We start from the raw sequence: 56,137 nt of genomic DNA, 5'->3' as shown, positions 1-56,137 counted from the left end.
CGTGTCCCAGCCGCCGGGTCGTACCGCCGGGACCTGTCGAGGGCCGCTCTTGCACCGGACATATAGTGGCCGATAGATCTCGCTCGGGCGCAAACCCGGGCCCGTCCCGCAGGAGACCCGGTGAGCGCAACGCCCGTCACCCGTTACGGCAAGGGCGCCACCCGAAACGACCGCAAGCTGCGGATCGCGTTCGCGGTCTTCATGGTCGTGCTCGTGGCCGGGACGGTGTGGATCGGCCTCGATGTGGCGAACCCCGGCGTGCGCGGGTCTATTCCGAGCTTCAGGGTCGTCTCGGATTCCGCGGTGGAGGTCCAGGTGGAGATCCGCAAGGACGCCGACAAGGAAGCCGTCTGCGTACTGCGCTCGCGCGACGAGGGCGGCGCCGAGGTGGGCCGCCGCCAACTGCGCTTCGCCAAGGGCGACAAGCACATCGAGCGCACCGAGACACTCCAGACGGCGGGTCGACCCAACACCGCCGAGCTGGAGGATTGTCACACCGTCGGCTGACCGACGGTCGGCGCCGATCGCGGATCGGCCTCCCGAGTCGCCCGGGTGTGCGTGACTGCCCGAGACGTCGGGAGATTGTTACTCTCGAAGCTTCGTCCCCTCACGACCCGAGGTGTTCACACCGCGGACGGTGAGGGGGCGCTGGTATATGTGACACCTCTCCGTGCCGCCCGGGCCCGCCCCGACGGCCGGTCGGGTCGCGTGTACCTCTTTCGTACGCACCGTGTACGCAACCCCTGTCGCAGACCTACGAGGAGCACCCCGTGACCCAGACCAGCGAAAGCGTCACCTGGCTCACCCAGGAGGCGTACGACCGGCTCAAGGCCGAGCTGGAACACCTGTCGGGTCCCGCCCGTGCCGAAATCGCCGTGAAGATCGAAGAGGCCCGCCAGGAGGGCGACCTCAAGGAGAACGCGGGCTACCACGCGGCCAAGGAGGAGCAGGGCAAGCAGGAGCTGCGCATCCGCCAGCTCATCGGCCTGCTGCAGAACGCCAAGGTGGGCGAGGCCCCCGCGGACGACGGCGTGGTCGAGCCCGGCATGGTCGTCACCGTCATCTTCAACGGCGACCACGACGAGCCCACGACCTTCCTGCTCGGCTCGCGCGAGGACGCCGTGAGCGACGTGGACGTCTACTCGCCGCAGTCGCCGCTGGGCAAGGCGATCAACGGCAAGTCGGTCGGCCACAAGGCCACGTTCGCGCTGCCGAACGGCAAGAGCACCAGTGTCGAGGTCCTGGCGGCCAAGCCCTACAAGGGCTGAGCAACGACCCGAAGCGGCCCGGATCCCCCGTGACCGGGGGCCGGGCCGCTTGCGTTTTGCTCGCCGCTCGCTCGACGAACCTTGATCAGCCGGTCGCCCGGAGGTACTTGCGGACCGCGAGCGCGCGGAAGGTCACGATGATCAGAGCGGACCAGATCAGCGAGGCCCACACCGGGTGTTGCATGGGCCAGGCGTCGGACTGCACGACGCCCGGATTGCCGAACAACACTCGGGCCGCCTGCACCGTCGCGCTGAACGGGTTCCACTCGGCGATGTGCCGCACCCAGGGCGTCATCTGGCTGGAGTCCACGAAGGCGTTCGAAATGAACGTGACCGGGAACAGCCAGATGATCCCGCCCGAGGTGGCCGCCTCCGGGGTTCGTACGGACAGACCGATCAGTGCCCCGATCCAGGTGAACGCGTATCCCAGAAGAAGGAGCAGGCCGAAGCCGGCCATCACCCTTCCGGCGGTGGTCGAGTCGGCGGAACCGGTGCGCCAGCCCACGATCAGCGCGACGATCGCCAGGACGAGCATCGTGATGGCCGTCTGGACGAGGTCGGCAACGGTACGGCCGGTCAGCACGGCGCCACGCGCCATGGGAAGCGAGCGGAACCGGTCGATGAGCCCCTTCTGCATGTCGTCCGCGATGCCGGCGGCCGATCCCGCGGTGGCGAACGTGACGGTCTGCGCGAAGATGCCCGCCATCAGGAAGTTCTTGTAGACGTCCGAATCGGTGCTGCCGCCGACCTTCATCGAGCCGCCGAAGACGTACGTGAACAGCACCACGAACATCACCGGCTGAATGACCCCGAAGAGGATCATCTCCGGGATCCTGGTCATCCGAATCAGGTTCCTGCGGGCGATGACCAGGGAATCGTGGATCGAGCGCCCCACATCGCTGCGGGCCGTGGGCGTACCCACGGAGGTCTTGGTCAGCACGGCCATCACTGCTTCACCGCCTCGACACGGTCGCGTTGCGGACCGCCTTCGCTCGGATTCTCGTCATCGTCGTCGCCGCTGCCGCCGTCGCCGTTCTCGGACTCCGTGGCATGGCCGGTGAGCGCGATGAACACGTCGTCCAGGGTGGGCCGGCGCAGCCCGATGTCGTCTATCTCGATGCCCCGCGCGTCGAGTTCGCGAATGATCTCGGCGAGCAGCTTGGCGCCGCCGGTGACCGGGACGGTGATCCGCCGCTGGAGCTTGACCACGCCCAACTCGCCCTTGCCGAACGAGGTCAGCATCTCGCTCGCGTCGGCCAGCCGCGCCTGGTCGTGCACGACCACCTCGACCCGCTCGCCGCCGACCTTGGCCTTGAGCTCGTCGGCGGTGCCGCGCGCGATCACCTTGCCGTGGTCGACCACGGCGATGTCGTGCGCGAGGTGGTCGGCCTCCTCCAGGTACTGCGTGGTCAGCAGCAAGGTGGTGCCGCCCGCGACGAGTTCCTCGATCACCCGCCACAGCGCCATCCGGTTGCGCGGGTCGAGGCCAGTGGTCGGCTCGTCCATGAACATCACCGGGGGACTCACCACGAGTGCCGCGGCCAGGTCGAGCCGGCGGCGCATGCCGCCCGAATAGGTCTTGGCGGGCCGGTCGCCCGCCTCGGACAGATCGAACTGGGAGAGCAGTTCGTCGGCCCGACGCTTGGCGTCGCGACCGCTGAGCTGGTACAGCTCGCCGACCATCCGCAGGTTCTCCCGGCCGGTCAGGTACTCGTCCACGGCTGCGAACTGGCCGGACAGGCCGATCGAGCGGCGGACCGCGTCGGGATTCTTGAGCACGTCGTGACCGGCCACCACGGCTCGCCCGGAATCGGGTTCGAGCAGTGTGGTCAGCACACGTACGCATGTGGTCTTGCCTGCGCCGTTCGGTCCGAGCAGGCCCAGGACGGTGCCGGTGGGCACGCTCACGTCCACGCCGTCGAGTGCTCGGACCGAGCCGAAGGTCTTGACCAGACCTTCGGCGACGATCGCTTCCTGCATGTCGGTGGATCACTCCTCGTGCGGATGGGGCATGGGGGCGGGCCGATCGATTCAGACATCCACCATGCGCCCAACGCACCGAGCATGCGACCGCTTTTCTCCGGAAGCGTAACTCTTCGTGTCCGGTCGGCGGCGCTCCGGGAACAGCCCGTTCGTACGTCGACGGCCCCGGTTGCCTCTCGGCCGCGTCCTCCGTGGGACATGGCTTGGTCGCCCAGCCAAGCACACCGCACCGACAACCGCTCCGGTAGCCGCCCTGCCGCCCGCCTTTCGGCGGCCTCCGGGCCAGGCCCGCCGGAGACGGCCTAGCTCTTGCCGACCGTGTAACCCGCGCCGTAGAGCGCTTCGACCACGGCCGCGCAGTGGCTGCGGCCCTTGGTCTCCAATTGCAGGTCCACGTCCGCCTCGCCGACCCGCAGCGTCGCGTCGGTGCGCACGTGCGAGACCGCCGCGATGTTGGCGTCGGTCTCCGCCAACCGCCCCAGCAGGGTGGCCAGCGCGCCCGGGCTGTCGGGAATGCGCACGCGCAGCGACAGGTAACGCCCGGCCGAGGCCAGACCGTGCCGGAGCACCCGAAGCATCAGCAGCGGGTCCACGTTGCCGCCGGACAGCACCGCCACCACCGGCCCCTCGATCGGCTCACCGGTCTCCAGCAGCGCCGCCACCGACGCGGCGCCGGCGGGCTCGACCACCAGCTTGGCCCGCTCCATGCACAACAGCAGGGCCTGCGACAGGGACTCCTCGCCGACCGTGCGGATGCCGTCGGCGTGCTCGCGGATCAGCGCGAACGGGACCTCGCCGGGCCGGCCGACCGCGATTCCGTCGGCCATCGTGCCGAACGAGGGCAGCGACACCGGTGCACCGGCGGCGAGCGAGGGCGGGTACGCGGCGGCGGACGCCGCCTGCACGCCGATCACCTTGACGTCGGGCCGAATCGCCTTGACCGCGACCGCGATTCCGGCCAGCAGGCCACCACCGCCGGTGCCCACCAGGATGGTCTTGACCTCGGGGCACTGCTCCAGGATCTCCAGGCCGACGGTGCCCTGGCCGGCCACCACGTCGCGGTGGTCGAACGGGTGGATGAACACCGCCCCGGTCTCGTCCGCGTACGCGCGCGCGGCGGCGAGCGCGTGCTCGACGTTGTCGCCACCCAGGATCACCTCGGCGCCGTACGAGCGGGTCGCGGCCACCTTGGGCAGCGGCGCACCGGCCGGCATGAACACCGTGGACGCGACGCCCAGGGTGCGGGCCGCGAGCGCGACCCCCTGGGCGTGGTTGCCGGCGCTCGCCGCGACCACGCCCCGGGCGCGCTCGGCCTCGGACAGACCCGCGATCCGCACGTACGCGCCGCGAATCTTGAAGGACCCGGTGCGCTGGAGGTTCTCGCACTTGAGATGGACCGGCGTGCCGACGCGGTCGGTCAGCGCCCGACACGACCTGATCGGTGTCTCCCGAACGACGCTTTCCAGCATCTTTCGCGCGATCCGGATGTCGTGCAGGGTCACCGTGGCCGGGGCAGGGCTGCTCATACGCCGAGTGTCGCACCAACCGCCCGTGCGGATATGCCGGGTCTCCCACCGCCCCGGGAGTCCCGAGAGTTGCCCGCCCGCCCCGGGGTTCAGGAACCGGCCGGGTTGCGGCTCTGTCGACGCTCCATCGAGGCGTTGAACCGGGTGAGCAACTCGGTGAACCGCTCGCGGTCGTCCAGGCTCCACCCGGCACAGATCTCCGCCATCAGGCGCTGCCGGGCGTGCCGGACCTGGTGCAGCCGATCCCGGCCCTCGGCGGAGAGTTCGAGCAGCACGGCGCGGCCGTCGTCGGGATTGGGCACCCGATCCACCAGGCCCTGTTCGACCAACGGGGTGACCTGCCGGGTCACCGTGGACGAGTCGATCGTCATCGCCTGCGCGAGTGCCTTGACGCCCATCGGCCCGCCCGTTTCGAGCCGACCGAGCAGCAGGTAGGCCGCACGGTCCATGGAGTTGCGCAGTTCGCCGACGGCACCGAGCCGGGTCTGCTCGGCACGGCGCGCGAACAACGCCACCTCGTGCTGCAGGCGGTCGTAGAGCGGGTCGGCAGAGCCGGTGGGGTCGTCATGGGCCTGGTCCGGTGTCATCGCCGCTCGTTCGTCGATCGGATGTGGTGCTCCGAAGGATATTGCGCGGACCGGGATCGGCGGGCCCGACCGGTCGATTCCACCCCGCTTCGGGGGTCGCACGTTTTACCGTGACGGCAACGGAGGGTGGTGCCGTGGTGGCCGGTCGGTGCGGTACGCCGAGGGTGACAAGTGGCAAGGGGCGACATGTCGCGATACGCGACTACCCGAACAGGTGTGGGGCAGCAACACAGAGAGCGGCGACGGCAACGGGCCGGCCCCAGGGCATCCGCTCGGCAGACCTGCGGGAGGGACCGTGCACAGGCGCGATGCTCGCGAGTTCGATCTCTTCGTCCACACCGTCGGCACACAACTCCTGCAGGCCGCCGACCTGCTCACCGGCGACCGACAACGTGCCGAGCGCCGGGTCGAGCGGGCCCTGGCGCAGGCGTGCGTGCGCTGGAGCAGGTCGCCCGGCCAGGATCCGGTCCGCACCGCGTGGCGTGCGCTGATGACCGGATACCTGGACCCGTGGCGGCCGGGCCCACGCGGCCGGCGGGGCGAACCTCCGGGCGGGGACGAGCCGTTCGCCACCCTGGACCGACTCGGCCGGGTCGAGCGGGCCGCCGTGGTGCTGCGGCTGTACGCCCGCTTGGACGAGTACGACGCGGCCGAGGCGCTGGGGTTGCCGATCGAGACGGTGGCCGGTGCGTGGCGGCGCGGGATGGCCGAGGTGCTGGCCGGCGACGCGTTCTCGCCCGCGGAGCCGCGGCCGGTCCCGAGCGCGGGATCCATCCGATGAGCGTGACGGCGCCGACGCCCGGGGCGGCGGAACCGGAGGAGATACCCGAGCCGCCGGAGTTCCCCTATCGGCCACTGCCGGCGAACCTGGCCCGGCGGGTACGCCGGCGGGCGTACCTGCACCGACTGCGGCACGTGCTCGGCTCGGGCCTGCTGGCCGGCGCGGTGATCGGCGGGGTGTGGCTGGCCACGCCCGCGACCGGTGGCGGAGGCGGGCTGCCACCGGCACCGTCGGACCCGACACCGCTGTGGCCGATCGAGAACATCGAGCCGCCTCGGCCGCGCACCGACGTCGGGCTCGGCGGTTCGGCGTGGATCGGCTACGCGGGTCCCGAGCACTCTTCGTCGTGGTGTCTGGGCAGCGCTGCCGAGCCGAGCGAGTCGACCGAGTCGAGCGCACCGACCTGCCGCTTCCTGCCGGCCCCCGGCAGGCTGGACACCGCGACCCTGGACCCGGGCGTGTACGCGCCGACCGGGCAGCGCCTGGTGGTCGCGATCCTGGTCGGCCAGAGCATGCCCGCCCCGGCGGTACGCGGCGAACTGCGCGAGGCGACGGGCGCCCGACAGATGCGCCTGGACCGCCCGCCCGGCCTGCCCGGCGTCGCCTACCTGTGGGCCTTCAGCACCGAGACCCCGGTCTCGATCACCGTCTTCGACGAGGCGGGCAACCTGGTGACGGCGTGCTCGCCGTGCACGGGGACGACCCGTTAGGTCCTGTGGGGGCGGGCGGCGCGGCCCGTCGGAATCGGCCGGGCCGGGCCCGGAGGCGGCCTTCGGTTGCTGCGGCTCGCGTCGAGCGCCGGACGAGCCGCTCTCGGCCCGGCCGGCGTCCGCGGACACCGGCCGGGCCGGTCCGGCGCCGGCTTCGAGGACCTCAGGCCAGCGCCTGTTCCAGGTCCGCCAGCAGGTCGTCGGCGGACTCGATGCCCACGGACAGCCGGACCAGGTCGCCGGGCACCTCCAGCGGCGAGCCGGCCGCCGACGCGTGGGTCATCCGGCCCGGGTGCTCGATCAGCGACTCGACGCCGCCGAGCGACTCGCCCAGGATGAACAACTCGGTCCGGTTGCACACCTGTACGGCGGCCTCCTCGCCACCGTTCACCCGGAACGACACCATGCCGCCGAAGGCCTTCATCTGCTTGACCGCGACGTCGTGCCCCGCGTGCCCGGGCAGCCCGGGATACAGCACCTCGCTCACCCGCCGGTGCCGGGACAGCAGGTCCACGACCCGCTCGGCGTTCGCGCAGTGCCGGTCCATCCGGACCCCGAGGGTCTTCAGACCGCGCAGCGTCAGCCACGCGTCGAACGGCGCGGGCACCGCGCCCATCGCGTTCTGGTGGAACACCAACTCGGCGGCCAGCGCGGCATCGTCGACCACGAGCGCGCCGCCGATGACGTCGGAGTGCCCGCCCATGTACTTCGTCGTCGAGTGCACGACGACGTCGGCGCCCAGGGTGAGCGGCTGCTGGAGGTAGGGCGAGGCGAACGTGTTGTCCACCACCAGGAGCGCGCCCGCGTCGTGCGCGACGCTCGCCAGCGCGGCGATGTCCGCGACGCCGAGCAGCGGGTTGCTCGGCGTCTCGCACCACACGAGCCGGGTCACGCCCGGCCGGATCGCGGCACGTACCGCGTCGAGGTCGCCGGCGTGCGCGGGGGTGTACTCGATGCCCCACCGGGAGGCGACCTTCGCGAACAGTCGGAAGGTGCCGCCGTAGGCGTCGTCCGGGATCACCGCGTGGTCGCCGGGTGCGCACAGGGAGCGCAGCAGGCAGTCCTCGGCGGCCAGGCCGGACGCGAAGGTCAGTGCCCTGGTGCCGTCCTCCAGGGCCGCGATGCACTCCTCCAGCGCGGTACGGGTCGGGTTGCCGGAGCGGCTGTACTCGTAGCCGCCGCGCAGCCCGCCGACGCCGTCCTGCTTGTACGTGGACACCTGGTAGATCGGCGGAACCACGGCCCCGGTCAGCGGGTCGGGTTCCTGCCCGGCATGGATCGCCAGAGTCTCAAAGCCGTGCGATTGGGTCATGACCGAAACGTTAGTCGCCCGAGCGGGCGGGCGCTCACGCGTCGCGGGCGGGACGCGCGTCGGGCCCGGCCGACCTGCGGCCCGCCGGCTCCGCACGGGCGCACGGGCCGGACAGCACCTTCGGCGCGGCTACTTCCGCACCAGCCGGTCCAGCATCAGGCGGGCCGCCTGGGTGGTGCGGTCGCGTACCTCGGACAGGCGAGCGGCGTCGGGGGCGCTGAAGTAGGAGGACATCACGACGGTGTCCTTGCGCACCGTCACCACGACGTACGGGTACGGTTCGCCGCCGTCCTTGGGGTACATCAGGCCCTCTTCGGCGAAGGCCTCGTCCGCCTCGGCGAAGGTGGGCTGCGCGGCGCCGGGGGTGTCCTTGGCCCGGGTGCCGTCCGGGTAGGTGCGGGTCGGGCAGCGGTCCTTGACCTGGTGCGCGTTCCGTGCCTGATCGCGCGCGCCGCGCACGTCCTTGTGCACGAGCACGGCGGTGCTGCCGCTGGGGAGCACCGTGGCCTGCGCGCCGCCCGGCAGTTGCACCTGGCGCACCCACTGGCCGACGAGGCTCGCCGGCAGCGGCACGGTCCGCTGCGTGCAGTCGGCGGCGTAGTCCGTGAAGGTCTCGCCCGCGAACTCGTAGGTGCTCTGCCTGACGAAGCCGGTCCCCCAGTCCTCCGGGGTGAGGGCGAGCGACGCGGCCAGGGTCTGGGCCTGCTCCGGGGTCCGGCTCGGCGGCGGCGAATCGGCGGTCGGGCGGCCGGCCGTGGCGGTCGGGCCGGGGCCCTTGGCCACCGGGGCGGCGCCGGTGGGTACCGCCTTCGGGTCGATCGCGAACGGATCGTCGCCACCGTCGGCACAGCCCGCGAGCAGCAGGATGCCGAGCACCGGACCGATCGCGCGAGCCGCCGTTCCGCCTTTGCCGTACATGCCGATGACCCCCCGTGAGCGTGAAGCCCCATGGTAATCAGCGTGGTGGCACCGCGATCGATCCGGGCGCCGGGTCAGCGCAGTTGCATCCGAGTGCGCACCACCATCTTGGCGAGCGCGTCGATGGCCTGGTCCTTGGCCGACTCGAAGGTCTTGTCGCCCCGGTCCACCACCGCGGCGGTGAGCACCATCTGGCCTTGCCGAGCCGTCACCCACACGTACTGGAACGGCGGCCCGCCACCCCTGCCGAACCACTGGGCGCGCGCCACGTGCACCTCGTCGATGCCCGGCACGGTGAGGTCGAAGACCTGGATGTTGTTCAACTTCTCGTTCCCGGCGAGCACCTGGTTCGGGCAGCGCCGCCCGTCGGCGATGCCGATCCGCATGTCGGTCTGCGCCGCGGCGGTGCTGGAGTACACGGTCGCGGAGGACGTCGCGAGCGTCTTGCTGAGGTTGTCCGCGCTGGGTTGGCCGTCCGGGATGTACACGTAGCGCGCCAGCGTCGCGAGGGCGCCCGGCACGGTGCCCTGGACCACCTGCTTGCAGTCGGTGCCGGTGATCACCCGATCGAGGGCGCCGTACTCGTAGTTGAGCTCCTGGGGGACGTAGGTCGGGCCCCAGTCCTTGGGCACCAGCGCGACCGCCGAGACCAGCGTCTTGGCCTGTGCGGTGGTGAGCGGGACATCGGCGCGCGTGGTCGTGGTGGGTGGCGGCGCAGCGCTGGTCACCGGCGGCTCGGCGGTGACCCGGTCCGGCGACGGCGGCGGAGGCGGCTCGGTGGACTGATCCCGACTCGCGCTCGCGGTGGGCGAATCGGTCGCCCCCAGACCGAACGGGCCGCCCTTGGACGAGCCGCCCTGACACCCGACCACGAGCGAGCCGCTCACGATCAGGGCCGCCCCGGCCGCCACCACTCGCATCATGGAATGCCCCCCGATTCCGCACCCGTCGCCTCGACCACCATTGAAGCCGGTGCCACACGCTCACGGGCACGAACGCGCGTACTGCGGGGCCTGTTTCGGCCCCGCCCGCACCCTCCGCCCGAGCCCGCTTCCGGCCCTGACCGGTGTCTACGCGGGTTCCGTGTGAGTTTCATGGGAAGTCCCAACGGCGGGCGACACCTCGTGGGGCCTGCGGACCGCTTTGCGCGATCCACGCTGTTTGCCGTGGTGCTGTCGGCAGGCGGCGATCCGAATGCGGTCGTCCGCGATCTTGTGGAGAAGGCGGCGCGGGTCGGACGAACCCCTCCCCCGCGCCTCGATCAGCCTTCCGGAATGACATGATTTGCTCGTCTTCGGGAGGTGGGATCTTGTTCGGCGGCTCCGGCGGCTCCAGCCGCTTCGGCGGCTCCGGCGGCTCCAGCCGCTTCGGCGGCTCCGGTGACTCGAGCGCGCCCGGCCGGCGGGCCGAGCCCGTGCAGCGACTGTTGTTCGGCGGCGTATACGGGACGGTGCTGGCCAGTGCGATGGCCGCTGCCCTCGCGCAGGACAGCGGGGCGCCCAATCCCGGCTACGACGCGGTGTGGGTGCTGCTGGCGGCGCTGGCGTCGGCCGCGGCGCACGGCTACGCGCATGCCATCGCGCACCGCACCGCCGACCCGACCACGGTCGCCGCGAGCACCGCACGGTCCGTGCTGACCGAGTGGCCGCTGGTGGCCGCGGTGTTGCCGACGGTGGCGGCCCTGCTCGGCGCGCACGCGAGATGGTGGGGCGAGGAGTCCGCGATCGAGGTGGTGCTGCTCCTGAACACGGCCACCCTGTTCGGCTGGGGCCTGTCGGCGGCCCGAGTGGCCGGACGAGGCTGGGCCGCGGCCTGCCGGGTCGGCGGCGTGGACATGCTGCTCGGCCTGTTCATCGTGGGCGCCAACACCCTGAGCAAGTAGCCCCGCCCCCACGAGCGAAACCCGACCGAGTGAACCACTCGACTTTCCGCCGACGAACCGATTCATGGCGTCAACGCTGTGACCGGGCGCCGTGACTGGCAGGAGATCCGCTCGCGGCGGATGGCGGAGCCGGTGCCGAGGAGGCCTACGCGGCGGCTCGAATCGCCTTCGAGTCGGGGCGCGGCGTGCGGGGGATGCGTGAACGGCACGGGCTCACGCAGGCCGTCCTTGCCGAAGCGGCCGGGGTGACGCAGTCGGCGGTGGCACGCTTCGAGGCGGGTGGGACCGTGCCCACCATCCAGGTTCCGGAGCGCTTGGCGAAGGCGCTGGATGCCGAGTTGATCATGCGCTTGGCGCCGCATACGGCTGCCTGAGGGCGTTCGGAGTCGGCCCCGGATGTGGGTCGTGATGGTTCCGAGTCTTGTCGTGGGGCAGGTGCTGTGCCATATATGTCTAGACCAATTGCTCTCGGTGGAGAGAGGCATTGTGGCGCGACGGATGGCTTGGATCGGCTTGTCGGGGTTGGCCGTTGCGTTGGTGCTGGCGGGGTGTTCCGAGGACACGCGGGACACCACGGCACCGGCCGTGCCCGGTGAGGTCAGTGCGCTCGCGTCGAGTTCGGTGTCGGTGCACGTGATGTGGCGTGCCGACCCGGACGTCGCGGTGTTCGAGGTGTATCGCGGGGACGCGAAGGTGCTGGACGTGACCGGCGGACGGCACATGGTCGACGTCGGCGGCCTGGCCCCGGGGACCGCGTACTCGTTCTCGGTGCGGGCGCGGGACCGAGCCGGGAACGTGTCGCCGGCGAGCGCTTCGGTGCCGGCCACGACGTTGTCCGTGGCCCAGGGCGAGCGGGTGCCCCCGACCGCGCCGCGCAACGTGCGCGGGCAGGCCCGGGGGGCCGGCGGCGCGACGCTTGCCTGGGAGGCCGCCACGGACGACGTGGGGGTGAGCGCCTACGACATCTGGCAGGGCGGCGTGCGGGTGCACAGCGTCGCCGGGGGGCTGACCACGGCGGTGGTCGGCAGCCTGCGACCGGGCACCGAATACAGCTTCACCGTCACCGCCCGCGACGCCGCGGACAACAAGTCGCCGGAGAGCAACGCGGTGACCGTGGTCACCGAGCAGGGCACCGGGGACGGTCGCGACACCGCGCCGACCGACCTGCGGGCGGTGCCCCGGATCGCGGTGGACGGCACCTACGTCGACCTGACCTGGACACCGCCGGACGTCGACGGGACCGTCGCGAGCTACGAGGTGTACCTGGACGGGAAGTTCCTGACCACGGTGATGTGGGGCGTGGCGCCGCCGCCCGGGACGGCGCAGTACAGCCTTCCGCTGGGCGATCGCCCGCCGGCCGGGCATGTGCTGAAGATTCGCGGCCAGTTGCCGGACGGCAAGTGGGGCGCCTTCTCCGCCGACCTGACCCTGACGGACGCGCCCGCAGGTCCGGATCCGGCGACGCCGGCGCCGACCGGACCGGGCGGCTCCTGAGAACAGGGCGCGGAGCCGGCCCGGGCGCGGGGAGGGCGTCAGCGCGAGCGGGCCGCGCGGGTCGCCCGCGTCGCGCGAGTGGACCTGGTGGAGCCCGTCGGGTTCTCCGGGACGGTCGGCATCGCCGAGCGCGGGGCGCGCGCCGCTCGACCGCTCGGCTTGGCGACCGGGCCGATCTCGCGGGTCAGCCACAGGCAGATGACGTTGACGACGTAGTTGAGCTCGGCCTTGTCCAGCGGCCGGCCCTTGGGGATGGCGTGCAACTCTTCGAGGCAGCCTCGGCAGCACGTGCCGGTGGCGTGCTGGGCGACGAAGACCGGATGGCCGCGATACGGGGTCTGCCGGCCTTCCTTGCTGGGCTTCGCGGGACCCAGGCGACGCGCGACCAGGTCGTAGGCGTACCAGCGCACGCCGGATTCGCCCAGCGTCAGGGCGACCGTGCGCTCCCGCCCGGGCAGGTGGAACTTGGCGCGGGACGGGAGCTTGCCGATCGCGTCCAGGCGGGCGTCGAGCGGCTCGGGCCTGGCGCCCTTGGAGGTCTTGGTTGTCATATCGCCTCCAACGGTAACCCGTCCGGCTCAGCCCAGGTACTTGTGGAAGATCGTGCTGGACCGAAGCACGCCCGACGGGTCCGCGGCATAGGACGGGATGGCGCCCGACTCGATCCAGCCGGCGCTCTTGTACAGATGCTCCGCGCCGCCGCCGGTCGGGGTGTCCAGGGTGAGCAGGCTGCGGCCCGCCGCTGCCGCGAACTGCTCCGCCGTGGACAGGAGTTCGCGGGCGAGTCCGTTTCCTCGGGCGCGCCGGTGGACGATCAGCCCGGACACCGAGGCACGATGCCGGCTGTCCGGCATGCCGGCGAATCGGAGCCGGATCGTCCCGGTGACGCCCTCGTGGTCCGAGGTCGCCCACATCACGGTGCGATTGCTGCGTATCTCGATCCCCTGGGCCGCCCACCACTCGGCTGCCGCGTCGATCGGCAGCGGCGCGAGAAAGCCGACCCCGGCCCCGTCCTCGACCGCGTCCACGAGCAGCGCGGCCAAGCCGGGGGTGTACGTGACGAGGTCGATCGCGGAAAGCCGGACGGGCGTTGTCATACAACCATTCTCGCGCGCATCCCCCGATGCCCGAACCTTCGGCGTGCGGCCCCGGACGTCGTTGCGCAGCTCGGTGAAGCGCAGGGTGCCTCCGAGTTCCGCTCCCGGCCGCCCGCGGGCCGACGCCGCACCGTCGAACGCCGAGCGGCGCGGCCCGGTGCAGGGGCCGCGCCGCTCGGTGGTGGGCTCGGGGGACAGGTCAGGTCAGGGCCGGTTCGCGGTGGGTCGGGGTGGGGGCGGGCGCCGCGTCCGGCTGGGCGGACATGTGCTCCCGGGCCCGCTTGGGCAGCAGGAAGCCCAGGGCGAAGGCCACCGCCGTCAGCCCGAGGGCCAGCAGCGTCGTGCGCTCGACCGCGTCGACCGAGGAGCGGGTGTGCGTGTCGGCGCCCGCCTCGGCCACCGCCGCGGCGGAGGCCGGCGTGACCGGGATGCTCGTGCAGCTCGCCGGGAGCCGGTCCGGATCGGTCGCGTTCTCCCGGTCGTCCACGCAGGCCCGCAGCCCGGCCACGATCGCGTCCTGCGTACTCACCGGAACACCCGCCGCGGTCAGCTCCGTGCGCAGCTTCGGTGCCGCGTTCTCGTCGAAGTTGTGGGTGGCCTGGGCGCCGATCACGCCGAAGAACACCGTGCCCAGGACCGCGATGCCCAGCGACGCGCCGAGCTGCTGGAGGGATTCGAGCGCCCCGGACGCCGAGCCGACCTCGTGGTCCTCGACCTCGCCCATGATGATGTCGAAGACCGGTACGAAGATCATCCCCATGCCGAGGCCGAACAGCGCCAGCGGCGCGAGCAGGTCACCGGTGCCGATGCCCACCCCGGCGTCCGCGAAGACCAGGTACATCCAGGCGATGCCCGCCGCCATCACGCTCAGCCCGATGTGCAGGATGCGCCGGCCCAGCTTGCCCATCACCGCGCCGCTGAGGCCGGACCCGACGAACGCGCCGAGCGCCCACGCGCCCATCGTCAGGCTCGCCCGGGTCGGGCTGTAGCCCAGGCCGAGCTGGAGGAACAGGCCGACCGCCATCGAGATCCCGACGATCGCGCCGAAGAACACCATCACGAACCCGACGCCCGAGGCGTACGACCGGCGCCGGAACACGCCGAGCCTGATCAGCGGCACCCGCCCCGCCGCCTCGCGCCGCAGCTGGTACACCGCGAACCCGGCCAGCACCGGCAGCGACGCCGCGCACTCGACCAACGACCAGGTGGGCCAACCCAGTTCGCGTCCCTGGACGAGCGGGTGCACGAGCATGAAGGTACCGACCCCGGCGAGCGCCATGCCCAGCACGTCGAGCCGGCCGCCGGCCTCGCTCGGCGGCGCCTGCGGCAACATCCGGCCGCCGATCAGCAGCGCGAACGCACCCAGCGGAACGTTGATCAGGAAGATCATCCGCCACCCGGTGCCGAACACGTCACCGTCCACGAGCACACCCGCGACGATCGGCCCCAGCACCGTGGACAACCCGATCGCCGGGCCGAACACCGCGAACGCCTTGCCGATCTCGGCCGGCGGGAACAGGTCCCGGATCAGGCCGAACGTCTGCGGGATCATCAGCGCGCCCAACAACCCCTGGAGCACCCGCGCCACGATCAGCGTCTCCGGCGACCAGGCGACCGCACAGGCCACCGAGAGCACCACGAAGCCGACCACGCCGACCATCAGCATGAACTTGCGGCCGTACATGTCGCCGAGCCGCGCGCCGGTGAGCAGGCCCACCGCGAGAGCGAGCGTGTAGCCGGCCGCGATCCACTGGAGACTGGCATAACTGCCGCCCAGATCCCGACGGATCGCGGGCGCCGCGACGCCCACCACGCTGGAGTCGAGCAGGTTCATCAAGGTGGCGGCCAGCACCGCCAGAAGTCCGAGCCAGCGCTGCTTGGGGCCTACGGAGGACTGGGAGATCGGGGTTGCGAGGGTCTTCTCGCCGCTGTTTTCCACGTCTCCCAAGCTAGGGGTCAATCAGGCAGCATCCGTTCCTGTTTCAGCCGGGAGCCGGCAGACTTCGGCGCATGTTGGAAACCTCCGCGCGACTGTTGCGCATGCTCTCGCTCATGCAGACGCGGCCCGACTGGACCGGCCCCGAACTCGCCGAACGACTCGGCGTCAGCGGGCGCACGGTCCGCTACGACATCGAGCGGCTGCGCAGCCTGGGCTATCCGGTGCACGCGCGGCGCGGCGTGGTCGGCGGCTATCGGCTCGGCGCCGGCAAGGCGCTGCCGCCGCTGCTGCTGGACGACGAGGAGGCGGTCAGCATCGTGGTCGGCCTGCGGATCGCCGCCGGCAGCGTCGTGGACGGCATGGACGAGGCGATGCTGCGCGCGCTCACCAAGCTCGACCAGGTGCTTCCGTCCCGACTGCACCGCCGGGTCAAGGCATTGCAGAAGTACACCGTCCCGGTCCGCCAGACCGGTCCGGCCGTGGACATGGACGTGATGACCGTACTGGCCGGCGCCTGCCGCGACCACGAGCAGTTGCGCTTTCGGTACAGCTCGCACGAGGGCAAGGAGACCTCGCGGGTGGTCGAGCCGTACCGGCTGGTGCACCGGATGGGTCGCTGGTACCTGGTCGCGTGGGACATCAAGCGGGAGGACTGGCGCACCTTCCGGATGGACCGGATCACCCCGCGCCCGCCGCACGGCCCCCGCTTCACGCCGCGCGAACTGCCCGCCGACGGGGACGTGGCGGCCTTCGTGAACCAGGGCGTGGAGAGCGCGCGTGGACAGGTCCGGGCCCGGGTGCTGGTGCGCGCGCCGATCGCCTCGGTGGCCGACCGGGTCCCGCCGGCCTTCGGCTCGTTCGCGGTGGTCGACGACGACACCTGCGTGTTCGAGACCGGTGCGTCCAGTATCGAGAACCTGGCCGTCTACATCAGCCTGCTGGACGCCGACTTCGAGGTCGAGGACCCGCCCGAACTGGTCGCCTACATCCGACGGTTGGCCCACCGCTACACCGGCGCGACCCCGAGCGCCGACGCGGCCGACGCGTTCGACGCGGCCGACGCCGGGCCTTCCGGTCCCACCGCACCCACCGGGTCGGTCGGGCCCGTCGGGCCCGCGGGCGCGGAAGCCGCGACCGCCGCCCTCACGCACTGACACACGACGGCGCCCCCGACCCCTTCGGCACGAGGGGATCGGGGGCGCCGGTCGAGCGGGAGCGTCAGACCGAGACCGGTTCGCGCTCCGCCGTCTTCTGGAGCGGGACGTGCGGCGTGGCCGGCTCGTCGGGGGCTTCCAGATCACGCGGGTTGTTGTACATCTCCAGGTCCAGCGTCTTCTCCCGAGCGGAGACCAGGATCGGCACCACGACCTGCCCGGCCACGTTCGTGGCGGTCCTCATCATGTCCAGGATCGGGTCGATCGCCAGGAGCAGTGCGACGCCTGCCAGCGGGAGGTTCACCGTGCTGAGCGTGAGGGTCAGCATGATGATCGCGCCGGTGAGACCGGCGGTGGCCGCCGAACCGATCACCGAGACGAAGGCGATCAACAGGTATTCCTTGATGCCCAGGTTCACCCCGTAGACCTCGGCCACGAAGATCGCGGCGATCGCCGGGTAGATCGCGGCGCAACCGTCCATCTTCGTGGTGGCGCCGAACGGCACCGCGAACGAGGCGTAGTCCTTCGGGACGCCGAGGCGCTCGGTGACCTTCTGGGTGACCGGCATCGTGCCGACCGAGGAGCGCGAGACGAAGGCGAGCTGGATGGCCGGCCACGCGCCCTTGAAGTAGTTCAGCGGGTTGACCTTGCCGACCAGCGCGAGCAGCAGCGGGTAGACCACGAACATCACCAGCGCGCAACCGATGTAGATGTCGGCGGTGAACGTGCCCAACGGCTTGATCAGGTCCCAGCCGTAGGTGGCGACCGAGGTGCCGATCAGGCCCAGCGTGCCCAGCGGGGACAGCTTGATCACCCACCACAGCGCCTTCTGGATGATCTCCAGGACCAGTTCGGCGCCCTTGACCAGCGGCTCGGCCTTGGCGCCGACCGACAGGATCGCGGAGCCGAGCACGACCGCCAGGAAGACGATCTGCAGGACCTTGACCTCGGAGAACGCGGTGACGATGTTGGTCGGGATGATGCCGGTGAGGAAGTCGAGCCAGTCACCGTTGGTCTTCGGCGCCTTGCCCGGGTCGGCCGGCAGCTTGAAGCCGTCGCCCGGGTTGGTGACCAGGCCGATGGTGAGGCCGATCGCGACCGCGATCAGCGACGTGATCAGGAACCACATCAGCGTGCGTGCGGCCAGCCGGGCGGCGTTGTTGACGTTGCGCAGGTTGACGACGCTGACCAGGATCGCGGTGAACACCAGCGGCGGTACGGCCAGCTTGAGCAGCTGGACGAAGATCGTGCCGATCTGGTCGAGCGTCTCGGTCAGCCACGAAACGCTGTACTCCTTGGCGATGAAGCCGAGGACCACGCCGAGCACGAGGCCGGCGGCTATCTGGGCCCAGAAGGGGGTTTTCCTCAGGGACTTGAGTGAATCCACAGCAGACAAGGCAGGGCTCCTGAACGGGCACCGTGGGGACGGGGGTGGCGGTACGGAGCGGCCGCCGACCTGCGCATCAATAGGCACACGAGTGCCCGCAGGAAGGACTACGAGGAAGCGTTACTTCGCGCAGAACGGCCGCAGATGGCCGGCGTGCGGGCGGCCGGGGCGACGAGCGTGAAGGCGTCAGCCCGGCAGGGGCACGGCGGCGGTCAGCCGCGACACAGCGCGGTGGCGCAACGGCCCAGGTCGACATGACGACGGGACACGAGCGGGAAACCCACCGCCGCGTGCGTCATCTGCGTGTCGCCTGCACCAATCATGGGAGCGAGGATAGCCACACTAAACCGATAAACGCAAAGAATTACGGAACGGACACCGACGGACACCCAAGGACACCGCCGGCCACACCTCGCTTAAGCGCTCAAGACGCTTCCCCGGCACCCGACCGGCCGCGCATTCCCCCGAGATCCGGGAGGTCTTGCGCGGAGCCCACGAGACACACGCGGCCGAATCGGCCGACAAGGCCGACGAGCCCCCGAGGCCCGAACGGCTCAGGAGGCTTCCTTGGCGATCCGGACCGGCGCCACGGCCTCGTCCTCGGCGCGGTTGTCCTCGGCGATCCGCTGCTTCGCCCGCTGCATGCGCTCGTACAGCGCCTCGGACATCGCGTCCCGCTCCGCGTTCAGGAACCGGTAGCTGATCAATGCCGATCCGGCCGCCGCGATGGCGATCGCGATGAACACGTTCCCGCGGCCGTTCAGGTCGAAGAGCCCGAACACGACCATGACCACGGCGAACAAAGCGGCGAAGATGCCGAGCCGATAGAGCGAGTAACGCAGCGCGGGATTCGACATGGTCACCTTCGGTTCCCCTAGCCAGAGCGGTACGAGTGGCGGCGGACGCGAGTCGAGCCGTCCCCTCCAGTCAAGCATCCCGTATTCGGAACGCGGAGCCGGGCCCCGCCTCGCAGCCCGGCCGGCCCGATCCGGGTCCAGGCCACCGGCCGCGCCACGAGCCGGCTCACGGGCCGAGCCCGTTGATCCCGTCCAGGATCATGTTCTCCCAGTAGCTGCCCGGCTCGGCCCACGCGAGCGGATCCACCGAGGACAGCAGGTCGACCACGATCGACTCCCACACGTCGTGGATGCCGATTCCGAACCGCTCGCCCTGTCGGTGCATCCGTCCGATCACCCACATGGTGAAGGCGAGCGCGGACAGGTCGGTGTTGAGCGTGTCCATCTCCGGCTCGTCGGCACCGGTGTACCAGCGCCGGACCACACCGGTGCGGCCGTCCACGAGCAGGTCGCCGTCCTCGCTGACATAGCCGAGCACGACCAGGTGCTCCGCGTCCGCCGGCGGCTCCGGTTCGTCGTCCCAGTCCGCCCGGCGCTCGGCGATCAACTCGGCCAGGGTCGGCAGCGGCTTGTCGTCGCTGCGCATGTCCAGGTACGCCCACGCGTCGATCAGCCCGATGTCGAGCAGGAAGCGCCGGGTCGGCTCGTGCGTGATCGCGGCGGGCAACTGGCGTTCCTCGTAGCCGGAGAACTCGTTCTCGTACACCAGATCGAGCATCGCGGGAGTGATCCGCACCGCCAGGCCCTCGCCCGGCACCGCCGCCCGGCGCAGTTGCCACAGCGCGAAGGACGTGTGCCAGAACGAGTGCCCGGGATCCAGTTCGGGTTCGGTCTCGCCGAGCAGATCGATCAGCTCCTCGCCGGTGCGCACCGGGCCGCGGCCGGTGCGGATCGCCTCCACCAGGCCGGCGTTGCGCACCAGGGTGGACACGTCCGTCGAGATCGGCGCCGGGTCGCCGAACCGCTCCTCGCCGAAGATCCGACCGGTCGCGCCGTCCAGCAGCACCGCCCGGGCCGAGGTGCGCGGCGAGCCGTACGTGCCGAGCACGATCAGGCCGTCCCGGATGCCGCCCGGATCGAATCGGATCAGCGCGGCCTCGCGCGGCAGGCCCACCTCGGCCAGGAACCGCCGGGTGGGCTCGTGCCCGATCCCGGGCAGGTCGTGGCGGACCACCTCGCCGAACCACTCCTCGGCGTCCTGCGCGGTGATCGCGATCCGCAACGTGTCAGGCATACGGCAACCCTCCCGCCTCGGGCCGATCGGGTTCGACCGGGCCGGGTCGGAGTTTCGTCGGCCGCGGCGTGGCGCGCCGGGCCGGGCCGGGTCAGAGCTTCATCGGCTGCGGCGTGTCGCGCCGGGCCGGGTCCGGGCCCTCGTACTCGCGCAGCGTCTCGTAGCGGGTGTTGCGCTCGACCGGGCGGAAGCCCGCGTCCCGGATGAGGTCGAGCAGGTCGTCGCGGGTCATCTTGTTCGGCGTGCCGAAGTCGTCCGCGTCGTGGGTGATCTTGTACTCGACGACCGAGCCGTCCAGGTCGTCCGCGCCGTGGTTGAGCGCGAGTTGCGCGGTGGCCAGGCCGTGCATGACCCAGAAGCACTTCACGTGCGGGACGTTGTCGAACATCAGCCGGGAGACCGCGAACACCTTGAGCGCCTCGGCGCCGGTGGCCATGTTGGTCCGGGCCTGGAGCCGGTTGCGGACGATGCCGTCCTTGCTGTCGTGGAAGTCGTGCTGGTAGCGCAGCGGGATGAAGACCTGGAAGCCGCCGGTCTCGTCCTGGAGTTCACGCAGTCGGATGACGTGGTCGACCCGGTGCCGGGGCTCCTCGATGTGGCCGTAGAGCATCGTGCACGGGGTCTTGAGGCCCTTGGAGTGCGCGAGCCGGTGGATCCGCGACCAGTCCTCCCAGTGCGTGTCGTGGTCGACGATGTGCTGCCGGACCTCCCAGTCGAAGATCTCCGCACCGCCGCCGGTGAGCGACTCCAGGCCCGCGTCCATCAGCTCGTCGAGGATGTCCGAGGCGGACAGGCCGGAGATCTTCTCGAACCAGTGGATCTCGGTCGCGGTGAACGCCTTGAGCGCGACGTTCGGCAGCACCTCCTTGAGCGCGCTGAGCGACCGGGGGTAGTAGCGCCACGGCAGGGTCGGGTGCAGGCCGTTGACGATGTGCAGTTCGGTGATCCCGTCCGGCTCCATCTCCTTGGCGAGCCGCACGGCCTCCTCGATGCGCATCGTGTACGCGTCCTTCTCGCCCGGCTTGCGCTGGAACGAGCAGTAGGCACAGGACGCGTTGCACACGTTCGTCATGTTGAGGTGGCGGTTGACGTTGAAGTGGACCTTGTCGCCGTTCTTCACCGTCCGCACGTGGTGCGCGAGTCCGCCGAGCCACGCCAGGTCGTCGCTCGCGTAGAGCGCGATGCCGTCTTCACGGCTCAGTCGCTCCCCGGCGAAAACCTTGTCCTCGATCTCCCTGCGCAGGCCCGCGTCCATGTGTCGGCACTCCCTCTAGGTCTTCACGATTGCCGCTGCACGGCTGCTACGAGGTTACGCCCGGGTCACCGGGCGCTCGCTCAGGCCATCACCTCGGCGTACAGCGCCGGGTCGACGTTGCCGCCGCTGACCACGGCGACGTGCTCGCGGCCGGCGGGCAGCGCGTCCTTGCGGAAGAGGTAGGCCGCGGTGGCCACCGCACCGGCGGGCTCGGCGACCAGGCGGGCGCGCCGGGCCAGAAAGCGCATCGCCTCGCGGATCTGCTCCTCGGTCACCGTGACGATGTCGTCCACGTACGCCTGGATGTGGGCGAACGGCAGCACCCCCACCGAGGTGGTGCGCAGGCCGTCGGCGATGGTGCGGTAGGTGTCGGCGGTGGACCACGTGGTGCGCACGCCGGTACGGAAGGACTCGGCCGCGTCGGCGGCCAGTTCCGGCTCGACGCCGATCACCGCGGTGTGCGGGCTGCTCAGCTTGACCGCGGCGGCGATGCCGGAGATCAGGCCGCCACCGCTGACCGGGACCAACACGGTGTCCACGGTGGGCAGGTCCTCGACGATCTCCAGGCCGGCGGTGCCCTGGCCGGCGATGATCCGCGCGTCGTCGTAGGGCGGCACGAGCGCGTAGCCGTGCTCGGCGGCCAGTTCGCCGGCCGCGGTGTCGCGCCGGTCCGGCGTGACGATGACCACCTCGGCGCCCAGCGCGCGGGTGGCCTCGATCTTGACTCGCGGGGTGGTGTCCGGCATCACGATCACCGCCTTGGCGCCGAACAGGCGGGCCGCGTAGGCCACCGCCTGCGCGTGGTTGCCACTGGAGTGTGCGGCGACCCCGCGCGAGCGTTCGGCGTCGGTCAGGGCCGCGATCGCGTTGTACGCGCCGCGGATCTTGAACGCGCCGATCGGCTGGAGACTCTCCGGCTTGAGCCACAGCGGGCGGTCGTCGTCACCGTGCAGGGACGGCAGCAGCGGGGTCGTATCGCCGTGCCCGCGATCCGCTTCCGTGCGGCCTCCAGGTCTTGGAGCGTCACCAGGTTCGTCATGCCTGCCACCTTATGAGGGGCCGCCGGCGGACCGGCAACCCTTTCGGACCCGGGCGTGCCTACTCGGTGGGTTCGGGCAGTTCGGCCGCGCGGTACTCCCACTTGGTGGAGAGCACCACGGTGGTGCGGGTGCGGGCCACGCCGCGGGTGCCGGACAGGCGCCGGACCACGTTCTCCAGGCCCTCCATGTCCGAGACCCGGACCTTGAGCATGAACGAGTCGTCGCCGGCGATGAACCAACAGTCCTCGATCTCGTCGAGGTCGCGCAGCCGGCGGCTGACGTCGTCGTGATCGGCCGCGTCGGAGAGCTGGATCCCGATCAGCGCGGTCACCCCGAGGCCGAGCGAGACCGGGTCGACGGAGGCTCGGTAACCGGTGATCACGCCGGCCTGTTCGAGCCGGTTGATGCGATCGGTGACGCTCGGGCCGGACAGGCCGACGAGTCGGCCCAGCTCGGCGTACGAGGCCCGCCCGTTGCCGCGCAGCGCCTGGATCAGCTTGCGGTCGACGGCATCCATGTCCGTTTCCTCCAGGTAATCGATGGTGTCCACCGGGGGGCCACCGGGGGTCTTTGACATGACGAAGGTGCAAACCCACGTGGGGCCTGTAATTCATTGGACGATTTTGATTCTAGCCCTTAGAATCAAAGGCATCGGGAGCTACAAGCCTCCGATGACGACTCGTGGGGAGACAACACCGTGTACACCCTGGAGATGGCCCGCGCACACATGCAGGAACTGCATGCCATTGCGGAACGCTCACGTGCCACCCAGCCGTCGAACACGCTCAAGCGTGTGAAGCGACTGGTCGGCCGCCGCAAGTCCGGGCGCTGATCGCTCGGCAGATCCGGCAAGACCGCCAAGGCTCCCGTCACCACGGGGGCCTTTTTGGTCTGTCCGAACGGGTGCGGCCGTCCGGGTGGGTGTGGGCTTTGTCCGGGCGGGGTGCGCCGACCGGCGGTCTTCGGCCGTGCCTCACCCGCCCGCCTCGCGTCGGGCGCCGCCCAGTTCGCCGTCCCAGCGTCGATACAGGGTGTGTGCGACGCCGAGCGCGTCCAGCGCCTTGCCCGCGACGAAGTCGACCAGGCGCTGGACGTCCTGGGCGCCCGCGTAGAAGGCCGGGGACGCCGGCAGGATCACCGCGCCGGCGTCGTCGAGCCGGACCAGGTGGCGCAGCGTGGTGCCGGTCAGCGGGGTCTCGCGCGGCACCAGCACGAGCGGGCGGCGCTCCTTGAGCGTGACGTCGGCGGCGCGTTGGAGCAGATCCTTGGACAGCCCGATCGCGATGCCCGCGACCGAGGCCGTGCTGGCCGGGACCACGACCATGCCCTTGGCCGGATACGAACCGCTCGCCGGTCCCGCGCCCAGGTCGCCGGCCGACCAGTAGCGGACCCGGTCAAGGGCGGCTTCGTCGAGCTTGGTCCACGCGGCGAGGTCGTCGCGCCAGTGCGCGTCCCGGAAGGCGATGCCGGTCTCGTCGAGCAGGGTCAACCGGGCGGCCCGGCTGACCACGAGGTCCACCTGCTCGCCCGCGTCCAACAGCCCGCGCAGCACCGCCGCGGCGTACGGCGTGCCCGATGCCCCCGATACGCCGACTGTCCACGGGCGTCGTCCCGTACTGTCCCGCTCCTGGTCCATGCCTCCTATTGTGGCTTCGTAGCGGTACTGCCTACCGCAGGGGAGGGGTGTGCATGTCCCGCATATCCGTGTCGGGAGTCCGCGACGCGGCCCTGGTCACCGCAGTGCTGATCGGCGCGGTCTGGGCCGTCCAGCTGATCAATTACACGACCGACGACTCGCTGCTCGGCCACGGCGTGACACCTCGGCGGGCGGACGAACTGCCGGACATCCTCAGCGCGCCCTTCCTGCACTTCGGCACCGGACACATCGTCGCCAACACCTTCCCGCTGATGTTGCTCGGCTTCCTGGCCGCGCTGCGCGGGATCACCCGTTTCCTCGCCGTGTTGCTCACGATCACCGTGATCGGCGGTCTCGGCGTGTGGGTGACCGCGCCGGCCGGAACCAACACGGCGGGCGCGAGCATCCTGGTCTTCGGCCTGTTCGGCTACCTGATCGTGCGCGGGTTCGCCGACCGCCGGGTGCTGGACGTGCTGATCGGCTTCGCCGTATTGGGGCTGTACGGCAGCTCGTTCGCGATGGGGGTCACCCCGCTCGCGGAGGGAGTGTCCTGGCAGGGCCACCTGTTCGGGTTGATCGGCGGCGTGTCGGCGGCACTGGCCTTCCGTCGTCGACGCGATGTGTCACACCTCTCGCCCACGGACCTTCCCATCGGATAACGCGGTGGACATCGCTGCATACGATGCGGGTAGGTCTTCCTCGCAAAATTCTTTGTTCTCGTTCCTCGACCGGGAGTTTTCCTGTGCGTTCGCTCCGGATATCCGCCGCGGCCCTGACCGTACCGTTGGTCCTGCTCGCCGCCGGTTGTGGCGAGTCCTCTTCGGGAGATCCGTTCAAGCCCGCGGCCGCCGGTGGTGGCGACGCGCTCGACCCCAAGGGCCCCTCGAACGAGGCGCTGACCGTGGAGGCGCTGTCCAAGCAGGCCGAGACCGGCTTCAAGGAACTCTCGAACCTGCGCATCGAGGGCACCGGAAAGGTCTACGACCTCCCGCTCGGCGTGGACATCAAGATCGGCACCGGTGAGCAGGCCGAGGGCAAGATCACCCTCGACAACAAGGCCCTGGACCTGATCGCGGTCGACAAGACCACGTACGTCAAGATCGCGCCGGGCACCGTCCAGACCGTTCTGGACCTGGGCAAGCGGGCCGAGGCCGCGTCGGGCGAGCCGGAGTCGGCCGAGGACAGGGCGCTGGGCGAGCAGTTCACCAAGATGTTCGCCGAGGGCGCCAAGCTCGTCGAGGGCAAGTACATCAAGTTGGGCGGCGCGGAGACCGGCAAGCTCGGCCAGGACCTGCTCAAGGGCGGCACGCCGTCGCTGGACGGGCTGTTCGGCTCGGACTCCGACTCGGACGACTCCGCGGACCCGGACGACAAGCGGCCGATGACCAAGGGCCCGACCACGGAGATCAACGGGACCAAGGTGATCCCGCTGATCTCCAAGGACGAGGACGGCACGACCGTGACCATCTACGTCGCGGCCAACGGCAAGCCCTTCCCGATCCGGGTCACCGCCGACGACAAGAGCGACGGCACCAACGAGGTCACCCTCGACCTCAAGTACTCCAAGCTCACCGGCGGCGTCTCCCCCAAGGCCCCGGCGCCCGGCGACACGGTCGACCTCAACGGCCTCCTGAAGTCCTTCGGCGGCGGCATGTTCGGCGAGGACAAGACGGCCTGACCCGAACGGACCCACCGGTCACCCGGCCCCGGCCCGGCCGTCGAGGCCGGGCCCGCGGGGGTGGAAGAACCGCGGTACGCGCAGCGGGAGTTCGGTCGCGTCGGTGCGGACTCGCCCGTTCCGCCTACGGACGCAGTCCCCGTACTCCCAGGTCCAGCAGTGCGCACACGAACAGGGCGATGCCGATGAAGCCGTTCGTGGTGAAGAAGGCGCGATTGAGTTTGGACAGGTCGTCCGGGGCCAGCAGCGAGTGTTCGTAGACGAATGCCGCGGCGACGATCAGCAGGCCCAGCCACCAGAAGAAGCCCGCGCCGGTGAGCGCGCCGAACCAAATGAACAGCAGCGTGGTCACCACGTGGGTGATCTTCGAGGCGTTCAGCGCGGCGGCGATGCCCCACTTGGCCGGCACGCTCTTGACCCCGTGCGCGCGGTCGGCCGCGACGTCCTGGCAGCCGAAGATCAGGTCGAAGCCGCCGATCCAGGTGCCCACCGCCAGGCCCAGCACGACCGCCGGCCACGACCACGAGCCCGTGATCGCCAGCCACGCGCCGATCGGCCCGATCGCCTGCGCGACGCCCAGGATCGCGTGCGGGATGTCGGTGAACCGCTTCCCGTACGGATAGACCACCATCGGGATCACCGCGACCGGCGCGAGCATCAGGCACAGCGGGTTGAGCAGCGCGGCGGCGACCAGGTAGAAGAACAGCGCGACCAGCGCGCCGATCCACGCGGTGCGCACCGACACCGCACCGGTGACCAGTTCGCGCGTCGCGGTGCGCGGGTTGCGGGCGTCGATCTCGCGGTCGATGATCCGGTTGCAGGCCATCGCGAAGGTGCGCAGGCCCACCATCGCCACCGTGACCAGGAACAGCTCCCGGTAGTGCAGGCGTTCGTTGGTCTCGTACATCGCGGTGAAGGCCGCGATGTAGGCGAACGGCAACGCGAACACCGAGTGCTCGATCAGCACCAGGCGCAGGAACGCCTTGACCCGGCCCACCTCCGACGGTGCTCCGGGAGCGGGTAGCGCGGCGGACGTCACAGTCCGTATTCCTTCCATCGGCGGGTCACCTTGGCGGCGGTCTCGGGGTCCGACACGACCATCTCCGGCCAGCCGCCGTCGCGCGTGTAGCCCTCCTCGGGCAGCTTGCGGGTCGCGTCGATGCCCGCCTTGCCGCCCCAGAACTGCTGGTACGACGCGTGATCGAGGTGGTCCACGGGCCCCTCGGTCAGCAGCAGGTCGCGCGCGTAGTCGGTGTTGCCGAACGCCCGCCACGCCACCTCGTGGTAGTCGTGCACGTCGCAGTCGGCGTCCACCACCACGATCAGCTTGGTCAACGACATCATGTGCGCGCCCCAGATCGCGCTCATCACCTTCTGCGCGTGCTTGGGGTACTTCTTGTCGATCGAGACGATCGCGCAGTTGTGGAAGCCGCCCGCCTCGGGCAGGTCGTAGTCCACGATGTCCGGCACGATGATCTTGAGCAGCGGCAGGAAGAACCGCTCGGTCGCCTTGCCCAGCGGCCCGTCCTCGGTGGGCGGTCGGCCGACCACGATCGACTGGAGCAGCGGCTTCTCGCGCATCGTCACGCAGTCGATGGTCAGCGCCGGGAACGGCTCCTGCGGCGTGTAGAAGCCGGTGTGGTCGCCGAACGGGCCCTCGGGCAACATCTCGCCCGGGGTCAACCAGCCTTCGAGCACCACCTCGGCCTCGGCCGGGACCTGGAGCGGCACGCTCACGCAGTCGACCATCTCGATCCGCCGGCCCCCGATGAAGCCGGCGAAGAGGTATTCGTCGATGTCCCCGGGCAGCGGCGCGGTGGACGCGTACGTCACCGCCGGCGGACACCCGAACGCGATCGCCACCGGCAGCCGCTCACCGCGCTTGGCGGCCACCTGGTAGTGGTTGCGGCTGTCCTTGTGGATCTGCCAGTGCATCCCGATCGTGCGCTTGTCGTGCCGCTGGAGCCGGTACAGGCCCAGGTTGCGCACGCCCGTGTCGGGGTCCTTGGTGTGGGTCAGGCCCAGGTTGTAGAACGAGCCGCCGTCCTCGGGCCAGGTGAACAGCGCCGGGATGGTGTCCAGGTCGACGTCGTCGCCCTTGAGCACGACCTGCTGACAGGGCGCGTCCTTGATCTTCTTCGGCGGGATGTGCGCGACCGAACCGAGCTTGCCGAACGCCTCGCGGATCCCGGTGAAGCCCTGCGGCAGTTCCGGCTTGAGCAGGCCGCCGATCTTCTCCGACAACTCGTCGTAGCTGCTCAGCCCGAGCGCCATCAACATGCGCTCGTCGGTGCCGTAGACGTTCATCGCCAGCGGCATCGAACTGCCTTTGACGTTCTCGAACAGCAGCGCCGGGCCCTTGGCCTTGTTCACCCGATCGGTGATCTCGCCGACCTCCAGATGCGGATCGACCTCGGCGCGGACGCGCCGCAGTTCACCGCGCTTCTCCAGTGCCTTCAGGAAAGCGCGCAAGGTCCCGTATGCCATGCGTGCCAGTATCCGACACGGACTCGCCCGAGCCGCACGCGCACCCGGCCGGGCGGGCTACGTTGGACCCTCGTGCCGAGCAGGGAGGGGTACATGCTCACGGTCGCTTCGGAATTGCGTTCGGTGGTCGTTCATGCCGTGGGGGCGGTGTGTGTGCGGAATTGCGAGGTGGAACTGCCGGCGGGCTCCCCGGGTCCGGTGCGGGTGCGGGTGAGCGGATTCCCGTTGACCGCGTACGGCGACTGGCTGCGCGCCCGGGTCGTCACCGGCGGGACGGGTGTGCGGGTCACCGACGTCCGGCCCGTGGTCGACGTCGAGGTGGTCCGGGACGCGGACCTGCCGAGCGTGCTGCTCGATCTGGAGGCGGCCGAGTCCCGGGTGCGGGCCCTGCACGAGCGCGGCGCGCGCCTGGCCGCCGAACTGGAGGAGATCACCGCAACGACGGCGATCATGCCCACCGTGCGCCGTGGCGACCCGCCGCGCACCGCACCGGTGTCCGCGCTCCTGGATCTGGCCGCGTTCGTCGACGAGCGGGCCGAGGCGCTGTACGAGCGGATCGGCGCGTGCGACGACGAACTGCGCGAGGCGGTCCGGGACACCGAGCTGTACCGGGCCCGGCTCAATGCGGCGTCCGGCGCGGTTCGCACCGAGCGGGCCCAGGTGTCCGGCACGGTGGTGATCACCCTGGAGCACACCGGCGACGCGGGCTCGATCGGGCTGGACGTGGAGTACCACGTGCCCGGCGCGCGCTGGGCGCCGATGTACCAGCTGCGCCTGGACGAGGCGATGACCGGCGGCACGCTGGTCATGCGCGCCTGCGTCGCGCAGCGCACCGGCGAGGACTGGACCGGTGTGCGGCTCGGCCTGTCCACCGCGGACCTGGCCCGCGGCACCGACCTGCCCGAACTCAAGTCGTTGCGCCTGGGCCGCCGGCAGAGCGCGCCCGCGCACGCGGGCTGGCGGGAGCCACCGGCCGGGCTGGCCGAGTTGTTCGCGGGTTACGACGCAGGGGTGGCCAAGCGTCCGCTGTCGCCACCGGCATACGCGGGGGGCACCGCCGGGGCCGACGAGCGGCGGGCGGCCTACCCGCCCGTACGGCCCGCCCCCATGCACGACCTGATCGAGGCCGATGAGCCGGCCTTCATGCAGGGGCCGGCCGCGCCGGTGACCGCCGCCGCCCCGCCGATGCAGGTCGCCGGCGGCTTCGGCGCACCACCGCCCGCGCCGCGCCCGGCCGCGGCGATGATGCGCCGGGCCCGAAGCGCCCCGGCCGCCCTGGCCGAACCCGGCGCCGCGATGGAATTCGCCGGCTACGGCGCGCCGGCCGACGAGGACGCCATCACGCCCGGCGCGAAACCCGCGCCGCCGGAGCAGCCCGAGCCGGGCGCCGACCTGCTGGACTACGCGGCGCTGGAGCTGCGCGGCGCGGACGACGCCGAGGCCCGGGGCCGGTTGCGCCCCGCGCCGCACGGCCCGGGCGGCAACGCGCTGGAATACCGCCGGCGCGCCGACGAGGTGACCCGGCTGGCGCTGCCCGAGCACGCGCTCGCGCCGCGGGATGCGGCCGGGTCCTACGACTACCGCTTCGACACCGCGGCGCCGGCCGAGGTGGCCGCGGACGGCGTGTGGCACACCATCCCGGTGTGCGAGATCGAGGTCGGCCTCGACCCGGAGTTCGTCTGCGTACCGGCGCTGGACGACGCGGTGTTCGGCACGGTCGTGCTCGCCAACGCGTCGCCGCACGCACTGCTCGCCGGCCCGGCGGACGTCTCGGTGGCCGGCGAGTTCCTGATGACCGTGCCGCTGCCGACGCTGGCGCCGGGCGCCCGCGAGCGGGTGGGCGTGGGTGTCGTGGAGAGCGTGCAGGTCTCGCGGAACGCGCACATGCGCGAGTCGACGGCGGGGCTGCGCGGCGGTACCGCGGTGCTCGACCACCGGATCGAGATCGAGGCGGTCAACCACCTCGCCCGGCCGATCCGCCTGGACATCCTGGAGCGCGTCCCGGTCACCGACGACAAGGACGTGAGGATCGAGGAGCACGCCGGCGCGCCGCGCTGGGTGGAGGACACCGAACTGCGCGACGGACGACACGTCCCGGGTGCACGCGTGTGGCATGTCGAACTCGCCCCCGGCGAGCGCAGGAACCTGACCGGTGGCTACGAGATCCGGATCCCGGCAGCGAAGGCCGTGGTCGGCGGCAACAGAAGGGTCTGACGGTGACTCAGCCGACGCTGGAACAGAGCACTCCGACCGAACCCGAGCCGGAGCCGCTGCCGATCACGGCGGTGACGTGTCTGGAGGACCGGGCCCAGGTGACCCGGTCCGGCCGGATCGAATTGAGCCGGGGCGTACAGCGGGTGCTGGTCGGCCCGGTGACCCCGCTCGCGGTGGATCGGTCGTTGCGCGCCGAGGTGGTCGCCGCCGACGGCACCGCGACCGCGATCGACGCGCGGGTGGTGCGGGTGTACACGCCCAGGCCCGCCACCGGGCCCGGGCCGGACGCATCCGAGCTGCGCCGGCTCGTGTACGAGCTGGACGAGCGCGGCACCGCGCTGTCCCGGCGCGAGCGGCGCCTGCGCACCGGATTGGCCCTGGTCGATCAGGCCCGGGCCGAGTTGCGCCGCGACATCGCCGAGCAGACCGGCTTCGGCGCGACCGAGCCGGAGCGCTGGGCCGCCGAGTCGGACCGTCTCTGCGCCGAGGCCGAACAGCGCCACACCGAACTGCACGCGCTGGCCGACGAGCAGGCCGCGCTCCGTACCCGGTTGCGCAGCGCACGGATCGCGCTGCAGGCGGCCGAGCAGGAGCCGACCGAGCTGGCCGCCGCCGTCGAGGTGGTGATCGAGGCCGAGCGGACCGGTTCGGCCGAGCTGCGGGTGGTGCACCTGGTGCCGTGCGCGCTGTGGCGGCCGGCCTACCGGGCCGTGCTCGCCCCGGATCGCCGGTCGATCGAGCTCGAATGCGACGCGGTGGTGTGGCAGCGCACCGGCGAGGACTGGTCCGGCGTGGCGCTGTCCCTGTCCACCGCGCGCCCGACCCTGGCGGCGCGTCCGCCGAGCCTGGTCGAGGACCGACTCGCCCTGCGCGAGCGCACCCAGGTGGAGAAGAAGCAGGTCGAGGTGGATCTGCGCGAGGAGGACATCGCCACGGTCGGCCGGGTCGCGGGCGGCTCCGCCGAGCTGCCCGGCGTGGACGACGGCGGCGAGGTCCGGGTGCTGGCCGCGCCGACCCCGGTCGAGGTGCCCTCCGACGGCCGGCCGCATCGGGTCCGGTTGACCACGTTCACCGCGAAGTGCGAACCGGAGGCGGCCTGTTCACCCGAGCTGTCGCAGTACGTGAGCCAGGTCGTGCGGTTCGCCAACGACGCCGGACACGCGCTGCTCGCGGGCCCGGTGGAACTGGTCCGCGGCAGCGGGTACGTCGGGCGCGGGCAGCTCGACTTCGCCGCGCCGGGCGAGGAGGTGCGGTTGCCGTTCGGCAGCGAGGACGACTTCCGGGTGGTGCGCGAGGTGACCGAGTCGCGCAGCACGGCCTCGCTCACCGGGCGCACGGTGGTCACCCGCACGGTGACCGTCTTCCTCTCGCACGTCGCCGCGCCGGGTGCCGAGCCGCCCGGGACGGTGGTGCTGCGCGAGCGGGTGCCGGTGTCCGAGGTGTCGGCGGTCGAGGTCAAGGTCCGCCGCGACCTGTCCGAACCGGCGCCGGACGCGGTCGACGACCAGGGAATCGTGCGGTACGACCTGCGCTTGGCCGCGGGTGAACGGCGGCGGATCACGCTGGTGTACGAACTGCACGCATCGGGCAAGGTCACCGGACTGTGAGCGATCCGGTGTTCATGGAGGCGACCGTTTACGCTGGATGGGAGACGCATCCGAGTATCGAGCGCCGAATAACCGTCTGGGAGACCGCCACATGATCAGGGCCCTGCTGTTCCTGCTGCCCCTGGCCGTCGGGATCTACGCGTTCATCGACTGCCTGACCACCGATGAGCAGAAGGTCCGCAGCCTGCCCAAGATCGCCTGGGTCTTCATCATCCTGCTCTTCTTCCCCGTCTTCCTCGGCCCGATCGGCTGGTTCGTCGCCGGGCGTCCCCAGCGCGAGTACGCCCCCGGCGGGGCCGGCGGCTTCGGCTTCGGCGGGCGTTCCCAGGGCCGGCAGATGGCCCCGGACGACGACCCCGAGTTCCTCGCCTCGCTGAACAAGGACAACCGCCGGCCGAGCGAACCGAGCGCCGCCGAGGACCAGGCGGAGATGCTCAAGCGCTGGGAAGAGGACCTCAAGCACCGCGAGGACGACCTGCGCAGCCCCGACCGGGACAACCCGGACGGACGGGCACAGGACAAGGACGCGAAGGACAAGGACTGAACCGGGTTCTCCGGCCGGGCCTCGGCCGCGCAGCCGGCCGGGTCGCATCCGCGACCCGGCCGGCTTTCGTTGGTGCGGACCGGTGTGTTCGGCGGACCGTTTCCCTCGCTTGGTACCGGCCTTCGTCTGCTCGGCGTCCGGTCGTCGGGCGTCGGCCGCTCAGGTCGTCGCCGCCACCTCCGCCGCTGCGTCGGCGAGCAGCCGGCCGGTCTTGTCCAGCGTCCGTCCGTCGGTCCGCGGTGCGAAGCCGCGCAGGCTCAGGATCAACACCAGGTCGCCGTCGCGATCGTGCACGGGAGCGCTGATCGCGCCCACCCGATAGTCCCGGTCCGGTTCCAGCTCGTCGATCTGGCCGCCGTCGGACCCGCCGATCTCGGCCGCGATCTCCTCCAGGAGCGTGCGCAGTCGAGCCGCCGACGCACCCGCGCCCAGGGTGTCCAGCCCCTCCAGGTGCTCGTCCAACTCGCCGAGCGTCTCGCCCAGGCGCGTCTCCACGTCGGTGACGAGCTCGATCGCGAAGCCCCGGCGCCGCGCGTGCTCGATCGCGCGCGCCATCCGGCCGCGGGCGGCAGGGTCGTGCGCCTCGTCGAGCCAGCGGCGCACCGTCTGCTCGTCCGCCCAGGGCACGTAGCCGATGCCCAGCGGCGGGGTGATCGGTGCCTGTGCGCCGACCCGTAGCCGGTGCAGCTCGGGCCCCGGCGCGCGGACCACCTCGGCGATCGCCACGTGATGCTCGCCGGGTGTCATCGCGAAGCAGGACAGCCCGGTGTCGTCGCGCAGCCGGGCCATGATCGGGCGCGCGACGTCGAGCACGCCGAGACCGCGAGCGGCCGCTCGGCCGACCGCCACCAGCGCCGGTCCGAGCCGGTAGGTGCGCCGGGTGGGGTGGCGGATCAACCAGCCCAGCGAGGTCAGGCTCGCCAGCATCGGATGGCACGTGGCGGGCGTCACCGCGAGGTGCCGGGCGATCTCGGACAGGGTCAGCCCCTCGGCCGGCCGTTCGGCGATCGCATCGATCAGGGAGACGAGTCGGTCGGTCTGCGGTGACGGTCGTGGGGCCATGGTCGGCACCCTACTGGATCTTTTCGCATAGTGCGCATATTGACTCGCACAATGCGCAGCCGTACGGTCTGCCCACGTTACCGGGGAGGCTCATATGTACGACCTCAAGATCATCAACGCCACGATCGTGGACGGCACCGGCGCGGATCGTTTCGTCGGCGACATCGCCGTCCGGGACGGCCTGATCGTCGCGGTGCGCCGGCACGACGGCCCGGACCCGGAGTTGCCGGGCGACGCGGCCGAGACGATCGACGCGAGCGGTCGCCTGGTCACACCGGGCTTCGTGGACATCCACACCCACTACGACGGCCAGGCCACCTGGGACGAGGTGCTCGACCCGTCCACGTCGCACGGCGTGACCACGGTGGTCTCCGGGAACTGCGGGGTCGGCTTCGCGCCGGTCCGGCCCGGCCGCGAGGACTGGCTGATCCGGTTGATGGAGGGCGTCGAGGACATCCCCGGAACGGCCCTGGCCGAGGGCATGACCTGGGGTTGGGAGACCTTCCCGGAGTACCTGGACGTGCTGGAGCGCCGCACCTTCGCCGCCGACATCGGCGTCCAGGTCGCACACGGCGCGGTCCGGGCCTACGCGATGGGCGACCGCGGCGCGCGCAACGAACCCGCCACGGCCGAGGACATCGAGGCGATGGCGGTGATCGTCAAGGAGGCGATCGAGGCCGGCGCGCTGGGCTTCTCCACGTCGCGCACCGTCGCACACAAGGCGATGGGCGGCGAGCCGGTGCCCGGCACGTTCGCCACGGAGGACGAACTCTTCGGTCTGGGCCGGGCGATGGCCGCGGGCGGGCGGGCCGTGTTCGAACTGGCCCCGACCGGCTCGTCCGGCGAGGACATCGTCAAGCCCGCCTCCGAGGTGGCCTGGATGCGCCGACTGGCCGCCGAGATCGGCATGCCGGTGTCGTTCGCGCTGCTCCAGGTGAACGCGGCGCCGCAGTTGTGGCGCGAGCTGATGGCCGAGTCGCAGGCGGCGAACGAGGCGGGCGCGCGGCTGCATCCGCAGATCGCGGGGCGTCCGTTCGGCATGCTGACCGGCTTCGGCACCCGCAACGCGTTCAGCAAACGACCGACGTTCCGGGCGATCGACGACCGGCGTGTGGCGGGCGAGTTGGACGACGCGGCGTTCGCCGCCGAATTGGCCCGGCCCGAGGTCAAGGCGGCGATCCTGGCCGAGGCGGACCTGCCCAGCGACCCGAACATCCCGGGTGACTCGGTCAACCTGGCGATGCAGTTCATGCTGGACCGGATGTACCCGATGGACGCGGTCCCGGACTACGAGCCGCTGCCGGACCGCACGGTGACCGCCATCGCCCGGGCGCGCGGCGAGGAGCCGCTGTCGACGCTCTACGACCTGCAACTGGCGGACGACGCGCGGACCACGCTGATGGTGCCGATGTTCAACTACTCGGACGGCGACCACGAGGCGATCCGGGAGATGCTCACCCACCCGGCGAGCGTGTTCGGCCTGGCCGACGGCGGCGCGCACTGCTCGATGATCTGCGACGCGTCGCAGCCGACGTTCCTGCTCACCCACTGGGCCCGGGACCGCACCCGCGGCGAGCGCCTGCCGCTGGAGTTCCTGGTGCGCAAGCAGACGATGGACACCGCCGCGCTCTACGGCCTGTCCGACCGCGGCGTCGTGGCCGAGGGCAAGCGCGCCGACCTCAACGTGATCGACCTGGACGCCCTCACGCTGCACCGTCCGCGCATGGTCCACGACCTCCCGGCCGGCGGCGGCCGCATGCTCCAGGCGGCAACGGGCTACGTGGCCACGATCGTGGCGGGCGAGGTCACCCGACGGAACGGGGTCGACACGGGCGCACGGCCGGGGCGGTTGGTGCGGGGGGCGCGCTGAGGGTCGCCGAGTCGGGGCCTCTCGACCCGGGCGGGTCGAGGGGCCCGGCACCTTGTGGTGGGCCCTCGACCCGCCCGACCACGTCTTCCGGCCGCAGGGTGAAGCCCCACCACACCGCACGAACCGGGTGACGCGGCCGGATCGGCTCAGGGACCCGGCGATCGTCCCGGAGAGGTCCGAAAACCGTGCCGATTCGCGCCGGCAGGGGGTGTGCGGCGAATCGCCGCATAGGATCTCGGCGGGGGCGTGTCGACTCTGGGGGGTTGGTCATCGATGTCGCATGTCGTGTTGACGACGGGCGCGAACGCGCCGCTCGGCGACGACGTCGTCGAGATCGTCGTGTCGTGGGAGGGTCACGCGGGCGTCGATGTCTCGGCGTTGCTCCTCACCGCCGATCATCTGGTGCGCGGTGACGCGGACTTCGTCTTCTGGAACAACCCCGCGACCCCCGACGGTGCGGTTCGACTCGCCGACGGTGGGCGGATGACCGTGGTCACCAGCGCGGTCGCCGCCGACGTGGCGAGCCTGGTCGTGGTGGTCGCGGCCGACGGCCGGACGGGCGCGGACACCCTCGCGGACGTCCGCGGGCTCCAGGCCGTCGTGGGGGAAATGCTCTACCGGCCCGACGACTTGACGCGGGGCCAGACCGCCGCCGTGCTGGTCGAGGTGTACCGGCGCGCGGACGCGTGGAAGGTGCGTGCGGTCGGTCAGGGCTACGCGAGCGGTCTCGCGGGCATCGCCACGGACTTCGGGATCGAGGTCGCCGAAGAGCCCGAGGACGCACCGACGGCACCGGAACCCGCGGTGGGCTTCGCGATCCCCGACGGGACGGCAGCACCCTCGGACTCCACCGCCCCCGCCGCACAACCGGCGCCCGTCGCCTTCGCTCCGCCCGCCGCACCGGCACAGCAGCAGGCGCCGGGACCCCGGTTCGCCGCACCCCCGGCGGCCGCCGCTCCGGAGCACACCACCGGCTTCGCGGCACCCGCGCCCGCACCGGCTCCCGTCGGGTTCACCCCGCCGCCGGCCATCGCACCGCCCACGGCCCCGCCGCCCGCCCCGAAACCCGCCTCCCCGGTCTCGCGGGCACTGGCTCGGCTCCGCCGCCGCCCGGATGTCCCCACGCCGCCGGCCCCCGCGCAGCCGGCCCCCGCACCGACCACCACGTACGCACCCACCACGTCGTATCCGGCGGCAACTCCGTACGCCCCCGCCCCGGATGTCGCCACTGTCGGCACGCCGTCGCACATGACCAAGTCGCCGCTCGGTGCGATCCGACTGACCAAGAGCCAGAGCGTGGCACTGCCGTGGGACGGCGACCCCGGCATGGTGATCACGGCGACGCTCGAATGGGACGGGGGCACCGCGTACGACGCCTTCGGCGAGGCGGACCTCGACCTGTACGCGCTGTTCGTGCCGCGCGACGAGGCGGTTCCGCCGAGCGACAAGCGAATACCGACCAGGGGCGCGGTCTACTACCGCAACTTCGGCTCGACGACCGCCGAGCCGTACGTCCACCTGGACGGCGACGCCCGCAGCCCGGGCCGCGAGGTCGTCCGGATCACCCGCCCCGACCTCCAGGGCCACGTGCTGATCTGCGCGTACAGCGCGCTCGGCAACGGCAGCGGCAGCTTCAAGTCCTACGGCGCCAAGGCCGTCGTCGACGACGGCCGGGGCTCGATCGTGACGGTCCCGCTCCTCGACGACAACGACAGCGGCTACTGGGTCGCGATCACGCTGATCGACTTCACCCGGCCGGAGGGCCCGACGGTCCGGCACGTCGAGCGATACTCCGAGTCGGGCGAGGAACGCCCGATGCTCTACGCCGACGGGCGCTTCGCGATGGGCATGGGCCCCATGGAGTTCAAGGACGGCACTCCCACCGAAGAGTGGGAATGGGAATTGCTCATGGACCCGGACGTCCACCATGACATCCGCGAGGGCCACAAGCTCTACCCCTGACCGGGCCGGCCGCCGGGTGGGGGCGACCCGTGAACTCGTGGTGGAGCACGCCGTTGCGAACAACGAAACGGGTCTGCCCCGTCGCCCCCTCACGAGGGCGACGGGGCAGACCCGTGCGAACCGACCGCGGCTCAGACACCCGCGTACGAGTGGAGCCCGTTCACGAAGATGTTGACGCCGTAGTAGTTGAACAGGAAGCACGAGAAGGCGACCAGGGAGACCGCTGCGGCCTTGGTGCCCTTCCAGCCGGCGGTGGCGCGGGCGTGCAGGTAGGCCGCGTAGGCGACCCACGTGATGAAGGACCAGACCTCCTTGGGGTCCCAGCCCCAGTAGCGCCCCCACGCGTTCTCGGCCCAGATCGCGCCGCACACGATGGCGAAGGTCCACAGCGGGAAGATGATCGCGTTGACCCGGTAGGCGGTCTTGTCCAGCGACGCCGAGCTGGGCAACCGGGCCAGCTTGTCGTCGAAGCGGCCCGGCTTGGTCCTGGTCGGGTCGGCCTGCCGACGCTCGTAGCCCTGGCGGAACAGGAACAGGATCGAGGCGAGCGCGCCGATGTGGAACGCGCCGAAGGAGACGATCGCGGACGCGACGTGGATCCACAACCAGTACGAGTCGAGCGCCGGGACCAGTTGCTCGGAGTCGGTGTACAGCACCGTGACCGCGACGCCGAGCGTGGTGAGCACCGGCAGCGTGACGAACAGGCCCAGCCAGCGCACCGGGTACTTCCACAGCAGCGCCAGGAAGGCCAGGACGACCATCAGCGCCACGGAGGTGGAGAACTCGTACATGTTGCCCCACGGCGCCCGCTCCACCGAGATGCCGCGGGTGAGCACGGAACCGGCGTGGAGCAGGAAGGCCAGCACGGTCAGCGAGACCGCGATCCGGCCGATCCGGTCGGCGCGTTCGTTGCCGCCCGCCACGTCGCCCCGGTCGTCCGCGCTGTCGCCGTCGTGCCCGCCCTCGCGCAGCACCACCACCGGCCGCTCGGCCAGGGCGACCCCGCCGGCCGCACCCGCGGCCGCCGGTTCCAGGACCTCGACCGACAGGTCGGCCGAGCGTTTGGCCACGGCACCACTGCTGCCGAAGGTCCATTCCATGCAGTAGGCGAAGAACGCCATCAGGTAGACGGCGATCGCCGAATACATCAGCACATTGCTGAATTGGGCGAGGTTCTCGTTGACGCCCACGCTCACTCCTTGACCTTGGTGCCGGATGAGTTCGCCGGCGCGGCCTCGCGCAACGCGTCCACGAACTCCTGTACCTCATCGCCGAGGCCCCCGCCCTCGGTGCGGGCGAGCCCGCCGACCTCGACGACCGTGTGACCGTCGGGTCCCTCCATCGCGCGCACCCACATGCGGCGGCGGCGAACGAACAGTGACAGCACGAGGCCGACGATGGCGGCCACCACGCTGAAGAGCGCGAGCCCCTTGCCGGGCTCGCTGGCGACCTGGAAGTTGGCCCAGGTCTTGACGCCGTCGAAGGTGATGCTGCCGGCGCCGTTGGGCAGGTCCACGGTGTCGCCGACCTTGAGGGCCTTGCGCCACACGTCGGAGCCGTCCATGAACTTGGACATCTTGTCGGCCTTGAGCGCGTAGATGTTCTGCGGGATGCCCGAGTCCATGCCCAGGTCGCCCTCGTAGCCGCTGATCATCAGCCGCGGGTTGAGCAGCGAGGGGAACACCGAGATCGGACCGCGCCTGGGATCCACCAGCAGATTGCCCTGCTGGTCCATCGGCGCGCTCGGCAGGAACTGCGCGTCGAAGCCCAACTGCTTGAGCCCGGCGCTGACGTCGGGAACCTTGATCACGCCGGTCGAGGTCCGGTTGCCGTCCTGGGGCAGGAAGATGGTCGGGCCCTTGTAGGCGATCTTGCCCTTGGCGTCGCGTACGGTCACCTCCGGCGCGTAGCCGGTGGCGATCATGAACACCTTGGTGTCGCCCACCTCCAGCGGGTGGTTGACCTTGATCGTCCCCGACTTGTCCTTGCCGTCGTGCCCGTACCAGGACTCGATGTGCGCGGTGAACGACCTCGGCTCGCCGCGCTTGGCGCCGGTCGGCTGGAAGGTCTGCTCGACCGATTTCAGCCGGAATCCGAACGGTTCCAGGTTGTCCGCGTCCACGAGCGCGCCGAACTGACGGTCGTCGTACTGGGTGAGCACGTTCGCGAAGCTGCCGCCCTCGACCACGATCTTGCCGCCCTTGACGCTGTACAGACTGCCCAGCGCGAAGGCCACCAGGATGCCGAACAGGGCTATGTGGAACAGCAGGTTGCCGGTCTCCCGGGCGTAGCCCTTCTCCGCCGCGATCGAGTCGGTGGTCGGGTTCAGCCGGAAGCGGCGCTTCCCGAGTGCGCCGCGCGCGGCTTCCAGCACCGCGTCCGGGTCCGCCGAGGTCTCCCAGCGCGCGTACGCGGGCAGCCGGGTGAAGTTGCGCGGCGCCTCCGGCGGCTTGGCTCGGAGCGTCTTGGCGTGTGCCCAGCAGCGCGGCACGATGCAGCCCGCGAGCGAGACGAACAGCAGGATGTAGATGGAGGCGAACCACCACGACGAGAACACGTCGAAGAGCTGGAACTTGTCCATGATCTTCGCGCGGTCGGGGTGGTCGCGGAAGTATTGGCTGACCTTGATCGGGCTGACCGGACGCTGCGGGATCAGCGTCGGCGGCGTGGCCGCGACCGACAGCAGGAACAGCAGGATCAGCGCGACCCGCATCGAGGTCAGTTGCCGCCAGAGCCAGCGCGACCAGCCGAGCACGCCCAGTTGCGGTTGGCGGATCTCCTCGTCGCCGTCGTCCTGCGCGGGAGCGGTGGACATCCCGGCATCGGCCCTGGCCTCGGACTTCGCGATCCGGCCGAGGTCGTCGTCCCGTGCGAGATCGTCGTCCCGTTCGAGGTCTTCGTCGCTTCGGGTCTCGAGACTCATCAGAATCCGATCGTGTATTGCCGGGTCCAGGACTGCATCTCGCGCATCAACTGGTCCCACGCCCCGCTGAGCATGAGCACCCCGAGCAGCACGAGCATGCCGCCGCCCAGGCGCATCACCCAGACGTAGTGCTTCTTGACCCACCCGAAAGCGCCCAGCGCCTTGCGAAACGCGACCGCGGTGAGCAGGAACGGAACGCCCAGCCCGACGCAGTAGGCGACCGTGAGCAGCGCCCCCCGGTTGGCGCTGGCCTCGCTGGTGGACAGGGTCAGTACGGCCGACAGGGTCGGGCCGATGCACGGCGTCCAGCCCAGGCCGAACACCATGCCCAGGAGCGGCGCCCCGACCAGCCCGATGGCCGGCCGCTTGTGCACCCGGAACTCGCGCTGCAGACCGGGCAGGACGCCCATGAAGGACAGCCCGAGCACGATGGTGATCGCGCCGAAGACCCGGGTGATCGTCGACTGGTGTTCGGCCAGGGTCTGGCCGAAGTAGCCGAACGCGGCGCCGGTGGACACGAAGACCACCGTGAAGCCGAGCACGAACAGCAGCGCGCCGAGGAAGAGCCGACCGCGCCGGGCGTCCTTGAGATCCGCGCCGGAGATGCCGGTGACGTAGCTGAGGTAGCCGGGTACCAGCGGCAGCACACACGGGGAGAAGAACGAGATCAGCCCGGCGAGCAGGGCGATCGGCAGGGCCGCGACGAGCGACCCGCTGTAGACCGTGTTGTTGATGCCTGCGGCTGCGACCAGCACCTCGATCAGGCCTTCTCGTTCGGCACGGGCTCGTTCAACACGGGGTCGATCATCGAGCGCAGTTCCTCGATGGTGACCGCACGCAGCACCCGGGCCGCGATCCGACCCTCGCGGTCGATGATCAGCGTGCTGGGGATGGCGTTCGGGTTCAGGCTGCCGGTGAACTTGAGGATCTCGCGCGCGTCCGGGTCCCACAGGCTCGGGTAGGTGATGCCCTTGCTGTTGGTGAACGCGAGCGCGTTGTCCTGGGTGGCGTCGCGGGTGTTGATGCCCAGGAACTGCACACCCTTGTCCGCGGTCTCGGTGTGTGCCTGCTGGAAGTCGGCGGCCTCGGCCCGACACGGCGGGCACCACGAGCCCCAGACGTTGAGGACCACGACCTTGCCCTTGAAGTCGGCGAGGCTGATGTCCTTGCCCTCCAGCGTCTTGCCGGAGACCTTCGGCGCGGTGGTCCGGTCGCCCGTCTTGGCGCGCACGATGCCGCTCTTGTCGCTGTCGACGTAGCCCTTGCCGTCGCCGTTGCTCTTGCCGCCGGCGCTCATCCCACCGCAGCCGGAGAGTACGAGCAGAGCCGCGGCAGTGAGCAGCGCGGCACGACGAGGCAGGCGGCGTGTGAGCATGTGAAAAGTTTCGCATGCCTCCACGACCGCTCCACGCGGGGTCCGTCGTGCCGCCGACACTGCTTCAGCTCATCCCGATTCATCCCAAATAAATGGGGCATGATGCCCCGAATTCTCAGCTTTGCGCTCTGCCCCGAAACGCAAGCCGTGTCCGGTCCCGAGGCGCCGGCCGGGCGTCACACGCCGACGTGGTCGCCCCGGGTCACGCCCCGAAGCTCTTGCCCTGCGCCTTGCCCGCGAGCTTCGCCGGCAGCAGGTCGCGAGCCGGTTCGCTGTAGCCGACGGAGACGATCTTGTCCCCCTCGTAGGTGAACGTGGTGAGCGACGCGAGCGAGCACTGCCGGTTGCGCGGGTCGTGCCACAGCCGCCGCCGCTCGACGAAGGAGCGGGTCACCCAGATCGGCAGCTGGTGGCTCACGCACACCGCCTCGTGCCCGCGCGCGGCGTCCCGGGCGGCGCCCAGCGCGCCCATCATCCGCACCACCTGCTCGATGTACGGCTCGCCCCACGAGGGCTTGAACGGGTTGGTGAGGTGCTTCCAGTGCGTCGGGTTCTTCAACGAACCGTCGCCGACGCCGAAGGTCTTGCCCTGGAAGATGTTCTCCGCCTCGATCAGCCGATCGTCGGTGGCGATCTCCAGCCCGTGCCGGTCCGCGATCGGGGCGGCGGTCTCCTGGGCGCGCTCCAGCGGCGAGGACACCACATGCGTGATGTCCCGCCCGGCGAGGTGGTCGGCGACCCGCTCGGCCATCTTCAGGCCCAGGTCCGACAGGTGGTAATCGGGCAGGCGGCCGTACAGGATGCCGTGCGGATTGTGCACCTCGCCGTGGCGCATCAGGTGCACGATCGTCACATCGCGATTGGTCTGCGGCTTCTGAGCCATCGTCAGTTCTCCTGGGCACTCGCTGCGGCGCGGGCTGCGGCCGGCAGCGCGTCGAGGATACGGTTCACGGCCGTGTCGTCGTGGGCCGCGGACAGGAACCACGCCTCGAACGCACTCGGCGGCAGGTACACGCCCGCGTCCAGCATCGCGTGGAAGAACGCGGAGAAGCGGAACGCCTCCTGCGTGCGTGCCTGGTCGTAGTCGTGCACCGCACCGTCGGTGAAGAAGATCGAGAACATGTTCCCGGCGGTGGACACGGTGTGCGCCACGCCCTCCTTGGCCAGGGCGGCCGAGACCTCGGTACGCAGCGCGAGCGAGACCCGGTCCAGGTGCTTGTACACCGCCTCGGTGCAGTACCGCAGCGTGGTGACGCCGGCGGCGGTGGCGACCGGGTTCCCGGACAGCGTGCCGGCCTGGTAGACCGGACCGACCGGGGCCAGCCGGGACATCACGTCCGAGCGCCCGCCGAAGGCCGCGGCGGGGAACCCGCCGCCCATCACCTTGCCGAAGGTCATCAGGTCGGGCACCACGCCCTCCAGGCCGAACCAGCCCGCCTTGGACACCCGGAAGCCGGTCATCACCTCGTCGGAGACGAACAACGCGCCGTGCCGCTCGCACAGCGCCTTGAGCCCCGCGTTGAAGCCCGGACGCGGGGTGACCACGCCCATGTTGCCGGGCGCGGCCTCGGTGATCACGCAGGCGATGTCGTCGCCGTTCACGGCGAACGCCGACTCGACGGCGGCCAGGTCGTTGTACGGGAGCACGATCGTGTCGGCGGCCGAGGCGCCGGTCACCCCGGGCGTGTCGGGCAGCGCGAAGGTGGCCAGGCCGGAGCCGGCGGAGGCCAGCAGCGCGTCCACGTGACCGTGGTAACACCCGGCGAACTTGATCACCTTGGCCCGGCCGGTGAAGCCGCGGGCGAGGCGGATCGCGGACATGGTGGCCTCGGTGCCGGAGCTGACCAGGCGGACCTGCTCGACCGGGGCGACCCGGGAGACGATCTCCTCGGCGAGTTCGACCTCGCCGGCGCCGGGTGTGCCGAAGGACGTGCCGCGCGCGACCGCCTCGCGGACGGCCTCCTGCACCGCGGGGTGCGCGTGGCCGAGGATCATCGGGCCCCACGAACACACCAGGTCCACGTATTCGCGGCCGTCCGCGTCGGTCAGGTACGGACCTCGGCCCGAGACCATGAAGCGGGGCGTGCCGCCGACCGCGCGAAAGGCGCGCACCGGCGAGTTGACGCCGCCGGGGGTGACGGCCTGCGCACGCGCGAACAGGGCGGCGGAGGCGGGTGCGGGGTTCTCGTTGACAGAGCTCACCCGGTCATGCTCTCAAACAAATCGGGCACGTTCGTCGTCGCCGGCCGCGCGGCGTCGAAGGCTCCGGACGCCGGGCACCGGGGTGCCCGGGTGGACCAACCGCATGGGCGCCGGGGAGGGTGTGCACGGATTCGCGTTGGTTCCCGGGGATCCGGCAACCGAAACCGGGGGCCGGGAGCAGTATGATCGGGCCACCCGGACCCGTGCCCACGGGTGAGGCATGTCCGGCGGGGTGCAGCACGACGATCGGGGTGCGCGCGTGGCGGCGAGAACACGTCGGGGTGGGCGGTCCGGGCGACACCACCGGATAGCCGGCGGTCTCGGACCGGTGCTGGCGACGCTGCTGTTGCTGGCCGGGACGGCCGCATGCAGCGACGGAGACTCGGACGACGGCGGTACGACGGGGCTGCGCGGCGCCCTGGACGCGGTGCGGGACGACGCGTCCACCCGAGGATGGTTCGAGTACGGCGACACGGCCGCGCTCACCAAGGCCAACGGCGGCGCCACCCCCACCGGGCCCTACGGCACGCTGATCGGGATCGGTTCGCCCGATCTGGGCGGACTGCGCGAACAGGTGGCTCCGGCCCTGGGTTTCGACCCGACCAAGGCGCGCGAGGCCTGGTCGGCCGGCCGACCGCCGTTCCAGGGCGGGGTGTTCGTCGGCGGCTTCGACAAGAAGACCGTGCTCGGCAAGCTGCAGGCCCTGGGCGCCAAGCCGGATCCGGCCGCGCCGAGTGCACAACGGCTGCGCGGCGACAACGAGTTGGGCCTGGACGACGCGCTGGCCCAGAAACTGCCGCTGGGCAGCAACCACTTCAACGTGATCCGGGTCGCCGACCGGCAGATCGGCTACGGCTCGACGCTCCAGGGCGCCGACCTCACCCGCGGCGGTGGCCGACTCGGCGCGGACCCGACCGTGCGCGCCCTGGCGGACTGCCTGGACAAGCCGCTGGTCGCGGTGCTCACCGATCGGGCCGCCGGCGGCGAGAGTGCGAACGGGCCCAGGATCGCGGTCGGGGTGACCGGCAAGGCCGGCGCGCCGGGAACCGACGTGCTGTGTGTGGCGACCGGGTCGGAACCGGCCGCCCGGGCCGAGGCCGATCGACTGCGCACCCTGTTCTCCGGCGGCGGCACCACCGCGGCGGGTGTGCCGTGGAACGCGGTCCTGACCGACGTACGCTCGACGGTGGTCGGCACGAACGTGGCGAAGATCACCGCGCGTTCGGCCGGTTCGGTGCGAACGGGCGTATTCGTCAAGGCGTTGAACGACATGTCGCTCGGCCAAACCTTCTCGGGCGGGCCGCCTGGCCGGGAGTCCTGACGCATGCCGGGGCGGGACCGGTTCCGAGTGGTGCACACCTGTTACCCAACCGCGGTACGGAATGCCCGGATGACCTGCGACGATCTTCAACGAGTCCCCTCGATCACCGACCAGACCGAGACAAGCGAGCAGGGAGCGATGGCGTCGGGCGCCACGGGTGTGCGCACGTGTCACGGAGCCGACCTTGGTCGGGAGGTGCACACGTGGGCGTGACATATGAGTACTTCGGCGCACCCGATCGCGCGACCGCGGCGCGGGTGCCTCCGCTGATCGATCCGACCGACACGGTGGAACGTCCCAGCAATTCCTATGTGTCGTTCGTGAAACCGGAGACGGTCAGCGCCATGGTGCTGTCGCTGCTCGGGGACACCCCGCAGGACGCGACGCCGCCGCTGGAGTTGGTCGTGCTGCATCCCGCGCACGCGGTGATGCAGTTGCCGCCGATGTTGATGGACGTGCTGCGCAACGCGACCGAGGAGGAGCTGGGCGCGGCGGCCTTCATCTGGTCGACCTTCCCGGACCGGCGGGTGCCGCGCGACGCGTATCTGCTCTACCGGATGCTGCACGACTGGACCAAGTTCGCCCGCGAACTGCACCACGCCGGGCACCAGTTGTACTGCCTGATGCACTCGTGACGCGGTCGGCCCGGAGTGCCGGCGCCGACCCTTTCTCGATTAACCCACTTGAGTTATTAACCCACGCGGTTTAACGTGCGGTCCATGACAGGGACGCACGGCGCTCCGGCGTCGGACCGCGGTGCCGGCGCACGCCTTCTGATGATCGAAGCCGCGGAACGGCTGTTCGCCGAACGCGGCATCAACGGGGTGTCGCTGCGCGAGATCGGTGCCCAGGCCGGGCAGCGCAACACCGCCGCGGCGCGCTACCACTTCGGGTCCAAGGAGACCCTGGTGGACGCGGTCTTCCGGCATCGCATGGAGCCGGTGAACGCACGACGTCTGGCGATGCTGGACGAACTCGACCGGGCCGGGGGCGGACACGACGCCCGAGGTCTGATCGAGGCGTTCCTCTACCCACTCGCCGACACGCTGGGCGAGCCCGGCAAGCCCAGTTGGTACCTGCGCTTTTGCCTGCACGCCGCCTTCCTGGAGGGCACCGTGGTGCGCGACCTGGCCCGCGAGGAGTGGACGCGCGGGATGCACACCGTGCGCGAGCGCATGCTCGGCCTGCTGGCCGAGTTGCCCGCCCGGATCCGGGACGAGCGCTGGGTACTGCTGTCGTCCTACCTCACGCACGCACTCGCCGACCGCGAGATGGCGCTGCACCACCCCGGTCGGCGTACCCCGACCGATCGGGACGTCTTCCTGGCGGGCCTGACCGACACCGCCGTCGCCCTCTTCCTGGCCCCGGTCTCCGCTCGGACCGAGGCCGCGATCGAACAATCCCCCTAGGTTCCGCCCGGTGCGGAACCTCGCCTGGCTCTGGAGGTTCGGCAATGACGAGCACCATCGATCAGCCCACCTACGAGGACCCCACCCCCGCCTCGGCCGCCGCGCTGGGCCTGGAGGTCCGGCCGATGGCCGGGCACATCGGCGCGGAGATCTTCGGCGTCGACCTCACCCGACCGCTTTCCGACGACGTGGTCGCCGAGATCCGCGCCATCTGGCTGAAGTGGAAGGTGGTCTTCTTCCGCGACCAGCACCTGACCCAGGAGCAGCACAAGGCGTTCGGCCTGCGGTTCGGCGAACTCGCGCCGGGACACCCGACGTTGCCCGCCGCGTTCCCCGAACACCCGGAGATCCTGCTGCTCGACAACCAGCAGATGGGCACGGGCGGCGGCGGCGGCTTCGTGGAGAGCCGCTGGCACACCGACGTGACCTTCATTCCCGATCCGCCGACCGCGTCCATCCTGCGCGGAGTGATCGTGCCGCCCTACGGCGGCGACACCCAGTGGGCCAACCTGGCGCTGGCCTACGAGCGGCTGTCCGATCCGCTCAAGGACCTGCTCGACGGGCTGCACGCGGTGCACCACAACTCGCTGCCGATCAAGCGCGGCGAACTGCCGGGCAAGCTCGCGAAGCAGTTCCTCGGCGAGGGTCTGCGCGCGGTGCATCCGGTGGTGCGCGTGCACCCGGAGACCGGCGAGAAGGTGCTGTTCGTCAACCCGAACTTCACCAGCCACATCCTCGAACTGACCCGGCAGGAGGGCGCGCACATATTGGAAATGCTCTACGCGCACATCGCCGACGCGGAGTTCAGCGTGCGGTTCCGCTGGCAGCCGGGCAGCATCGCGTTCTGGGACAACCGGGCGACGGTGCATCTGGTACCCACGGACGTCCCGCCGGGCATGCGCCGTTCGATGCAGCGGGTGACCCTGCAGGGCGCCAATTCGGTCGGCCCGGACGGCGCCGAGTCCTACGCCCTGGAGGCCTGACCACCCCCGGAATCCCCGATCGACCCGGTCCGCCCGGATCCGACGCTCCCGCACCGGAGGGGGCGTCGGATCCGCCGGTCGGACATCGGTGCGGGGGCTTGTCGGGTCGGCCGATTCGACGGGATGCTGTTCTCCGGGTGGCGATTGTGCACCACCCGTTCTGCGTCCTCGCTGGATGCGAGATCGCTGCCGACAGCCTTTGGGGGGCGGCCGATGGGTACACGGGACCCGATGTTCCAGGGGCGCAGGCTCCGGGCACTTCTGCGTCAGACGCGTGAAGCCCGCGGCTTCATCCAACGCGACGTCGCGCAGGAAATGGACTGGTCGCTCTCCAAGTTGATCCGCATCGAGACCGGTCAGGTCAACGTCTCCACCACCGACCTGAAGGCGCTGCTCCAGCACTACGGCGTCGTCGAGCCCAGCCGGGTCGCCGAGTTCATCGACATGGCGAAGGCGTCGAAGCAACGCAGTTGGTGGTACGCGTACCGAAACATGCTCGACACCGAGGCGAAGGTGTTCCTCGGCTACGAGTCCTCGGCCACCGTCATCCGCAACTTCGAACCGCTGCTGATCCCCGGCCTGTTACAGACGGAGGAGTACGCGCACGAGGTGCTCCGGATACTCAATCCTCCCGACTTCCCCGTCGACGAGATGCTCGCGCTGCGCATGGAGCGTCAGGAGCGGCTGATCCGCCCGGACGGACCCACACTGCACTTCATCGTCGACGAGAGCGTGATGCACCGCGCGGTCGCCGGCCCGGCCGTCATGCGCCACCAGATCCGCCGCATGCGCGAGTTGGTGGACTGGCCGACGATCACGCTGCGCGTGGTCCCGTTCTCGGCCGGCCTGTACTCCCGGGCCCGGATCGCCTATCAGCTCATGGAGTTCCCCGACCTGGAGGACGAGGCGGTCCTGTTCATCGAGAACCCCTCGGGCGACATCATCATTCGCGAGGGCAACCCGGAGGATCCGCCGACCGTCTCGCCGCTCTCCTACCTGGAGACGTTCTGGGGTCTGGAACAGCTCGCCTCGCGAGACGCGGCGCCGGCCGCCCTGGACGCCGCGCTCGAACGCTTCGCACCCGGTTCGACACCATCGCTCACCACCGTCGCCGAGTGATGCGGAACGGTGCGGACACGCATCCGTGCCGGCAGCGGGCCGGCCGACCGACTGACTGACTGCACGCGCGCTGCCAGGATGCGAGTTGAATACATCCCAAGAGCCACTTGGCTGATTGCCTCTCCCTGCGCATAATGGCAGTTGAGTACCCGTTGCTCGATGTCGATGAGCAGTACGGTTTCGCGGCGGCCACCGCGGGCCTTTGAGCGAGTTGTTCCGAAGTCGGATTTCACGACTTATCGGGGCAACTCGTTCTTTTTTGTCTGCTCCCTCACGCACGGCGGAGTCGGCCGACTCTGGCGGAAGCGGACATCTCCATGCACAATCACAGTTGAGGGCATTAACGCCGTCCACCCCGCCCCTGCACGGTACACACCGTCGGCATGAAAGGACGCTTGATCAGGGAAAGGAGGTGAACTCGTGCAGGACGACTTCGAGAGGATGCTTCGCGTGATCTTTCTGCTGGTAGCCGTGGCCGCGGTCACAGCAGGAGCGCTTTACTACACGCTTCGCGCCGCCGGACTGCTCACCCTCATCGGGTAACGGATACGACTCACCCCGGGCCTTCGGCCCATTCATCAGCGGCCTGCCGTCCGGCAGGCCGCCTCGTCCGTCGGAGTGTCGTCGGGCCTGCGGCGTACCGATCCGGTCAATCCGGGATTCGGCCGGTGGCATGGAGAAACGATCCCCATGATCGGGCCCCGAAGGCCAGCCGCGGCGCAGGTGCCTTCGAGTCCCTGACCTGGACCTTGTCGTCCCGCCTGGCCTCGACACAGTTGGTGTTCGCGCTCGCGCTGCTCTTGCGCCACGCACGCCCCAGCGGATCGAACTCCGCCATGACTTGCCTCCGAATAGGGCCGATGGAAATAGGAAAGCCGCCGACCGGATGATTCCGTGCAGGGTCGACACCTCTGCGGGTTGACCGACTTCGAGGGCGTGCGCATATCCTAGCGCCCGATCTCGGCCGCACGTGAAATCCGACCGCACCCATCCGTATGAAATCGAGAGCTGTCGCCTGGCGAATTGCCAGGTGGCGGATTGCCCTGTCGCTCACTCGTTCGCAGCATTCCCGACCCGCCCGGATATGACCGATGAACGAGAGAGGCGAAAGCCGTGAATTCGGAACATCAGGGTCCGGATCCGTTCTTTCCCAGTCGATCCCGGAGGCTGTCGACCAATCGGAGGAACGGGTCCGTGGGCGGAGCCTTGGGCGGATCGATCACCGTCTCCCGGACCACCGCCACCACCGGGCCGTTGCGCACGATGCCGAAGTCCACGTACTGGTCCAGGTCGCCGTTGATCACCCCCTGGGTGCGCCACGCGTCGCCGGACCGGTCCAGCGCTTCGATCCGGGGCCGACCGTCCGCCGCGGGGTTGGGCTGGTTGGTGGGACACGAGCCCGCCATGCCGCCGGTGAAGTCGGTGGCCGCCAGCTCGGCCGTGTGCTCGTCCGGGTAGCGGACCAGGACGACCAGTCCGCCGCCCTGCCCGGCGTGGTTGAACACGCGCTCCTGCGCCTCCACCGCGCCGAGCCCGGAGATGGTCTGCGTCGCACACGGACCCAGGCTCTCGGTCAGCGCCTGCCGGGTCTCCGTCACGCGCCAGTTCTCGTACACCCCGGCCACCACCGGAAACTCCTGCACGCTCGGGTAGAGCGCGTCGCTCAGCACCGGGGCGAGGGTGGTGTTCACCGGGCTCACCGGCGGCTGCGACGCGGCGGCCTCCCGGTGCGGCGGGGGACCGTCGTCGGACTCGATGCCCACCAGGGTCGCCCCGCCGGTGATCAGCACGAGGGAGGCGGCGCCGATCAGGGCCCGGTTGCGCAGGCGCCGGCGGCGGACCGCCTTGTGTATGCCGGCGACGGGCGGCAGCGGGACTCGTGGGGCGAGGTGCACGACGAGTTCACGAAAACGCTCGTCGAGTCGCTCCACGTCGTGGTCGTCGTCTGCGTGCTCAGGGCTGTGCCGCATGTCCGAACTCGCCGTTCCCCACTCGACCGGGCATCTGTGGCCCGGCAGGCCGTTCCGCATTCGACAGGTGTTCAGTTTGACGTATGGGCCGCGCGCGATGGTTCCCGGCCGGTCGGGCGCTCATCCCGTCTTGCGGGTGAGCGTGCCCCGCGAGGTCGAGGTCAGCAGGCCGTCGCCCGGCGCGACGTAGGACATGGTGTTCGAGGTCAACGACTTGAGCTCGATGTCGCCGTCCGCGCAGCCCCCATTGCGGGTCAGGTGGCTGGTCAATCGCACGCCGGTGTCCGCCGAGACCGCGAGCAGTTCCAGGTCGGCCTCGCAGTCGGCCTTCTCGCCGAGCTGCCCGGTGGAGGTGAGCAGGCTGATGCCGACCTTCTTGTCGCCCACCTTCCCACCCGTCAACGTCACGGTGACCTGGGAGACACTGCCCAGATCGGAGTGCATGGTCCCGGACCAGGTGCCCCGGTATACCTGCGGCAGCGTGCCCGGGCCGCTGCTCGGTCCCCCGGAGGCCTGCGGGCTCCCATCGGCCGACGGCGACTGGTGGCCCTCGCCGGAAGCCACGCGATCCGGGTGGTGTTCGTCGCCCTCCCACGGCCGCATCAGCACGAGGACGACGGCGCCCGCGATCAGCACGGCGGCCAGCGGATACACCCACGTGCGCCGCCACCACGGGCGCTGTGTCGGAGCCGGCGGCGGCGCGTACGTCTCGGGTGCCGCGCCTGCGGGCGCTGCGGCGACGGCCGCGGGGGCCGGAGGCTGCGGGGGCGCGGCGCCCGGCGGGATCTCCGAGGGGCGGGGCGGCGGGGTCGCGGGGTCGGGCGGGGCCTCCGCCGGGTGGGGCGGCGCGGTCGCCTCGGTCGGGCGGTCGTCCCACGTGGGCGCGCCGGTGCCCGCGGACACGAACGAGCCCGCGTCCGGCGCGCCGTCGTCGTCGAGTTCGAGCAGTTCGACCGCGCGCCGCGACAGCGCGGTGGTCAGGTCCGGCGGCAGCCAGTTGCCCGCCACCAGGTCGCTCGTACCCTCCGGCGCCAGCGCGGCGAGCAGCTCGGCCGGGGTGGGTCGGGAGGCCGCGTGCTTGGTCATGCACGCGCCGACGATCTCGCGCAGGGCGGCCGGCAGCTCGTCCAGGCGCGGCTCCTGCGCGACGATCCGATACATCAGCGCCTGTCCGCTGCCCTCGCCGAACGGTCCCGTCCCGGTCGCGGCGAACACCAGCACCGAGCCGAGCGAGAACACGTCGCTGGGCGGCCCGACGTCGCGCCCGTCGACCTGCTCGGGCGACATGAACCCGGGCGAGCCGACGGTGTGCCCGGTCCGGGTGAGCACCGAGGCGTCCATCGCGCGCGAGATGCCGAAGTCGATCACGCGCGGGCCGTCCAGGGACAGCAGCACGTTCGACGGTTTGATGTCCCGGTGCACCAGGCCGGCGTCGTGCACCGCGATCAACGCCTCGGCCAGGCCCGCGCCGAGGGTGCGCACGGTCTCCCGGGGCAGCGGTCCGCGCCCGGCCACCGCCTCGTAGACGCTGGGTCCGGCGACGTATCCGGTGACCACCCACGGCGTGCGGGCCTCGGTGTCGGCGTCCAGCACCGACGCGGTCCAGGCACCGCCGACCCGCCGTGCGGCGTCCACCTCGCGGCGGAACCGCTCGCGGAAACCGGGATCGTCGGCCCACTCGGCGCGGACCACCTTGATCGCGACGATCCGACCACCCCGGTTGCGCCCGAGGTAGACCCGACCCATGCCGCCCGCCCCCAGCACGCGGAGCACCCGGTAGCCGCCGATTTGCCGCGGGTCCTCGGGCTCCAGCGGTTTCACAGGACATCCCCCTCGTCATCCGGCAGTTGGCCAGAGAATACGCGGCTGTCCGCATTTGGGGGGTCCCGGACGGCCGGTCCGGACCGGATCCGAGGTGCTTCCCTCGGACCGGGTCCGGGCCGGCGGGCGGAGGGTGGTCGGTCGGGGGTCGCTTGGTCGGGTGGGGAGTCGAGCGGGCGGCTCAGAACTCGACGGGCAGCGCGATCAGACCGCGGATGAAGGACGACGGGCCGTGTGTCAACTCGGCGTCGGGGGCCAGGCGCAGGTCGGGCAGCCGGCGCAGCAGTTCCTCGAAGGCGACCCGGATCTCCAGGCGGGCCAGCGAGGAGCCGAGGCAGAAGTGCGGCCCGGTACCGAACGCGATGTGCGGGTTGGGGGTGCGGAAGGCGTCGAAGCGCTCCGGCTCGGCGAACACCTCGGCGTCGCGATTGGCCGCCCCGTAGAGCATCATCACGGTCGAGTCGGCCGGGATCACGGTGCCGTGCAGCTCCACGTCACGTGTCGTGTGCCGGGCCATGTTGACCACCGGCGACACCCAGCGCAGCGATTCCTCGACGGCCGACGGGATCAGCGTCGGGTCCTCGCGCAGCCGGGCGAGTTGGTCCGGGGCGGCCAGGAGCGCGGCGATCCCGCCGGAGATCACATTGCGCGTGGTCTCGTTGCCGCCCACGAGCAGCAGCAGGGATTCGCCGATCAGCTCGTCGAAGGACAACTTCTCACCGTCGATCTCGGCGCCGACCAGGATTCCGATCAGGTCGTCGGAGGGGGTCTTGCGGCGGTCCTCGATCACCTGCGTGGTGTAGGCGACGTATTCGGCGAACGCCTCGCCCGCCTTGTGGCTGAGCTCGCCGCCGTCGGAGAGCATCACCATCACGTCGGCCCAGTGCTGGAGCTGGTCGCGGTGCTCGGCGCCGACCCCGAGCAGTTCGCCGATGAGCGTCATCGGCAGCGGCGCGGAGAACTGCCGGACCAGGTCGGCGCTGCGGCCGCCCGCGATCATCGCGTCGATCAGCGCGGTGACGATGTCCCGGACGTGCTCCTCCATCGCGGCGATCTGCCGGGGGGTGAAGCCCTTGGAGACCAGCTTGCGGCGGCGGTAGTGGGTCGGGTCGTCGGAGTCGATCATCGAGGGCTGCGGGTAGCCGATCGGACGCGAGCCCTTGGCCGAGGAGAACAGTTCGGGGTTGCGCTCGGCCCAGGCCAGGTCGGCGTGCCGGCTCAGGCCCCAGACGCCGGCGCGCTCGCTGTGGTAGACGGGCGCGTGCTCGCGCAGCCAGGCGTAGTCGGCGAAGGGGTCACCGGCGTACCAGTCCCGGTCGAGCAGGTGGATGTCGCGGGTCGTGGGAGCCGTCATGGCAAGCCTCCGGGATGATCAGGTGTCGAGCGGGACGAAGAGTCGGACGGCGGTACGCATCAGGTCCTGCACCTCGTCGAGCGCGCGGCCGCGCGCGGTGAGGCTGACCAGGCCGGAGAGCAGGACGTGGCCGAGCACCGTCTCGATGTCGCGCCGCCGGTCCGCCTCGGCGCCCTCCCCGCCGTCGGGCGTTTCGCCGAAGGCCAGGCCGGTGATCCGGTGGATGCTCTGGTGGAACGTCTCCTGGGACTGGCCGGCGGACGGGTCCGGCGCGGTCGCGGCCTGCACCACGGCCTCGGTCAGCAGCCGGTTCTCCGCGCTGACCTCGACGATCCGGCACAACAGCGCGGCCAGTCGCCCGGCCGGGTCCGCGGGCAGCGGCCGGGCCGCGAGCTCGTCGGCGAGTTCGCCGATCCACAGCGCGGACACCTCGCTCAGCAGGTGGTTCTTCGAGGTGAAGTAGCGGTACACGGTGGCCCGGGCCACCCCCGCGCGGTCCGCGACGTCATGCATCGTCACGGCCGCGTAGCCGCCCTCCAGGGCGAGGTCGCACGCGGCGCGCACCAGCCGCTCGCGCCGGGCCTGTTGGTCGCGGGTGAGCGATCTGGTGAGGGTGATCGTCGAACTCGTGCGGGGTTCGGCCACGGGAGAGAGCCTGTCCTCTGGGTCGCGCTTCGGGCTGGGTGCCGTGGGCTTGATGCGGGGCCGGTGCGGGGTCGGGTGCTCGGGACACTGCGGTCCCGGGCGGTGCGCCGACTCGTTCCGCGGTGATCTTGCCTACGGATGAGACGGAAGTCTAGTCTGACGTCTCGTCAGATTTAGTGAGAACGTGTTTCAGTAATTTCGGGGCCCGATCGATCGCCGGAGACGCCGTGACCGCCAGAAAAGGACCCCTCGCAGGCATTCGCGTGGTGGAGTTCGTCGGCCTCGGGCCGGGCCCGTTCTGCGGGATGCTGCTCGCCGACCTGGGCGCCGAGGTGCTGCGCGTGGACCGCGCGGACGAGGCCCGCAAGGGCTTCGCGAAGCCGCCGCGCAACCCGATGAACCGGGGCAAGCACTCGATCGCGGTCGACCTCAAGCACCCGGACGGGGTCGAGCTCGCACTGCGCCTGCTCGCCGACGCCGATGCGCTGATCGAGCCGTTCCGGCCCGGCGTGATGGAACGCCTGGGCCTGGGTCCCGACGTGGTCGCCGCGCGCAACCCGCGGCTCGTGTACGGCCGGCTCACCGGCTGGGGACAGACCGGGCCGCTCGCGTCGGCGGCCGGACACGACATCGACTACATCGCGCTGGCCGGGATGCTGGAGCCGATCGGCCGAGCCGGCCAACCGCCGAGCATTCCGCTCAACCTGATCGGCGACTTCGGCGGCGGCGGCCTGCTGCTCGCCTTCGGCCTGGTCGCGGCGCTGCTGGAGGCCGCCCGCTCGGGGCAGGGCCAGGTGGTGGACGCGGCGATGATCGACGGCGCCGCCGCGCTGGGTGCGACCTGGTTCACCATGGGTGCCGCCGGGATGCTCGGCCCGCGCGGGACCAACATGCTCGACGGCGGGGCGCCGTTCTACGACGTGTACGAGACCGAGGACGGCAAGTACGTCGCGGTCGGCGCGATCGAGCCGAGGTTCTGGGCCGAGCTGATCCATCGGCTCGGGCTGGCCCGGGAGCCGGTGTTCGCCGACTTCGCCAAGCAGCACGACCCGGCGCACTGGCCCGCGATGAAGGCCCGACTCGCCGAGGTGTTCGTGGGCCGCAGCCGGGATGCGTGGTGTGCGCTCCTGGAGGGCACCGAGACCTGCTTCGCGCCGGTGCTCTCCCCCGGCGAGGCGCCGACCCATCCGCACCACGTCGAGCGCGGCACCTTCCTGCACGCCGACGGCCTGCCCGAACCGGCCCCCGCACCGCGCTTCTCCCGTACGCCCGCCGCCGTGCCGGACCGGCCCGTGCACCCGGGCCCGGCCGCGAAGGGTGGCGACACCGACGCGGCACTGGCCGGGTGGGGCCTGGAGGCGGCCGAGATCGAGGGCCTGCGGGACGCGGGCGCGATCGTCTGACCCCGCATCACCACCGGCACGAACGCCAGGCATCAGGCATCAGGCATCAGGCATCAGGCATCAGGCATCAGGCATCAGGCATCAGGCATCAGGCATCAGGCATCAGGCATCAGGCATCAGGCATCAGG

General features: G+C 70.9%; 54 protein-coding genes. 23 read left to right on the top strand and 31 right to left on the bottom strand.

What is annotated here, in order from left to right:
• The first annotated feature begins 120 nt into the window (after positions 1-120).
• Both ACFZBU_RS29405 and greA read left to right on the top strand, forming a co-directional pair.
• Entirely contained in the window at positions 121-507 is a 387-nt protein-coding gene (locus ACFZBU_RS29405; RefSeq protein WP_391586696.1) for a DUF4307 domain-containing protein, read from the top strand.
• A 263-nt stretch (positions 508-770) separates the two neighbouring features.
• Complete coding sequence (gene greA, locus ACFZBU_RS29400; RefSeq protein ID WP_391586695.1) at positions 771-1,268, top strand: transcription elongation factor GreA; 498 nt, start codon at positions 771-773, stop codon at positions 1,266-1,268.
• An 85-nt stretch (positions 1,269-1,353) separates the two neighbouring features.
• Here the strand turns inward: greA and ACFZBU_RS29395 are convergent, their stop codons facing one another.
• From ACFZBU_RS29395 to ACFZBU_RS29380, 4 genes are all read right to left on the bottom strand, one after another.
• Complete coding sequence (locus ACFZBU_RS29395) at positions 1,354-2,214, bottom strand: ABC transporter permease (protein WP_391586694.1); 861 nt, start codon at positions 2,212-2,214, stop codon at positions 1,354-1,356.
• On the bottom strand, positions 2,214-3,248 hold the full coding sequence (locus ACFZBU_RS29390; protein WP_391586693.1) for an ATP-binding cassette domain-containing protein: 1,035 nt from the start codon (positions 3,246-3,248) through the stop codon (positions 2,214-2,216). Before ACFZBU_RS29390 ends, ACFZBU_RS29395 begins: the two co-directional genes overlap by 1 nt.
• A 305-nt stretch (positions 3,249-3,553) precedes the next feature.
• Positions 3,554-4,777 carry a threonine ammonia-lyase gene (gene ilvA, locus ACFZBU_RS29385; RefSeq protein WP_391586692.1) on the bottom strand — a complete coding sequence of 408 codons (1,224 nt, stop codon included), beginning with the start codon at positions 4,775-4,777 and terminating at the stop codon, positions 3,554-3,556.
• An 89-nt stretch (positions 4,778-4,866) separates the two neighbouring features.
• On the bottom strand, positions 4,867-5,364 hold the full coding sequence (locus tag ACFZBU_RS29380; protein WP_020556525.1) for a MarR family winged helix-turn-helix transcriptional regulator: 498 nt from the start codon (positions 5,362-5,364) through the stop codon (positions 4,867-4,869).
• A 295-nt stretch (positions 5,365-5,659) separates the two neighbouring features.
• Between ACFZBU_RS29380 and ACFZBU_RS29375 the strand changes: the two genes are divergently transcribed.
• Both ACFZBU_RS29375 and ACFZBU_RS29370 read left to right on the top strand, forming a co-directional pair.
• The gene (locus ACFZBU_RS29375; RefSeq protein WP_391586691.1) at positions 5,660-6,145 is read left to right on the top strand and encodes an RNA polymerase subunit sigma-70; all 486 of its coding nucleotides are present in this window, start codon (positions 5,660-5,662) and stop codon (positions 6,143-6,145) included.
• Entirely contained in the window at positions 6,142-6,855 is a 714-nt protein-coding gene (locus tag ACFZBU_RS29370; protein WP_391586690.1) for a hypothetical protein, read from the top strand. The genes ACFZBU_RS29375 and ACFZBU_RS29370 overlap by 4 nt, the downstream gene beginning before the upstream one ends.
• A gap of 163 nt (positions 6,856-7,018) precedes the next feature.
• Here ACFZBU_RS29370 and ACFZBU_RS29365 read toward each other — a convergent pair whose 3' ends face one another.
• The 3 genes from ACFZBU_RS29365 to ACFZBU_RS29355 all read right to left on the bottom strand — a co-directional run bounded on the left by ACFZBU_RS29365 (position 7,019) and on the right by ACFZBU_RS29355 (position 10,008).
• A complete protein-coding gene (locus tag ACFZBU_RS29365) occupies positions 7,019-8,167 on the bottom strand; it encodes a cystathionine gamma-synthase (RefSeq protein ID WP_391586689.1) in 1,149 nt (382 codons plus the stop codon).
• Between the two features lie 129 nt (positions 8,168-8,296).
• On the bottom strand, positions 8,297-9,085 hold the full coding sequence (locus ACFZBU_RS29360; protein WP_391586688.1) for a hypothetical protein: 789 nt from the start codon (positions 9,083-9,085) through the stop codon (positions 8,297-8,299).
• A gap of 74 nt (positions 9,086-9,159) precedes the next feature.
• The gene (locus ACFZBU_RS29355) at positions 9,160-10,008 is read right to left on the bottom strand and encodes a hypothetical protein (protein WP_391586687.1); all 849 of its coding nucleotides are present in this window, start codon (positions 10,006-10,008) and stop codon (positions 9,160-9,162) included.
• A gap of 491 nt (positions 10,009-10,499) precedes the next feature.
• On the opposite strand from ACFZBU_RS29355, the gene ACFZBU_RS29350 reads away from it, so the two are divergent.
• The 3 genes from ACFZBU_RS29350 (at position 10,500) to ACFZBU_RS29340 (ending at position 12,461) form a co-directional block, all read left to right on the top strand.
• On the top strand, positions 10,500-10,967 hold the full coding sequence (locus tag ACFZBU_RS29350; RefSeq protein ID WP_391586873.1) for a hypothetical protein: 468 nt from the start codon (positions 10,500-10,502) through the stop codon (positions 10,965-10,967).
• A 185-nt stretch (positions 10,968-11,152) separates the two neighbouring features.
• Positions 11,153-11,341, top strand: coding sequence for a multiprotein-bridging factor 1 family protein (locus ACFZBU_RS29345; RefSeq protein WP_391586686.1), 189 nt, complete (start codon positions 11,153-11,155; stop codon positions 11,339-11,341).
• 124 nt (positions 11,342-11,465) lie between these two features.
• Positions 11,466-12,461, top strand: a complete 996-nt coding sequence (locus tag ACFZBU_RS29340; RefSeq protein WP_391586685.1) for a fibronectin type III domain-containing protein — start codon at positions 11,466-11,468, stop codon at positions 12,459-12,461.
• Positions 12,462-12,499: 38 nt separating this feature from the next.
• On the opposite strand, the gene ACFZBU_RS29335 is transcribed toward ACFZBU_RS29340, so the two are convergent.
• From ACFZBU_RS29335 to ACFZBU_RS29325, 3 genes are all read right to left on the bottom strand, one after another.
• Entirely contained in the window at positions 12,500-13,012 is a 513-nt protein-coding gene (locus ACFZBU_RS29335) for a DUF4186 domain-containing protein (protein ID WP_391586684.1), read from the bottom strand.
• 27 nt (positions 13,013-13,039) lie between these two features.
• Positions 13,040-13,558: a GNAT family N-acetyltransferase gene (locus ACFZBU_RS29330; RefSeq protein ID WP_391586683.1), complete on the bottom strand. Its 519-nt coding sequence runs from the start codon at positions 13,556-13,558 to the stop codon at positions 13,040-13,042.
• 199 nt (positions 13,559-13,757) lie between these two features.
• On the bottom strand, positions 13,758-15,497 hold the full coding sequence (locus ACFZBU_RS29325) for an MFS transporter (RefSeq protein ID WP_391586682.1): 1,740 nt from the start codon (positions 15,495-15,497) through the stop codon (positions 13,758-13,760).
• 71 nt (positions 15,498-15,568) lie between these two features.
• On the opposite strand from ACFZBU_RS29325, the gene ACFZBU_RS29320 reads away from it, so the two are divergent.
• Complete coding sequence (locus ACFZBU_RS29320; protein ID WP_391586681.1) at positions 15,569-16,651, top strand: helix-turn-helix transcriptional regulator; 1,083 nt, start codon at positions 15,569-15,571, stop codon at positions 16,649-16,651.
• A gap of 64 nt (positions 16,652-16,715) precedes the next feature.
• Here ACFZBU_RS29320 and ACFZBU_RS29315 read toward each other — a convergent pair whose 3' ends face one another.
• The 6 genes from ACFZBU_RS29315 to ACFZBU_RS29290 all read right to left on the bottom strand — a co-directional run bounded on the left by ACFZBU_RS29315 (position 16,716) and on the right by ACFZBU_RS29290 (position 22,941).
• Positions 16,716-18,047, bottom strand: coding sequence for a dicarboxylate/amino acid:cation symporter (locus ACFZBU_RS29315; RefSeq protein WP_391586680.1), 1,332 nt, complete (start codon positions 18,045-18,047; stop codon positions 16,716-16,718).
• A 545-nt stretch (positions 18,048-18,592) separates the two neighbouring features.
• Complete coding sequence (locus tag ACFZBU_RS29310; RefSeq protein WP_391586872.1) at positions 18,593-18,895, bottom strand: DUF4229 domain-containing protein; 303 nt, start codon at positions 18,893-18,895, stop codon at positions 18,593-18,595.
• 166 nt (positions 18,896-19,061) lie between these two features.
• Positions 19,062-20,129 carry an SUKH-4 family immunity protein gene (locus ACFZBU_RS29305; RefSeq protein WP_391586679.1) on the bottom strand — a complete coding sequence of 356 codons (1,068 nt, stop codon included), beginning with the start codon at positions 20,127-20,129 and terminating at the stop codon, positions 19,062-19,064.
• 91 nt (positions 20,130-20,220) lie between these two features.
• Positions 20,221-21,384, bottom strand: coding sequence for an aminofutalosine synthase MqnE (mqnE, locus tag ACFZBU_RS29300; protein WP_391586678.1), 1,164 nt, complete (start codon positions 21,382-21,384; stop codon positions 20,221-20,223).
• Positions 21,385-21,464: 80 nt separating this feature from the next.
• Positions 21,465-22,313: a threonine/serine dehydratase gene (locus ACFZBU_RS29295; protein ID WP_391586871.1), complete on the bottom strand. Its 849-nt coding sequence runs from the start codon at positions 22,311-22,313 to the stop codon at positions 21,465-21,467.
• Between the two features lie 169 nt (positions 22,314-22,482).
• Positions 22,483-22,941, bottom strand: coding sequence for an Lrp/AsnC family transcriptional regulator (locus tag ACFZBU_RS29290; protein ID WP_026219445.1), 459 nt, complete (start codon positions 22,939-22,941; stop codon positions 22,483-22,485).
• Between the two features lie 180 nt (positions 22,942-23,121).
• Between ACFZBU_RS29290 and ACFZBU_RS29285 the strand changes: the two genes are divergently transcribed.
• Complete coding sequence (locus ACFZBU_RS29285) at positions 23,122-23,256, top strand: hypothetical protein (protein WP_020556503.1); 135 nt, start codon at positions 23,122-23,124, stop codon at positions 23,254-23,256.
• Positions 23,257-23,397: 141 nt separating this feature from the next.
• Here ACFZBU_RS29285 and ACFZBU_RS29280 read toward each other — a convergent pair whose 3' ends face one another.
• Positions 23,398-24,060, bottom strand: coding sequence for a UbiX family flavin prenyltransferase (locus tag ACFZBU_RS29280; protein ID WP_391586677.1), 663 nt, complete (start codon positions 24,058-24,060; stop codon positions 23,398-23,400).
• A gap of 53 nt (positions 24,061-24,113) precedes the next feature.
• On the opposite strand from ACFZBU_RS29280, the gene ACFZBU_RS29275 reads away from it, so the two are divergent.
• Positions 24,114-24,719: a rhomboid family intramembrane serine protease gene (locus ACFZBU_RS29275; RefSeq protein WP_391586676.1), complete on the top strand. Its 606-nt coding sequence runs from the start codon at positions 24,114-24,116 to the stop codon at positions 24,717-24,719.
• A gap of 83 nt (positions 24,720-24,802) precedes the next feature.
• Positions 24,803-25,738 (top strand): hypothetical protein, encoded by a 936-nt coding sequence (locus ACFZBU_RS29270; protein WP_391586675.1) that lies wholly within the window; start codon positions 24,803-24,805, stop codon positions 25,736-25,738.
• A gap of 124 nt (positions 25,739-25,862) precedes the next feature.
• Here ACFZBU_RS29270 and mqnP read toward each other — a convergent pair whose 3' ends face one another.
• Both mqnP and ACFZBU_RS29260 read right to left on the bottom strand, forming a co-directional pair.
• On the bottom strand, positions 25,863-26,795 hold the full coding sequence (mqnP, locus tag ACFZBU_RS29265) for a menaquinone biosynthesis prenyltransferase MqnP (protein ID WP_391586674.1): 933 nt from the start codon (positions 26,793-26,795) through the stop codon (positions 25,863-25,865).
• Positions 26,774-28,225 carry a menaquinone biosynthesis decarboxylase gene (locus ACFZBU_RS29260; RefSeq protein ID WP_391586673.1) on the bottom strand — a complete coding sequence of 484 codons (1,452 nt, stop codon included), beginning with the start codon at positions 28,223-28,225 and terminating at the stop codon, positions 26,774-26,776. Before ACFZBU_RS29260 ends, mqnP begins: the two co-directional genes overlap by 22 nt.
• Positions 28,226-28,318: 93 nt before the next feature.
• On the opposite strand from ACFZBU_RS29260, the gene ACFZBU_RS29255 reads away from it, so the two are divergent.
• The 3 genes from ACFZBU_RS29255 to ACFZBU_RS29245 all read left to right on the top strand — a co-directional run bounded on the left by ACFZBU_RS29255 (position 28,319) and on the right by ACFZBU_RS29245 (position 32,590).
• Entirely contained in the window at positions 28,319-30,439 is a 2,121-nt protein-coding gene (locus ACFZBU_RS29255) for a DUF4139 domain-containing protein (protein ID WP_391586672.1), read from the top strand.
• 2 nt (positions 30,440-30,441) lie between these two features.
• A complete protein-coding gene (locus ACFZBU_RS29250) occupies positions 30,442-32,046 on the top strand; it encodes a mucoidy inhibitor MuiA family protein (RefSeq protein ID WP_391586671.1) in 1,605 nt (534 codons plus the stop codon).
• A gap of 91 nt (positions 32,047-32,137) precedes the next feature.
• A complete protein-coding gene (locus ACFZBU_RS29245; RefSeq protein WP_391586670.1) occupies positions 32,138-32,590 on the top strand; it encodes a PLD nuclease N-terminal domain-containing protein in 453 nt (150 codons plus the stop codon).
• Positions 32,591-32,749: 159 nt separating this feature from the next.
• Here ACFZBU_RS29245 and ACFZBU_RS29240 read toward each other — a convergent pair whose 3' ends face one another.
• Positions 32,750-33,652 carry an IclR family transcriptional regulator gene (locus ACFZBU_RS29240; RefSeq protein ID WP_391586669.1) on the bottom strand — a complete coding sequence of 301 codons (903 nt, stop codon included), beginning with the start codon at positions 33,650-33,652 and terminating at the stop codon, positions 32,750-32,752.
• A gap of 94 nt (positions 33,653-33,746) precedes the next feature.
• Here ACFZBU_RS29240 and ACFZBU_RS29235 point away from each other — a divergent pair, with 94 nt between their 5' ends.
• Both ACFZBU_RS29235 and ACFZBU_RS29230 read left to right on the top strand, forming a co-directional pair.
• Entirely contained in the window at positions 33,747-35,522 is a 1,776-nt protein-coding gene (locus ACFZBU_RS29235; protein WP_391586668.1) for an amidohydrolase family protein, read from the top strand.
• 273 nt (positions 35,523-35,795) lie between these two features.
• Positions 35,796-37,484 (top strand): TerD family protein, encoded by a 1,689-nt coding sequence (locus ACFZBU_RS29230; protein WP_391586667.1) that lies wholly within the window; start codon positions 35,796-35,798, stop codon positions 37,482-37,484.
• A 131-nt stretch (positions 37,485-37,615) separates the two neighbouring features.
• Here the strand turns inward: ACFZBU_RS29230 and ccsB are convergent, their stop codons facing one another.
• From ccsB to hemL, 6 genes are all read right to left on the bottom strand, one after another.
• Positions 37,616-38,632 carry a c-type cytochrome biogenesis protein CcsB gene (ccsB, locus tag ACFZBU_RS29225; RefSeq protein WP_391586870.1) on the bottom strand — a complete coding sequence of 339 codons (1,017 nt, stop codon included), beginning with the start codon at positions 38,630-38,632 and terminating at the stop codon, positions 37,616-37,618.
• Between the two features lie 44 nt (positions 38,633-38,676).
• Entirely contained in the window at positions 38,677-40,407 is a 1,731-nt protein-coding gene (locus tag ACFZBU_RS29220; protein WP_391586666.1) for a cytochrome c biogenesis protein ResB, read from the bottom strand.
• Positions 40,407-41,162 (bottom strand): cytochrome c biogenesis CcdA family protein, encoded by a 756-nt coding sequence (locus tag ACFZBU_RS29215; RefSeq protein ID WP_391586665.1) that lies wholly within the window; start codon positions 41,160-41,162, stop codon positions 40,407-40,409. The genes ACFZBU_RS29220 and ACFZBU_RS29215 overlap by 1 nt, the downstream gene beginning before the upstream one ends.
• A gap of 5 nt (positions 41,163-41,167) precedes the next feature.
• Positions 41,168-41,782 (bottom strand): TlpA family protein disulfide reductase, encoded by a 615-nt coding sequence (locus ACFZBU_RS29210; RefSeq protein WP_391586664.1) that lies wholly within the window; start codon positions 41,780-41,782, stop codon positions 41,168-41,170.
• A 202-nt stretch (positions 41,783-41,984) separates the two neighbouring features.
• On the bottom strand, positions 41,985-42,665 hold the full coding sequence (locus tag ACFZBU_RS29205) for a histidine phosphatase family protein (protein ID WP_391586663.1): 681 nt from the start codon (positions 42,663-42,665) through the stop codon (positions 41,985-41,987).
• 2 nt (positions 42,666-42,667) lie between these two features.
• Complete coding sequence (hemL, locus tag ACFZBU_RS29200; RefSeq protein ID WP_391586662.1) at positions 42,668-43,984, bottom strand: glutamate-1-semialdehyde 2,1-aminomutase; 1,317 nt, start codon at positions 43,982-43,984, stop codon at positions 42,668-42,670.
• Positions 43,985-44,312: 328 nt separating this feature from the next.
• Between hemL and ACFZBU_RS29195 the strand changes: the two genes are divergently transcribed.
• The 6 genes from ACFZBU_RS29195 to ACFZBU_RS29170 all read left to right on the top strand — a co-directional run bounded on the left by ACFZBU_RS29195 (position 44,313) and on the right by ACFZBU_RS29170 (position 49,359).
• Complete coding sequence (locus ACFZBU_RS29195; RefSeq protein WP_391586661.1) at positions 44,313-45,305, top strand: hypothetical protein; 993 nt, start codon at positions 44,313-44,315, stop codon at positions 45,303-45,305.
• Between the two features lie 203 nt (positions 45,306-45,508).
• Entirely contained in the window at positions 45,509-45,940 is a 432-nt protein-coding gene (locus tag ACFZBU_RS29190) for a hypothetical protein (RefSeq protein WP_020556484.1), read from the top strand.
• 84 nt (positions 45,941-46,024) lie between these two features.
• Positions 46,025-46,714, top strand: coding sequence for a TetR family transcriptional regulator (locus ACFZBU_RS29185; protein ID WP_391586660.1), 690 nt, complete (start codon positions 46,025-46,027; stop codon positions 46,712-46,714).
• 44 nt (positions 46,715-46,758) lie between these two features.
• Positions 46,759-47,697 (top strand): TauD/TfdA dioxygenase family protein, encoded by a 939-nt coding sequence (locus tag ACFZBU_RS29180; RefSeq protein ID WP_391586659.1) that lies wholly within the window; start codon positions 46,759-46,761, stop codon positions 47,695-47,697.
• A 213-nt stretch (positions 47,698-47,910) separates the two neighbouring features.
• Positions 47,911-48,816 carry a helix-turn-helix domain-containing protein gene (locus tag ACFZBU_RS29175; protein ID WP_391586658.1) on the top strand — a complete coding sequence of 302 codons (906 nt, stop codon included), beginning with the start codon at positions 47,911-47,913 and terminating at the stop codon, positions 48,814-48,816.
• A 420-nt stretch (positions 48,817-49,236) separates the two neighbouring features.
• On the top strand, positions 49,237-49,359 hold the full coding sequence (locus tag ACFZBU_RS29170) for a hypothetical protein (protein ID WP_020556480.1): 123 nt from the start codon (positions 49,237-49,239) through the stop codon (positions 49,357-49,359).
• A 106-nt stretch (positions 49,360-49,465) separates the two neighbouring features.
• On the opposite strand, the gene ACFZBU_RS29165 is transcribed toward ACFZBU_RS29170, so the two are convergent.
• The 5 genes from ACFZBU_RS29165 to ACFZBU_RS29145 all read right to left on the bottom strand — a co-directional run bounded on the left by ACFZBU_RS29165 (position 49,466) and on the right by ACFZBU_RS29145 (position 54,606).
• The gene (locus tag ACFZBU_RS29165; protein ID WP_391586657.1) at positions 49,466-49,654 is read right to left on the bottom strand and encodes a DUF397 domain-containing protein; all 189 of its coding nucleotides are present in this window, start codon (positions 49,652-49,654) and stop codon (positions 49,466-49,468) included.
• Positions 49,655-49,943: 289 nt separating this feature from the next.
• Positions 49,944-50,786 (bottom strand): hypothetical protein, encoded by an 843-nt coding sequence (locus tag ACFZBU_RS29160; protein WP_391586656.1) that lies wholly within the window; start codon positions 50,784-50,786, stop codon positions 49,944-49,946.
• A 120-nt stretch (positions 50,787-50,906) separates the two neighbouring features.
• A complete protein-coding gene (locus ACFZBU_RS29155; RefSeq protein WP_391586655.1) occupies positions 50,907-52,607 on the bottom strand; it encodes a serine/threonine-protein kinase in 1,701 nt (566 codons plus the stop codon).
• A 181-nt stretch (positions 52,608-52,788) separates the two neighbouring features.
• Positions 52,789-53,961 (bottom strand): cytochrome P450, encoded by a 1,173-nt coding sequence (locus tag ACFZBU_RS29150; RefSeq protein WP_391586654.1) that lies wholly within the window; start codon positions 53,959-53,961, stop codon positions 52,789-52,791.
• 18 nt (positions 53,962-53,979) lie between these two features.
• A complete protein-coding gene (locus ACFZBU_RS29145) occupies positions 53,980-54,606 on the bottom strand; it encodes a TetR/AcrR family transcriptional regulator (protein WP_391586653.1) in 627 nt (208 codons plus the stop codon).
• A 227-nt stretch (positions 54,607-54,833) separates the two neighbouring features.
• Between ACFZBU_RS29145 and ACFZBU_RS29140 the strand changes: the two genes are divergently transcribed.
• On the top strand, positions 54,834-56,009 hold the full coding sequence (locus ACFZBU_RS29140) for a CaiB/BaiF CoA transferase family protein (RefSeq protein ID WP_391586652.1): 1,176 nt from the start codon (positions 54,834-54,836) through the stop codon (positions 56,007-56,009).
• The last annotated feature ends 128 nt before the right edge of the window (positions 56,010-56,137 follow it).

The organism is Embleya sp. NPDC008237 (assembly GCF_042956465.1).
Taxonomy (GTDB): domain Bacteria; phylum Actinomycetota; class Actinomycetes; order Streptomycetales; family Streptomycetaceae; genus Embleya.
Note: the sequence above shows the minus strand (reverse complement) of the source record. Positions and strands in the feature narration are given on the sequence as shown.

Bases quoted from the DNA above. Each gene is read 5' to 3' on its own strand.
- ACFZBU_RS29395 (WP_391586694.1), bottom strand. From the start codon at position 2,214: ATGGCCGTGCTGACCAAGACCTCCGTGGGTACGCCCACGGCCCGCAGC.
- ACFZBU_RS29390 (WP_391586693.1), bottom strand. From the start codon at position 3,248: ATGCAGGAAGCGATCGTCGCCGAAGGTCTGGTCAAGACCTTCGGCTCG.
- ilvA (WP_391586692.1), bottom strand. From the start codon at position 4,777: ATGAGCAGCCCTGCCCCGGCCACGGTGACCCTGCACGACATCCGGATC.
- ACFZBU_RS29380 (WP_020556525.1), bottom strand. From the start codon at position 5,364: ATGACACCGGACCAGGCCCATGACGACCCCACCGGCTCTGCCGACCCG.
- ACFZBU_RS29370 (WP_391586690.1), top strand. From the start codon at position 6,142: ATGAGCGTGACGGCGCCGACGCCCGGGGCGGCGGAACCGGAGGAGATA.
- ACFZBU_RS29365 (WP_391586689.1), bottom strand. From the start codon at position 8,167: ATGACCCAATCGCACGGCTTTGAGACTCTGGCGATCCATGCCGGGCAG.
- ACFZBU_RS29360 (WP_391586688.1), bottom strand. From the start codon at position 9,085: ATGTACGGCAAAGGCGGAACGGCGGCTCGCGCGATCGGTCCGGTGCTC.
- ACFZBU_RS29355 (WP_391586687.1), bottom strand. From the start codon at position 10,008: ATGATGCGAGTGGTGGCGGCCGGGGCGGCCCTGATCGTGAGCGGCTCG.
- ACFZBU_RS29340 (WP_391586685.1), top strand. From the start codon at position 11,466: ATGGCTTGGATCGGCTTGTCGGGGTTGGCCGTTGCGTTGGTGCTGGCG.
- ACFZBU_RS29335 (WP_391586684.1), bottom strand. From the start codon at position 13,012: ATGACAACCAAGACCTCCAAGGGCGCCAGGCCCGAGCCGCTCGACGCC.
- ACFZBU_RS29330 (WP_391586683.1), bottom strand. From the start codon at position 13,558: ATGACAACGCCCGTCCGGCTTTCCGCGATCGACCTCGTCACGTACACC.
- ACFZBU_RS29320 (WP_391586681.1), top strand. From the start codon at position 15,569: ATGTTGGAAACCTCCGCGCGACTGTTGCGCATGCTCTCGCTCATGCAG.
- ACFZBU_RS29310 (WP_391586872.1), bottom strand. From the start codon at position 18,895: ATGTCGAATCCCGCGCTGCGTTACTCGCTCTATCGGCTCGGCATCTTC.
- ACFZBU_RS29305 (WP_391586679.1), bottom strand. From the start codon at position 20,129: ATGCCTGACACGTTGCGGATCGCGATCACCGCGCAGGACGCCGAGGAG.
- mqnE (WP_391586678.1), bottom strand. From the start codon at position 21,384: ATGGACGCGGGCCTGCGCAGGGAGATCGAGGACAAGGTTTTCGCCGGG.
- ACFZBU_RS29290 (WP_026219445.1), bottom strand. From the start codon at position 22,941: ATGGATGCCGTCGACCGCAAGCTGATCCAGGCGCTGCGCGGCAACGGG.
- ACFZBU_RS29280 (WP_391586677.1), bottom strand. From the start codon at position 24,060: ATGGACCAGGAGCGGGACAGTACGGGACGACGCCCGTGGACAGTCGGC.
- ACFZBU_RS29275 (WP_391586676.1), top strand. From the start codon at position 24,114: ATGTCCCGCATATCCGTGTCGGGAGTCCGCGACGCGGCCCTGGTCACC.
- mqnP (WP_391586674.1), bottom strand. From the start codon at position 26,795: ATGGAAGGAATACGGACTGTGACGTCCGCCGCGCTACCCGCTCCCGGA.
- ACFZBU_RS29260 (WP_391586673.1), bottom strand. From the start codon at position 28,225: ATGGCATACGGGACCTTGCGCGCTTTCCTGAAGGCACTGGAGAAGCGC.
- ACFZBU_RS29255 (WP_391586672.1), top strand. From the start codon at position 28,319: ATGCTCACGGTCGCTTCGGAATTGCGTTCGGTGGTCGTTCATGCCGTG.
- ACFZBU_RS29245 (WP_391586670.1), top strand. From the start codon at position 32,138: ATGATCAGGGCCCTGCTGTTCCTGCTGCCCCTGGCCGTCGGGATCTAC.
- ACFZBU_RS29240 (WP_391586669.1), bottom strand. From the start codon at position 33,652: ATGGCCCCACGACCGTCACCGCAGACCGACCGACTCGTCTCCCTGATC.
- ACFZBU_RS29235 (WP_391586668.1), top strand. From the start codon at position 33,747: ATGTACGACCTCAAGATCATCAACGCCACGATCGTGGACGGCACCGGC.
- ACFZBU_RS29230 (WP_391586667.1), top strand. From the start codon at position 35,796: ATGTCGCATGTCGTGTTGACGACGGGCGCGAACGCGCCGCTCGGCGAC.
- ccsB (WP_391586870.1), bottom strand. From the start codon at position 38,632: ATGTATTCGGCGATCGCCGTCTACCTGATGGCGTTCTTCGCCTACTGC.
- ACFZBU_RS29220 (WP_391586666.1), bottom strand. From the start codon at position 40,407: ATGAGTCTCGAGACCCGAAGCGACGAAGACCTCGAACGGGACGACGAT.
- ACFZBU_RS29210 (WP_391586664.1), bottom strand. From the start codon at position 41,782: ATGCTCACACGCCGCCTGCCTCGTCGTGCCGCGCTGCTCACTGCCGCG.
- ACFZBU_RS29205 (WP_391586663.1), bottom strand. From the start codon at position 42,665: ATGGCTCAGAAGCCGCAGACCAATCGCGATGTGACGATCGTGCACCTG.
- ACFZBU_RS29185 (WP_391586660.1), top strand. From the start codon at position 46,025: ATGACAGGGACGCACGGCGCTCCGGCGTCGGACCGCGGTGCCGGCGCA.
- ACFZBU_RS29180 (WP_391586659.1), top strand. From the start codon at position 46,759: ATGACGAGCACCATCGATCAGCCCACCTACGAGGACCCCACCCCCGCC.
- ACFZBU_RS29175 (WP_391586658.1), top strand. From the start codon at position 47,911: ATGGGTACACGGGACCCGATGTTCCAGGGGCGCAGGCTCCGGGCACTT.
- ACFZBU_RS29165 (WP_391586657.1), bottom strand. From the start codon at position 49,654: ATGGCGGAGTTCGATCCGCTGGGGCGTGCGTGGCGCAAGAGCAGCGCG.
- ACFZBU_RS29160 (WP_391586656.1), bottom strand. From the start codon at position 50,786: ATGCGGCACAGCCCTGAGCACGCAGACGACGACCACGACGTGGAGCGA.
- ACFZBU_RS29150 (WP_391586654.1), bottom strand. From the start codon at position 53,961: ATGACGGCTCCCACGACCCGCGACATCCACCTGCTCGACCGGGACTGG.